The 57671-nt window shown below is 55.7% G+C and carries 53 protein-coding genes (1 of these 53 running past the window's edge); 16 read left to right on the forward strand and 37 right to left on the reverse strand.

The features are described 5' to 3' along the window. Together speG and KHU33_RS09635 are read right to left on the reverse strand one after the other, a co-directional pair. The coding region (speG, locus tag KHU33_RS09630) for a spermidine N1-acetyltransferase (RefSeq protein WP_211462629.1) at window positions 1–535 on the reverse strand (535 nt) is incomplete at its 3' end. A 41-nt stretch (window positions 536–576) separates the two neighbouring features. Continuing rightward, window positions 577–3066 (reverse strand): acyl-CoA dehydrogenase, encoded by a 2490-nt coding sequence (locus tag KHU33_RS09635; RefSeq protein ID WP_211462630.1) that lies wholly within the window; start codon window positions 3064–3066, stop codon window positions 577–579. Window positions 3067–3569: 503 nt separating this feature from the next. On the opposite strand from KHU33_RS09635, the gene KHU33_RS09640 reads away from it, so the two are divergent. The 5 genes from KHU33_RS09640 to KHU33_RS09660 all read left to right on the forward strand — a co-directional run bounded on the left by KHU33_RS09640 (window position 3570) and on the right by KHU33_RS09660 (window position 6702). Next, window positions 3570–4688: an SDR family oxidoreductase gene (locus KHU33_RS09640; RefSeq protein ID WP_211462631.1), complete on the forward strand. Its 1119-nt coding sequence runs from the start codon at window positions 3570–3572 to the stop codon at window positions 4686–4688. Between the two features lie 97 nt (window positions 4689–4785). Further along, window positions 4786–5676 (forward strand): KPN_02809 family neutral zinc metallopeptidase, encoded by an 891-nt coding sequence (gene ypfJ / locus KHU33_RS09645; protein WP_211462632.1) that lies wholly within the window; start codon window positions 4786–4788, stop codon window positions 5674–5676. Window positions 5677–5749: 73 nt separating this feature from the next. Then, complete coding sequence (locus KHU33_RS09650; RefSeq protein WP_211462633.1) at window positions 5750–6142, forward strand: MAPEG family protein; 393 nt, start codon at window positions 5750–5752, stop codon at window positions 6140–6142. 16 nt (window positions 6143–6158) lie between these two features. After that, on the forward strand, window positions 6159–6446 hold the full coding sequence (locus tag KHU33_RS09655) for a hypothetical protein (RefSeq protein ID WP_211462634.1): 288 nt from the start codon (window positions 6159–6161) through the stop codon (window positions 6444–6446). Window positions 6447–6471: 25 nt separating this feature from the next. Then, window positions 6472–6702 carry an RNA-binding S4 domain-containing protein gene (locus KHU33_RS09660; RefSeq protein WP_211462635.1) on the forward strand — a complete coding sequence of 77 codons (231 nt, stop codon included), beginning with the start codon at window positions 6472–6474 and terminating at the stop codon, window positions 6700–6702. 206 nt (window positions 6703–6908) lie between these two features. Here the strand turns inward: KHU33_RS09660 and KHU33_RS09665 are convergent, their stop codons facing one another. From KHU33_RS09665 to KHU33_RS09715, 11 genes are all read right to left on the reverse strand, one after another. Continuing rightward, on the reverse strand, window positions 6909–9029 hold the full coding sequence (locus tag KHU33_RS09665) for a LamG-like jellyroll fold domain-containing protein (RefSeq protein ID WP_211462677.1): 2121 nt from the start codon (window positions 9027–9029) through the stop codon (window positions 6909–6911). Window positions 9030–9583: 554 nt separating this feature from the next. After that, window positions 9584–10696, reverse strand: a complete 1113-nt coding sequence (locus KHU33_RS09670) for a porin (RefSeq protein ID WP_230414160.1) — start codon at window positions 10694–10696, stop codon at window positions 9584–9586. A 246-nt stretch (window positions 10697–10942) separates the two neighbouring features. Beyond that, a complete protein-coding gene (locus KHU33_RS09675) occupies window positions 10943–12007 on the reverse strand; it encodes a maleylacetate reductase (RefSeq protein WP_211462636.1) in 1065 nt (354 codons plus the stop codon). After that, window positions 12007–12384, reverse strand: a complete 378-nt coding sequence (locus tag KHU33_RS09680; RefSeq protein ID WP_407928264.1) for a Dabb family protein — start codon at window positions 12382–12384, stop codon at window positions 12007–12009. Before KHU33_RS09680 ends, KHU33_RS09675 begins: the two co-directional genes overlap by 1 nt. A gap of 105 nt (window positions 12385–12489) precedes the next feature. Continuing rightward, window positions 12490–13698 (reverse strand): multiple monosaccharide ABC transporter permease, encoded by a 1209-nt coding sequence (mmsB, locus tag KHU33_RS09685; RefSeq protein ID WP_407928265.1) that lies wholly within the window; start codon window positions 13696–13698, stop codon window positions 12490–12492. 1 nt (window position 13699) lies between these two features. Beyond that, window positions 13700–15229, reverse strand: coding sequence for a multiple monosaccharide ABC transporter ATP-binding protein (gene mmsA / locus KHU33_RS09690; RefSeq protein ID WP_211462637.1), 1530 nt, complete (start codon window positions 15227–15229; stop codon window positions 13700–13702). Between the two features lie 92 nt (window positions 15230–15321). Continuing rightward, window positions 15322–16365, reverse strand: coding sequence for a multiple monosaccharide ABC transporter substrate-binding protein (gene chvE, locus KHU33_RS09695; RefSeq protein WP_211462681.1), 1044 nt, complete (start codon window positions 16363–16365; stop codon window positions 15322–15324). A gap of 133 nt (window positions 16366–16498) precedes the next feature. After that, a complete protein-coding gene (locus KHU33_RS09700) occupies window positions 16499–17587 on the reverse strand; it encodes a Gfo/Idh/MocA family protein (RefSeq protein ID WP_211462638.1) in 1089 nt (362 codons plus the stop codon). Between the two features lie 55 nt (window positions 17588–17642). After that, entirely contained in the window at window positions 17643–18638 is a 996-nt protein-coding gene (gene iolG / locus KHU33_RS09705; RefSeq protein WP_211462639.1) for an inositol 2-dehydrogenase, read from the reverse strand. A gap of 137 nt (window positions 18639–18775) precedes the next feature. Then, window positions 18776–19660, reverse strand: a complete 885-nt coding sequence (locus KHU33_RS09710) for a sugar phosphate isomerase/epimerase family protein (protein WP_211462640.1) — start codon at window positions 19658–19660, stop codon at window positions 18776–18778. An 89-nt stretch (window positions 19661–19749) separates the two neighbouring features. Next, window positions 19750–20673 carry an intradiol ring-cleavage dioxygenase gene (locus tag KHU33_RS09715; RefSeq protein WP_211462641.1) on the reverse strand — a complete coding sequence of 308 codons (924 nt, stop codon included), beginning with the start codon at window positions 20671–20673 and terminating at the stop codon, window positions 19750–19752. 30 nt (window positions 20674–20703) lie between these two features. On the opposite strand from KHU33_RS09715, the gene KHU33_RS09720 reads away from it, so the two are divergent. Beyond that, complete coding sequence (locus KHU33_RS09720) at window positions 20704–21699, forward strand: LysR family transcriptional regulator (RefSeq protein WP_407928266.1); 996 nt, start codon at window positions 20704–20706, stop codon at window positions 21697–21699. A gap of 63 nt (window positions 21700–21762) precedes the next feature. On the opposite strand, the gene KHU33_RS09725 is transcribed toward KHU33_RS09720, so the two are convergent. Further along, window positions 21763–22632 carry an MBL fold metallo-hydrolase gene (locus KHU33_RS09725; RefSeq protein ID WP_211462642.1) on the reverse strand — a complete coding sequence of 290 codons (870 nt, stop codon included), beginning with the start codon at window positions 22630–22632 and terminating at the stop codon, window positions 21763–21765. 397 nt (window positions 22633–23029) lie between these two features. Between KHU33_RS09725 and KHU33_RS09730 the strand changes: the two genes are divergently transcribed. Then, a complete protein-coding gene (locus KHU33_RS09730) occupies window positions 23030–24637 on the forward strand; it encodes a bifunctional protein tyrosine phosphatase family protein/NAD(P)/FAD-dependent oxidoreductase (protein ID WP_230414161.1) in 1608 nt (535 codons plus the stop codon). A gap of 25 nt (window positions 24638–24662) precedes the next feature. On the opposite strand, the gene KHU33_RS09735 is transcribed toward KHU33_RS09730, so the two are convergent. After that, window positions 24663–26945 carry a heavy metal translocating P-type ATPase gene (locus KHU33_RS09735; RefSeq protein WP_211462644.1) on the reverse strand — a complete coding sequence of 761 codons (2283 nt, stop codon included), beginning with the start codon at window positions 26943–26945 and terminating at the stop codon, window positions 24663–24665. A 117-nt stretch (window positions 26946–27062) separates the two neighbouring features. On the opposite strand from KHU33_RS09735, the gene cadR reads away from it, so the two are divergent. Together cadR and KHU33_RS09745 are read left to right on the forward strand one after the other, a co-directional pair. Further along, entirely contained in the window at window positions 27063–27518 is a 456-nt protein-coding gene (gene cadR / locus KHU33_RS09740; protein WP_211462645.1) for a Cd(II)/Pb(II)-responsive transcriptional regulator, read from the forward strand. A gap of 48 nt (window positions 27519–27566) precedes the next feature. After that, window positions 27567–28448: a LysR family transcriptional regulator gene (locus KHU33_RS09745; RefSeq protein WP_211462646.1), complete on the forward strand. Its 882-nt coding sequence runs from the start codon at window positions 27567–27569 to the stop codon at window positions 28446–28448. A gap of 18 nt (window positions 28449–28466) precedes the next feature. Here the strand turns inward: KHU33_RS09745 and KHU33_RS09750 are convergent, their stop codons facing one another. Then, the gene (locus KHU33_RS09750) at window positions 28467–29474 is read right to left on the reverse strand and encodes an aldo/keto reductase (RefSeq protein WP_211462647.1); all 1008 of its coding nucleotides are present in this window, start codon (window positions 29472–29474) and stop codon (window positions 28467–28469) included. Window positions 29475–29622: 148 nt separating this feature from the next. On the opposite strand from KHU33_RS09750, the gene KHU33_RS09755 reads away from it, so the two are divergent. Next, window positions 29623–30522, forward strand: coding sequence for a LysR family transcriptional regulator (locus KHU33_RS09755; protein ID WP_211462648.1), 900 nt, complete (start codon window positions 29623–29625; stop codon window positions 30520–30522). A gap of 31 nt (window positions 30523–30553) precedes the next feature. Here the strand turns inward: KHU33_RS09755 and KHU33_RS09760 are convergent, their stop codons facing one another. The 16 genes from KHU33_RS09760 to KHU33_RS09835 form a co-directional block, all read right to left on the reverse strand. After that, window positions 30554–32317 carry a DUF885 domain-containing protein gene (locus tag KHU33_RS09760; protein WP_211462649.1) on the reverse strand — a complete coding sequence of 588 codons (1764 nt, stop codon included), beginning with the start codon at window positions 32315–32317 and terminating at the stop codon, window positions 30554–30556. Window positions 32318–32394: 77 nt separating this feature from the next. After that, the gene (locus tag KHU33_RS09765) at window positions 32395–34194 is read right to left on the reverse strand and encodes a GGDEF domain-containing protein (protein WP_211462650.1); all 1800 of its coding nucleotides are present in this window, start codon (window positions 34192–34194) and stop codon (window positions 32395–32397) included. Window positions 34195–34340: 146 nt separating this feature from the next. Next, entirely contained in the window at window positions 34341–35489 is a 1149-nt protein-coding gene (locus KHU33_RS09770; protein ID WP_211462651.1) for a glycosyltransferase family 4 protein, read from the reverse strand. A gap of 103 nt (window positions 35490–35592) precedes the next feature. Then, window positions 35593–36732: a glycosyltransferase family 4 protein gene (locus tag KHU33_RS09775; protein ID WP_230414162.1), complete on the reverse strand. Its 1140-nt coding sequence runs from the start codon at window positions 36730–36732 to the stop codon at window positions 35593–35595. After that, a complete protein-coding gene (locus KHU33_RS09780; RefSeq protein WP_211462652.1) occupies window positions 36707–38107 on the reverse strand; it encodes a glycosyltransferase family 4 protein in 1401 nt (466 codons plus the stop codon). Before KHU33_RS09780 ends, KHU33_RS09775 begins: the two co-directional genes overlap by 26 nt. Further along, entirely contained in the window at window positions 38104–39366 is a 1263-nt protein-coding gene (locus tag KHU33_RS09785; protein ID WP_211462653.1) for an ABC transporter ATP-binding protein, read from the reverse strand. The genes KHU33_RS09780 and KHU33_RS09785 overlap by 4 nt, the downstream gene beginning before the upstream one ends. After that, entirely contained in the window at window positions 39366–40175 is an 810-nt protein-coding gene (locus tag KHU33_RS09790; RefSeq protein WP_211462654.1) for an ABC transporter permease, read from the reverse strand. The genes KHU33_RS09785 and KHU33_RS09790 overlap by 1 nt, the downstream gene beginning before the upstream one ends. Then, complete coding sequence (locus KHU33_RS09795) at window positions 40175–40369, reverse strand: cupin domain-containing protein (RefSeq protein WP_211462655.1); 195 nt, start codon at window positions 40367–40369, stop codon at window positions 40175–40177. The genes KHU33_RS09790 and KHU33_RS09795 overlap by 1 nt, the downstream gene beginning before the upstream one ends. A 50-nt stretch (window positions 40370–40419) precedes the next feature. Continuing rightward, complete coding sequence (locus KHU33_RS09800) at window positions 40420–41352, reverse strand: GDP-mannose 4,6-dehydratase (RefSeq protein ID WP_211462656.1); 933 nt, start codon at window positions 41350–41352, stop codon at window positions 40420–40422. 54 nt (window positions 41353–41406) lie between these two features. After that, window positions 41407–42261, reverse strand: coding sequence for a class I SAM-dependent methyltransferase (locus KHU33_RS09805; protein WP_211462657.1), 855 nt, complete (start codon window positions 42259–42261; stop codon window positions 41407–41409). Next, a complete protein-coding gene (locus KHU33_RS09810) occupies window positions 42258–43448 on the reverse strand; it encodes an acyltransferase family protein (RefSeq protein ID WP_211462658.1) in 1191 nt (396 codons plus the stop codon). Before KHU33_RS09810 ends, KHU33_RS09805 begins: the two co-directional genes overlap by 4 nt. Before the next feature lie 20 nt (window positions 43449–43468). Continuing rightward, on the reverse strand, window positions 43469–44359 hold the full coding sequence (locus tag KHU33_RS09815; RefSeq protein WP_211462659.1) for a class I SAM-dependent methyltransferase: 891 nt from the start codon (window positions 44357–44359) through the stop codon (window positions 43469–43471). Beyond that, on the reverse strand, window positions 44356–45681 hold the full coding sequence (locus KHU33_RS09820) for a glycosyltransferase family protein (RefSeq protein ID WP_211462660.1): 1326 nt from the start codon (window positions 45679–45681) through the stop codon (window positions 44356–44358). Before KHU33_RS09820 ends, KHU33_RS09815 begins: the two co-directional genes overlap by 4 nt. After that, window positions 45678–47270, reverse strand: a complete 1593-nt coding sequence (locus KHU33_RS09825) for a glycosyltransferase family protein (RefSeq protein WP_211462661.1) — start codon at window positions 47268–47270, stop codon at window positions 45678–45680. Before KHU33_RS09825 ends, KHU33_RS09820 begins: the two co-directional genes overlap by 4 nt. Before the next feature lie 485 nt (window positions 47271–47755). Beyond that, window positions 47756–48283, reverse strand: a complete 528-nt coding sequence (locus KHU33_RS09830) for a transposase (RefSeq protein WP_211462662.1) — start codon at window positions 48281–48283, stop codon at window positions 47756–47758. 413 nt (window positions 48284–48696) lie between these two features. After that, complete coding sequence (locus KHU33_RS09835; protein ID WP_211462663.1) at window positions 48697–49827, reverse strand: ABC transporter substrate-binding protein; 1131 nt, start codon at window positions 49825–49827, stop codon at window positions 48697–48699. A 237-nt stretch (window positions 49828–50064) separates the two neighbouring features. Between KHU33_RS09835 and KHU33_RS09840 the strand changes: the two genes are divergently transcribed. Genes KHU33_RS09840 through KHU33_RS09850 form a run of 3 tightly spaced genes read left to right on the forward strand, consistent with a single transcriptional unit; the run spans window position 50065 to window position 52462 of the window. Further along, entirely contained in the window at window positions 50065–50313 is a 249-nt protein-coding gene (locus tag KHU33_RS09840) for a FeoA family protein (RefSeq protein ID WP_230414163.1), read from the forward strand. 11 nt (window positions 50314–50324) lie between these two features. After that, a complete protein-coding gene (gene feoB / locus KHU33_RS09845) occupies window positions 50325–52169 on the forward strand; it encodes a ferrous iron transporter B (RefSeq protein WP_211462665.1) in 1845 nt (614 codons plus the stop codon). Next, a complete protein-coding gene (locus KHU33_RS09850) occupies window positions 52166–52462 on the forward strand; it encodes a DUF6587 family protein (protein ID WP_211462666.1) in 297 nt (98 codons plus the stop codon). The genes feoB and KHU33_RS09850 overlap by 4 nt, the downstream gene beginning before the upstream one ends. A 69-nt stretch (window positions 52463–52531) precedes the next feature. On the opposite strand, the gene KHU33_RS09855 is transcribed toward KHU33_RS09850, so the two are convergent. Both KHU33_RS09855 and KHU33_RS09860 read right to left on the reverse strand, forming a co-directional pair. Further along, the gene (locus KHU33_RS09855; RefSeq protein WP_211462667.1) at window positions 52532–52762 is read right to left on the reverse strand and encodes a hypothetical protein; all 231 of its coding nucleotides are present in this window, start codon (window positions 52760–52762) and stop codon (window positions 52532–52534) included. Between the two features lie 59 nt (window positions 52763–52821). Further along, a complete protein-coding gene (locus KHU33_RS09860; protein WP_211462668.1) occupies window positions 52822–53298 on the reverse strand; it encodes an Lrp/AsnC family transcriptional regulator in 477 nt (158 codons plus the stop codon). A 123-nt stretch (window positions 53299–53421) separates the two neighbouring features. Here KHU33_RS09860 and kynB point away from each other — a divergent pair, with 123 nt between their 5' ends. Genes kynB through kynA form a run of 3 tightly spaced genes read left to right on the forward strand, consistent with a single transcriptional unit; the run spans window position 53422 to window position 56207 of the window. Then, window positions 53422–54066, forward strand: a complete 645-nt coding sequence (gene kynB / locus KHU33_RS09865) for an arylformamidase (RefSeq protein ID WP_230414164.1) — start codon at window positions 53422–53424, stop codon at window positions 54064–54066. A gap of 17 nt (window positions 54067–54083) precedes the next feature. Beyond that, the gene (gene kynU / locus KHU33_RS09870) at window positions 54084–55346 is read left to right on the forward strand and encodes a kynureninase (RefSeq protein WP_211462669.1); all 1263 of its coding nucleotides are present in this window, start codon (window positions 54084–54086) and stop codon (window positions 55344–55346) included. An 18-nt stretch (window positions 55347–55364) separates the two neighbouring features. Further along, window positions 55365–56207, forward strand: coding sequence for a tryptophan 2,3-dioxygenase (gene kynA, locus KHU33_RS09875; RefSeq protein ID WP_211462670.1), 843 nt, complete (start codon window positions 55365–55367; stop codon window positions 56205–56207). Window positions 56208–56219: 12 nt separating this feature from the next. Here kynA and KHU33_RS09880 read toward each other — a convergent pair whose 3' ends face one another. The 3 genes in view from KHU33_RS09880 to KHU33_RS09890 are tightly spaced (at most 25 nt apart) and all read right to left on the reverse strand, a layout consistent with a single transcriptional unit that may run on beyond the window. Next, window positions 56220–56804: a hypothetical protein gene (locus KHU33_RS09880; protein ID WP_211462671.1), complete on the reverse strand. Its 585-nt coding sequence runs from the start codon at window positions 56802–56804 to the stop codon at window positions 56220–56222. 25 nt (window positions 56805–56829) lie between these two features. After that, on the reverse strand, window positions 56830–57075 hold the full coding sequence (locus KHU33_RS09885) for a hypothetical protein (RefSeq protein ID WP_211462672.1): 246 nt from the start codon (window positions 57073–57075) through the stop codon (window positions 56830–56832). Window positions 57076–57079: 4 nt separating this feature from the next. Next, window positions 57080–57671 carry the 3' portion of a DNA/RNA non-specific endonuclease gene (locus tag KHU33_RS09890; protein WP_211462673.1) on the reverse strand. 308 nt of this gene lie beyond the right edge of the window, so the window shows 592 of its 900 coding nt (coding positions 309–900); its start codon lies beyond the right edge, outside the window; the stop codon is at window positions 57080–57082.

Genomic DNA, 57671 nt, shown 5'->3' on the forward strand with positions numbered 1-57671 from the left:
ACCGCGAGCGTTTGGCCAGATATTCCGGCTGGAACATGCACATGCGGATCGCGTCGCGATACACGCCGTTGATGAAAAACTCGCTTTTCAACTCGCTTTCCAATTCAAATCCGCACTTTTGGTAGATATGGATAGCCTTGTGGTTTTCCTTATCGACATATAAGTAGAGCTTGTACAAATTGAGCACGCAGAACGCGTACTCAATCGCCAGCCGGGTAGCACGCTCGGCGTAACCCTTGCCCTGCGCACTCGGCGCAACGATGATCTGGAACTCTGCACGCCGATGGATATGGGTAATTTCGACCAGCTCTACCAGCCCCACCATTTCGCCGTTATCGCTTTCCAGGATAAATCGCCGTTCGCTTTGATCATGGACGTGCTGGTCATACAGTTGCACCAGTTCGACGTAAGCTTCGTACGGCTCCTCGAACCAATAACGCATGATGTGGCTGTTATTGTCGAGTTGATGCACAAAATGCAGATCGTTACGTTCCAGGGGCCGCAGTTTCAGGCCCGGTTGCACTAGGGTCGTCATTTGATTTCTTTCTTGCTTGTTGCAAATTTTATGGTTGTTGTTTAAGACTGCTGCAGCGCTTGCATACGCTTTTGCGCGGATTCCAACAGATCGAAATCCTGCGGAAAATCGTCCACTTGCACGCTGATATCGCCGTAGCGCGCAAAATCCTGCAAGACCTGCCGCTCTTGTTCGGTAATCTCGCCACTGGCGGCTGCGGCCGTTATCCAGTGCTGCATCTCGATCAGGCTTTGCGGCAGCGGCGCCAGCGTACCAGCCTGGATCGTCGGCTTGAGCCGTGCTTCAATCGCATTCACCTGCGGAATCAACTGAAACGCCAGCTCGCCAAAGGCGTGCGGCGATTGCTCCGTGCCAGGCATATACATGCCGGCAGTCAGACGGTCGCGGCTGTCGCCGCTGGTTTGCATGATGCGAGCGACCTTGCTGTCGAGCGCATCCGATGGCAGCTTGTAAGGCGCTCCGAAAGGAAAGGCAATCAAACGCAACAAGACCGCCAGCGGGCGATTCGGGAAATTATCCAATACACCCAGGCAGGCTTCCTGCGCCTGGTGCAAGGCATCTTGTATCGCCCAGTGCACATAGGGCAGATCTTCCTGCGGCCGGCCATCGTCTTCGTAGCGCTTGAGTACGCTGGACACCAGATACAGCTGCGACAAAATATCGCCCAGCCGGCCGGAAATCCGCTCGCGGAATTTCAGCGAGCCGCCGAATACGAACATCGACACATCGCTCAGCAGTGCGAACACCGCCGACATGCGATTAACCGCGCGGTAAAAATGCCGCAGCTCCGGCGGCGCTGCACGCGGCGCGCTGGGCAGGCTGCCGCTGGTCAGCCCCGCCATCAAGGTCCGTGAAAAATTGGCGAAGACAAAACTGATGTGCGCGAAGAGCGCACGGTCGAAATCGGCCAGCGCCTTGTCTTGATCGGTCTCGCCGGCTGCCGCCATTTCCTTCAGCACATAGGGATGGCAACGAATCGCCCCCTGGCCGAAAATGATCAGGCAGCGCGTCAGGATATTCGCGCCTTCCACCGTAATCGCAATCGGCATTTGCTGGTAGCTGCGCGCCAGGAAATTATTCGGCCCCATGCAAATGCCCTTGCCGCCCAGTACATCCATGCCGGCATTGATCAGGATCCGGCCGCGCTCGGTTACGTGATATTTGGAGATGGCTGAAATCACGGAAGGTTTTTCGCCGGCATCCACCGCCAGCGCCGACAGCCTGCGCACCGCATCCATCAGATACAGGTTGCCGCCCATGCGCGCCAGCATTTCGTGTATTCCTTCGAACTTGCCGATCGGAATCCGGAATTGATGGCGCATCGCCGCATAAGCACTGGCGCCGCGCACCGCCAGCTTGGAAAAGCCGACAGTCGACGACGGCAAGGAAATCGCCCGGCCGGCGGCCAGGCATTCCATCAACATGCGCCAACCCTTGCCGATCCGTTCGCGGCCGCCGATCACCCAGTCGAGCGGGATGAAAACGTCCTTGCCGGAAGTCGGACCGTTCTGGAACACCGCATTCAAGGGCCAATGACGGCGCCCGGTTACCACGCCGGGATGATTGACAGGGATCAGCGCGCAGGTGATGCCCAGATCTACCGTACCGTCGACCGCCAATAACCGATCCGGGTCCTGGACCCGGAACGCCAGCCCCAGCACCGTCGCCACCGGCGCCAGCGTGATGTAGCGCTTGTCCCAGGTGATCCGGAAACCGAGCATTTCCTGACCGTCGTAGCTGCCCACGCAAACCACGCCGATATCCGGGATCGCCGCTGCATCGGAACCGGCGTAAGGGCTGGTCAAGGCAAAACAAGGAATTTCTTCGCCGGCCGCCAGCCGCGGCAGGAAATAATCCTTTTGCGCTTCAGTGCCATATTGCAGCAGCAACTCTGCCGGGCCGAGCGAGTTAGGCACCATCACTGAAATCGCCGCAGCAGAGCAATGCGACGACAACTTCATGATCACCTGCGAATGCATGTAGGCAGAGAACTCCTTGCCGCCATATCGTTTGGGAATGATCATGCCGAGAAAACCATTCTCTTTCACGAACTGCCAAGCCTGCGGCGACAGATCCTGCCAGATTTCGGTGCTTTCCCAGTCGCTCATCAAGCCGCACAACTGCTCGACTTCGTTATCGAAGAAAGCCTGTTCTTCGGCCGTCAATTTCGGCGCCGCCAGTTGCAGCAATTTGTCCCAGGCCGGCTTGCCGGAAAACAGTTCGGCGTCCCACCAGGTGGTGCCAGCCTCGATCGCGTCACGTTCGGTCTGCGACATGCGCGGCAAGATGCGCTGGAATATTTTCAGTATCGGGCGGCTGAGCAAAGCGTAGCGTAGCGGTTTGACGGCCACCATCAAAGCAGGGATCACCAACAGCAGCACCAGCAGTATCGCTGCCAGCAGACCGATCCCCGCAAACCGGAAACCGCCGCCGATCCAGAGCAAAATGGCAAGCAGCCAAAACCAGGCGTTCACACGCAACTGCATTAATGCCATAGCGCCGACCAGCAACGCTGCGATCCAATAGAACATGTTGACTCCCAATCTGGCGGTTCATCGAACGACAAATCTTGAACATAACCGACACGGGGTAGAACGCGGTTATTAAGATAGGACAGGACTGAATATGGAACGGGCATGCCAGACAAAAGCCGTGCCTGGCGATATGACCCGGTAATTCTTTAACCTTTGGTCACTATTTGGCTGGGGAAAGTTCACAAGAAGCAAATTTAAATGTTAAAAAACACTCATTTAGCCTATCCTATGAGATTGTTTGGCGATAAATAAAAATTATATCCATACAGCAACATGCAACCCTTTGTAAATCTTTGTATCCATTTGTCAACCTTACTATAAAATCGCGCGTTACATGGTATGTAAACTTGCGCGGCCTTATGAAAAAACCTAAAACCAGCGGGCAAACAGCCCGTTGCTGCTGCCATAAATAACAAATACCTCGTAGCCAGCGCATAATAAATAAGCCAGCAGGCAGCCATCAACCCCTATCAGACAAGTTACAAGAGCACACGCCTTTCATGAATAATTTAATTTTGATGACCGGTGCGACCGGCTTTCTAGGTGGCGCCAATGCAGTTGAGGCAATTCATCGGGGGCTAGGTAAAAATCTGCTGCTGCTGGCACGTGCGGAAACTCCTGCGGCGGCACATGCCCGAGTTATCGAGAATTTACAGCTGCTGGGGGCGAGCGCGGCCGACATAGCACAGATCAGTGTCGATCAAATCCTGTGCTCCGACTTGTCGGAACTTGATAGCGTTAGCAACGACCCGCGCCTGGACCGGGTATCGGTAGTGATCCATTCGGCTGCTCTGGCTACTTTCTCGAACCATCCCTCGCTCGAAAAAATCAATGTTGACGGCACCCTGGCGCTCGGCAAGCTGATGCATCAGCGGCCGGCCCTGAAGCGCTTCATGTATATCGGCACCGCCATGGCTTGCGGCGAAGGCGCCGGCATTAACGCCGTGGTGAAAGAACGGATCGACTTGCCGCTCGGCGACGAACATCTGGTGGCATATACCCGTTCCAAGGCGTTGGGTGAAAAGAAATTGCGCGATACGTATCCTGACCTGCCGCTGGTGTATGTCAGGCCGTCGATCATTGTCGGCCATACCGCGCTGGGTTGCGCGCCGTCGCAAAGTATTTTCTGGGTCTTCATGGTCTGGCAACTGCTGGGCGCGCTGACCACCGCCCTCGACGAAAAAGTCGACGTGGTGCCGGTTGACTGGTGCGCGCAAGCCATCATCGATCTGGCCCAAAAGGATACGCTGACGCATAACGTATTCCATATCTCGGCCGGCCTCGGCTCCAGCGTATCGTTCCGCGAAATCGATCTGGCGCTGGCGGCGGCCCGCGGCATCGAACCGATTGGCGCCACATACAAGCAAATCACGCCAGACGCCATCGCCACCTTGCTGCCGCGCATGCGCGAATGCGTACCTGAATGCAATGACCGCCTGCTGTTGCGCGCACTCAAACTGTATGGCGCTTTTGCCGGCCTGAATTACGTATTTAGCAACGACAACCTGCTTGCCGAAGGGATTCGCCCTCCACCACTATTTACCGATTACATCCCGCTCTGCGTCGAGTCGGCAAAACACATTCCGATCGCCGAACAGATGAAGTGGGATTTCAAATAGATTTTTCACAATATCTCACATTGCTGGTGCATCTATCTGTTGCCCGTTGTGGCCATTCCGTTAGAATTGCCTACTAAAATCAACAGAGGAAGCAGCCATGAAATGGGAAGGCAATCGGGAAAGTGACAACGTCGAAGACCGCCGTGACGATGGTGATAGCGGCGGCGGTGGTTTTGGTTTTGGCGGCGGCCGTTCGATAGGCCTCGGCACTATCGCCATTGCGCTGGTGGCATCGTATTTCTTTGGCATCAGCCCGACAACCGTACTTAGCCTGCTGAGCGGCGGGCCGGTCAGCCAGCCACAATCGCAGCAAGCTCCAAGACCCAATCGCACCGGGCCGGCCGAAGACCGGCAGACCAAGTTCGTGCGCACCGTTCTGGGCGACACCGAAGACGTCTGGACTCAAATTTTCCGCGCCAACGGCAAGACTTATCCGCCGCCGACCCTGGTGCTGTTTTCCAACGCCACCCAAACTGCCTGCGGTACCGGCCAGACCGCTTCCGGTCCATTTTATTGTCCCGGCGACCGCAAGGTATACATCGACCTCAGCTTTTATCAATTGATGCAAAAACGCTTTCATGTATCCGGCGAATTTGCCCAGGCATATGTGATCGCCCATGAAGTCGGCCATCATGTGCAGAACCTGATGGGCATCATGGACAAGGTCAACAGCGCCGAGCGCCAGATGTCCAAGGCGCAGGCGAACGCGATGTCGGTGCGGCTCGAACTGCAAGCCGATTGCCTGGCCGGAGTCTGGGCCTTCCACGCCAACCAGGCGCGCAGCATCCTGGAACAAGGCGATGTCGAAGGCGCCCTGAACGCCGCTACCGCGATCGGCGACGACGCCCTGCAAAAACAGGCGCAGGGTTATGTGGTGCCGGACTCCTTCACCCACGGCACTTCCGCGCAACGGGTACGCTGGTTCAAACAAGGCGTCAGCACCGGCGAAGTCAAATCCTGCAATACGTTTGAAGTAAAAACGCTCTAAAAAACCACGGCGGCAATAAGCGCATCAACCAGCCCATCTCAACCCAAAACTGGATCACATCGCGGAGAACTCCATGACGATTGCTTACTGGTGTGTACTGATTGCCGGACTGATGCCGTTGTTTACGGTTGTGATCGCCAAGCGCGGCCGCTCTGACTTCGACAACGCCGAACCACGCGCCTGGCTGGAGAAGCAATCGGGATTACGGCGTCGCGCCGATTATGCGCATCGCAATCATTTCGAGGCATTCCCGTTTTTTGCCGCCGGCGTGATCATTGCGCAGCAAGTTCATGCTGCGCAAAATATACTGAATCTGCTGGCGCTGATATTTATTGTCGCCCGTGTCATCTACACCGTCCTGTATCTGCAAGATCGCCCTAGCCTGCGCTCGGCCGTATGGGGCGTTGGGTTCCTGGCTGCCATCAGCTTGTTCGTGCTGGCGGGACTGACTCACTCAATCCACTAAATCAGATAGTTACAAGATGCAGCATCAAGCCACCATTCAACTACTGCGCGACGCCTTAAGCGCATTGCAGAACGGCAGCAGCACCGTAACGGCCCTGTGCCAAACCTGGCGTGCGCAAACCGCGCTGCCGGCGGCGTTGCCGCCGCGTTTCGCGGAAGTCGCGGAGAATTTTCTCGGGCGGCTGGAAGCCGGCAGCCTGTTCAGCGAAGAAAGCTGTTCGTTCAGCCAGCAAGACTTGCTGGATAATTTGCATGTCTGGCTGGATCAGGCGCAACTGGCATTGAGCCGCGCCGCCAATACCTAAACCTATTTATCTCCATCGGAACACTATGCAACAACTGGAATTACGCCTCAACAGCGATTACGTCGAACTCAATCAACTGCTCAAGCTGACCGGCGTGTGCGACAGCGGCGGCGCGGGCAAGGCGCTGGTCGCCAGCGGCGTGGTTGCGGTCGACGGCAAAATCGAACTGCGCAAGACCTGCAAAATCCACGCCGGACAAAAAGTCACCATCGGCGACCTTCTTATCTACGTGCTGCCTCGACGTAGCGCACCTTGATCGTTACTTTTGCGATCAATCTCCCGACCTTTGTCGATCCGGCATGTCGACATTTCTCCAGCCCAAACCACTCGAATCTTTCTGATATTGCTGCGTTGCGCCGCTTAAGTAGCGCAGCTGTGCCGCAGATGCTTCCAGCACGTAAAATCCCGCTGAAAGTCGACTGTCGACAGACAGCGGCCAGATACGTGCCGGCAATCAAAACGTCACGTCAACGCTGCAATTTCGATCGCACTCAAAGCGCCGCGATAGATGCGGAATTCGTCCACCAGGCCATTGAAGTGCGGGTCGCCGGCAAACTGCGATCGTCCGATCCAGTTCTGACCGGTGCTGCCCAGGCGGAACGGTGCAAGCACCATCTCGGGGTTTTTGCCAACTGCGCTGCCATTGACGTACAAAGTACCGAGATTGTCCGACAGGGTAACGGCAACATGCACCCATTGTCCGGTCGGCAATGCGGAGTTGCTATCGATCCTCTGCCCGCCGCTGCCGCCATTGACCGTCATCGAAAAGGACGCGACCCCTCTGCCGTTGCGTGCCGTCAGCATCATGAAGTGGCTGGTGCCGGTACCGAAGTCGAACACCCGCGCCCAGTTGCTGGAGGCATTCCAATAGACCCAGGCCGCGATGGTGAAATCCGAGACGTCGGCCATGATGCCGGCAGGCAGGCTGACGTAGCCGTTGCTGCCGTTAAGCGCAACCGCGCCGCCCTTCCTGCCGCGCGCCCAAGTTGCGCCGTTGACCAGCGTCCCGGCGTGCCCCTTGCCGCTGGCATCGGCTGCCTTGGCGCCGCTGCCATCGTCAAACGCCAGATACGTTAGCAGCTGCACGGCCGTAATCGCGGTCACCTCGTTGGAGACAGCGGTTTCGCCTGACGGCGTCATTGCTGTCACGACATAGTAGTAGGTGCCGGCCGCAAGACCGTTGTCCGTGTAGGTGAGCAGATCGGCGATACCAGTCTTGACGGTCCGGTAAGGCCCGCCGGCGGTCGTGCTCCGCTTGACGTTATAGCTGCTCGCATACGCCGTGCCCCACCATGACAAAACGACCTGCCCCGGACGTGCAATCGCGGTCAGGCCGCTAGGCGCGGCGCCGCGTGCGATCGGATCGCGGCTGCAGGTCAGCGTGCCATAGCCCAGTTGATCGTAACCGCCGCTGTTCGGCCCGTAGTTGCCGCCGCCACCCTCCGGCTGGATCTGCCTGGCGAATCGCGCGGAATAAGGAGCCGCCAGACCCTTGCGGTTGACGTAGTGATTGACTACCAGCGCCCAGCAGGGCCTGACCGCACCTCGCGCAACCGTCGACAAGGCAGTTTGATTGACGTTGTTGACATTGTTGTAGGTGACATAAGGCATCGTATAAAACGTGCTGCCGGACTCGATCAGATTGGTTTTGGCGACGTATTCTGCGCCGGCCAGAAAGCGGTTATTGTCATAGCCGTACAGATCGACCCCCTGGTTCCATGCCATTTCGCAAATCGGCCCCATCAATGCGATGCCCATCGTGGTGTGTCCCTGGTCGCGGCCGGCTTCCTGCCACTGCCCCAGATAACCTGGATGCATATAATAGACGGCTTGCGAGACGGCGCCGTTGCCGGCCCCGTGCTTGAAGTAATCGACGGCCTCGTTAAACATGGCACGGTCGTCGCACAGCACGCCGATCGCCATGATTGACGCCATATTGCACAGGTCCCAGTTAGCCCAATAGTGGGTAACTTCGGTATTGTTGTGACGGATCAGGAAATCATGATTGATCGGGTAAAAGACACGCCGCATCATGCTCTGGAAACGGGCAAAGTCCGCAGCAGCCCAACCGCCATAAGAGCGCATGATTTCGGCGGCATTGGCGAATTCGTAGCCGTAGATGCCGGCGGCCAGATCGCCATTCGAATTGCCGCCTATTCCTGTAAGCGCCGACCAGTCATTCAAGATAGCCACCGCCTTATCGGCATAGGCGGTATCGCCCGAAATTTTCCATCGCAGTGCACAGGCATAGGCAGCGGCAATATCGTTGTACAGACGGGGGAAGTTCTGGCTATGCACGCCGTCGCCCCCGCGATAGATCGCCTCCTGCGGACGAGGTATCCAGTTCAAGCTGGCATGATGGTTCTCTATCAGAATGTTCCAGCCTTCGATCCATGGCGAAGCTTTCTCCTCCACCTTTTTCCGCATCCGGTCAAAGTCAGCCTGAGTATGCAGGAGGCCGGGATGTACGAATGCACCGCTTGCGGAAGTTGCTGCGCTTGCGCCAGACGCGGATATTGCATCGCTACCGTAACCCGCCAGCATCAATGCGCCCAAGCTGGAAATGAAATGGCGGCGCGACATGCCCCCGCCGTATCGTTCGGCACGAGACTCTTCGCTTGCATCGAAAAATGCCTGTAGCAATTCGCCGTTGGCCGGGATAATCGGATTACTCATTCTTTGTCCTTTCAATGACACATATTTCTGCTGCGTGAAAATCGCCCAGGAAATTGCATGCCGTCTGACAGGCGCAATTCATCCCACATCGAGTGCCGCAACGACCATGCTTGACGTCGCGGTTAATCTGCTGAAATTCTGCAAAACGCAAATAACGTGCCAACGGCGGATATTCAATAACGGCCTTGCATCAATGGCAGCGCTAACAAATATCGTCAGTTTTTTTGTTTTTAGAGCAAATTTCAGTCGGAACTGAACTGTCCAATTTCGTGCTTACGAAAACCATTCACTAAAAGGGCGAGGAGGGAGAGGGAAATGGAACGAAGGGCCGGCTGCAGTCAAGCGCTGACTGATTGTATCCATGATTGAATTTGCGGGCACGAAGCGATTCGTGCCCTCAGTTTCAATCATCCAGATCTCAGCAGGCCTGGTCCAGACGATCCAGGAGTGACGCTTACGAATCAAAAGGAGGTGACCATACCCAAATAGACGCCGCTCTGATTCCGGCCAACGGCTGGATTATCGAAATTGTTATTGTTAGCGCCAGGATTATTTCCTGCTACACCAAAATTCGAATTTTCACCGTTCATTACATGGGCTACGGTACCGTACAAGAACGTCCGTTTGGAGAGGTTGTACATTCCGCCTACAGCTAACAAGGTTGCATGCCCCGACGCATCATGAGTGGCGTCACCATTGCCGCTGCCGACTTTAACTCGATAGATAGCGCCGTCCAGTAAGAACTGCGGGCTCAATTGATATTTCGCTCCGACCCATACGTGGTCAGCCGTTTTTGCCAGGCCGGCAGGTGTGTCTGGAGCATTGAGATGATTGTAGCCCGCCATCATCGTCAGGCTGCGATAAGTCACGGCCGCCCCAGCGAAAAGTTCGTTAGAGTAGAGGAAGACATTGCTCAATTGTCCATTGGAATCACGCAACGTATCGTACATCGCGCGAAGCATGATTCCGTCATTTCGGTACGTCAACTGGACACCTTCGCTACGACCGTAACTTCCGGCGGCGCCCCGATTGAATCCGTTTGCCTGATTTCCCAAGGCCATCTGTGCATACACATCGAATCCGCCAAATTTGGACGATTGCCAATCAACATTGTTACTGGTGATGGGAACACTACGTCCTCGAATCAGCGAAGCTGCGGAATATGTGGCTTCAAACATCGGATCGGCATCCCACTGGCCGTTTGCAATGAAGAGATTGCGGCCCAACGTGACGCGTCCAAATTTTTCCGACTGCAAACCGACGAATGCCTTTCGATTGAACAATTGGTTGCTTGCACCTGTAGATGCACCGGTCATGACGTTGAAACCGGCTTCCAGATTTAGAATCGCCGATAAGCCATTGCCGAGATCTTCCGATCCGGTCAGACCTAGATAGCTAGCGCCCCAATCGCTACTTTGAGCACGCCAACGAGAGGCAGAGCTACCGTCCGTAGCTCGAATAGACGTCGTGTAATCGAAACCTACGTCCAGTCGACCATAGATCGTTACATTACTTTGGGCGTGCGCCAACGCTGTTCCGCCGAGAATGACGGCGGCGACCATGACTTTCTTCATTTTGTCTCCAATATTTTAGATTTTAAATTTCACTCATTTGCGAGTCTTACATTGCAGCTGCGCGGCAATCCTTTGTATGAAGGTGTCGGATTCGAGATTTCTTTCCCAGAAAAAAGACAACACTTCTCCCAATCAATCAAAGATTGATTTTTCTAATGTCCAGCTATTTGATTTAACGAATCATCGTCACCAAAAAAGTAACGATGATTGAGCGGCGGGCGTGAGCGGCAATCCTAATTACATAAACTACACAGCGGGGAGCGCACCCTCCCAAGCGCGTTGCAGCAGAGCTCGCAACGGTTTATCTTCAACCGGACGTGGATTCCAATAAGGATTGGAAATGGCAATTTCACAAGCTTTGTCCAGGTCACTCTCTGCCATTCCGATATCCCTCAGGCCAGCCGGCACCCCAAGCTCACGAGACAACGTATAGATAGCAGCAGCAGCGTCCGTACTACCCAGGGCGCGTGCCACCCGAGACATTGCGTCAGGAGCGGCCGCAGAATTATAGGCAAGTACATGCGGTAGTATTATTGCGTGCGTTTCCGCATGAGGTAAGTTAAACGATCCTCCTAAGGTATGGCACAACTTGTGATGCAGCGCCATTCCGACGTGCCCCAGCACGGTCCCGCAAAGCCAGGCCCCATAGAGACAATCGCTGCGCGCCTCAATATCTTGGGAATCGGCATTCAGATTACGCATTCCTTTGGCAAGTGCACGAATTCCTTCTTCGGCCATCAGCGACATAACAGGATTGCTGTCTCTTGCATATAGGCCCTCCGCCGCGTGAGCGATGGCATTCAATCCGCTGACAAATGAAATCTTCGTCGGTAGGCCAACTGACAGTTGCGGATCATAAATGACTGTGCGAGGAAGAACGCGCATATCGCGGCCGGTTCGCTTGATGCCGTCTTCAGTGATGCCGAAAATAGGCGTCATTTCGGACCCTGCGTATGTTGTCGGTATGGCGATAATGGGCAGGGAGGATTCCAGCGCGATGGCTTTTCCAAGCCCGACAGTAGATCCGCCGCCAATTACCACGGCACAATCAGCTCCCACCTGGAGCGCATGTGCGGTGGCCGCTCTGGCGGTTTCAATCGGTACGTGCATGACGGCGCCGGCATAAATTCCGGCACATCGATTTCCCAGCAGCTCGGCTACGGCATCTGCTTGAGCTCGCTGTTCCGGCGTGCACAGCACCAGCGCCCTGCATGCACCAAGCGCCTCCACTTCCCGCTCTATATGTTTAAGGCTGCCCAATCCGAAGACCACCCGCGACGCGTTGGTCGTATAAGTAAAGTCGTAGGTCATTATCGATCCGTATTTTCCGAGAGTGCCGGATTACCAACCGGCGCAAGATAGTCAACTTGATGCCGGGCGATTCGACAGTCGCCCAGCACGTCTTTGATGCGTAAATGCTCAGGGTGCGATGCGTATGCAGCCAATGACTCTGGCGACTCAAACTCCATATAGAGAACCACATCGCACGCATAATCCACGCCGCTCACATCCAGGCCAACCTCAACCTTAGTCATGCCAGGAATTTTTCCGGCCAGATCCTCAAAGCAGCGCTTGACGAAAACAGCAGTTTCACGCTTCTTTGCGGGCGTGTCGCCGCGGATATCCCACATGACAATGTGCTTCATCATCAACTTGCCCTGGATTGTTGCTGCCATCTGGTTTGTCATTAAAATTTTCCACCAACGATTTTGAAATTCACAAAACCAAGTCGATCACCCTTAAGTTTTCCGATTACTCCGCTTAGCCACCATAAGGCGGCTAAGCGAAAGAATTTACATCTTGTTCTTGTTGTACACGTCGAAGAACACCGCTGCCAGCAATACCAGGCCTTTTATAACTTGCTGATAGTCGACGCCAATTCCCATGATTGACATGCCATTGTTCATGACTCCCATGATGAATGCTCCGACAACGGCACCCATGACTTTTCCAACGCCGCCAGAGGCCGACGCGCCACCGATAAAGCAAGCCGCAATTACGTCCAGTTCAAAACCGGTACCGGCCTTTGGCGTCGCGCTGTTGAGACGGGCGGCAAAGATCAACCCTGCCAGGGCGGCAAGAATGCCCATGTTGATGAAAGCGTAAAAGGTAACCCGTTCTGTCTTGACGCCGGAGAGCTTTGCAGCCTTCACATTCCCGCCGACCGCATAAACACGACGACCGATCGTTGTCCGATTCATGATGAACGTGTACAGGCTGATCAAAACACCCATAATCACCAGGACGGTCGGCATGCCGCGATAGCTTGCGAGCAGATAGCTCGAAGCCACGACGAGAGCGGCCAGAATCGAATTCTTGATAAAGAACATGGCAAACGAGCCATTCTTCAAACCGTGCTTCTCGGCGCTGCTACGCTGGCGCCATTCGATCACAAAGAACAAGGCGCCCACAACAAGACCCAAAAGCAGAGAAGTGACCCGTAACTCGGCGCCATGGAAGAAATCAGGAATGAAACCGGAGCTGATTATTGCAAATGCTTCTGGAAACGGTCCAATCGATTGCCCATCCAGCGACAGGATCGTGAGTCCGCGAAACACCAGCATCCCGGCCAAAGTCACAATGAACGACGGCATTCTCCAGAATGCTACCCAATATCCCTGGGCCGCACCGATAAGCGCACCCGCGGCGACGCAAAGGAGCGTGGCAGTCAGGGCGTTCAAGTTGTAGTGAACCATCAGCAATGCGGCCAGGGCGCCGATGAAGCCTGCAGTGGAGCCCACGGAAAGATCGATGTGTCCGGCAACAATGACCATCAACATGCCCAGAGCCATAATCACAATGTAGCTATTCTGTAGTACAAGATTCGTCAAGTTGAGCGGCTGCATCAACACGCCGCTCGTCGACCATTGGAAAAATCCCATAATCAGGATGAGTGATATCAATAGCCCGTACTCCTGAAGTCCGCGCTTCAGCGACGCCGCTATTTCGGTTCTATTTGCGGGGCCGTTTTGCGGCGCCGTTGTCATCAATGCTTCGCCCATTTCAGTTACCTCCATTTTTTACGATTGCTCGCATGATCTTTTCCTGGCTGACTTCCTGGGCCGAGAATTCACCGACAAATCGGCCTTCATTCATGACATAGACACGATCACACATTCCTAGCAGCTCAGGCATCTCTGAGGAAATCATGACGACGCATTTACCTTCGGCCACCGCTTGGTTGATGATCGAGTAGATTTCGTACTTGGCGCCCACATCAATGCCACGCGTCGGTTCGTCAAGAATAAGAACCTCGGGTTGGGAATACAGCCATTTGCTGATTACGACTTTTTGCTGATTGCCACCGGAAAGATTGCCGACTGGCTGGCCGCCGTTCTGGCAGCGAATGCGCAGTCTCTGGAGAAAATCCTTGGCGACAGAAATTTCCTGATGATCGTTGATGACACCGCATTTCGAAATACCCGGCAAATTGGCCAGCGTGATATTTCGCTCAATCGAATCATTTAGAAGCAGGCCGTTTCCCTTGCGGTCTTCGGTTACATATGCCAGGCCGTTTGAAATTGCCTTCGGCACTGTAGAGACGTCTACTTTTTTCCCGTGCACAAGTACCTCGCCACGAATACCCTGGCCGTATGCGCGGCCAAAAATACTCATCGCGAGCTCGGTTCTCCCTGCTCCCATAAGTCCTGCGATACCGACAACTTCACCTGCGCGAGCGTAAAAATTAACGTTCTTCACGATTGCACGATCTCGTTGCGCCGGGTGCTGGACATGCCAGCCCCGAACTTCAAATATCGTCTCGCCGATCTTGGGTATGCGTTTGGGATAACGGTCTGCCATCTCGCGACCAACCATGGCACTGATAATGCGATCCTCGCTGATCTCTTCAGCTTTGCAATCGAGCGTATCGACAGTGGATCCGTCCCGGATCACCGTGATGGCGTCCGCAACGCGTGAGATCTCGTTCAATTTGTGAGAGATGATGATCGCTGTCACCCCCCGGGATTTCAGCTCGAGCAGCAGCTCCAGCAGTGTGTCGCTATCTTTTTCGTTAAGACTGGCGGTAGGTTCGTCGAGAATCAGAAGCTTGACTTCTTTCGACAACGCTTTTGCGATTTCTACCAGTTGCTGCTTGCCGATACCCAATGCGCCGATCAGCGTATCGGGCGAATCGTTTAATCCGACCTTTTGCAGCAGCTGCTTTGTTTTCGCGTAGGAAGAGGCCCAGTTGATGACCCCGGATCTGGATTGTTCATTGCCGAGGAAAATATTCTCGGTAATGGATAGCATCGGCACTAAAGCCAGTTCCTGATGAATGATGATAATGCCAACTGATTCGCTGTCATAAATCGATGAAAACTCCCGCCCGGCGTGGTCGTAGACAACTTCACCTGAGAATGCGCCATGCGGATACACTCCGCTCAGGATTTTCATCAGTGTCGACTTGCCTGCGCCATTTTCACCGCATATGGCGTGAATTTCGCCTCTGCGCACAGTCAGATTCACGTTATCCAGCGCTTTCACGCTACCGAAACTCTTCTGAATGCCTCGCATCTCAAGGATTGGATCCATATTTCCCCCAATTTTCTACGCGCCATGCCCGTATGGCAGATCAGCCTGAAACTAGCCGGACGCGCCGGCCAGGCATGACTACGGTTTGATGCTTATTTCAATTGCGCTTCGGTGTAGTAGCGACCACGTGTGACCAGCGCTTCTTTCCAGTTGCCCGCGTCGACTAGCATTGGTTTCACAAGGTAGGTCGGCACAATCTTGACGCCGTTGTTATAGCTTTTGGTATCGTTGACCTGTACGGGTTTTCCGGTCAGAGAGTCGACGACAATATCGGCGGTGCGGGAAGCCAGCTCACGCGTATCCTTGAATACCGTTGTCGTTTGATCGCCGCGGATAATCGCTTTGATGTTTGGAATTTCGGCATCTTGGCCGGTGACAATCGGCATCTTTTGCTGAGGGGCGCCATATCCGACACCTTTCAGCGACGAGATGATGCCGATCGCGACTGCGTCGTTCGGTGCCCAGACCGCATCAAGGCGAGCGCTGCTGTAGAACGCGCTCAAGAGGTTATCCATGCGGGATTGCGCGGTCGCGCCATCCCAGCGGTAAACCGATACTTTCTCGATCGCAGCCTGCTTGCTTTTTAAAACAAACTTGCCGCTGTCGAAATAAGGTTTCAACACCGACATGCCGCCAGCATAAATCTTGTGAGCATTGTTGTCGTCGATCGAACCGGCGAAGATTTCTATGTTCCAAGGTTTTTTGGCGCCACTTTTTTCGTAGGCGCTGACAATGCTCTGTGCTTGCAACACACCAACCTGATAGTTGTCGAATGTCGCGTAGTAATCGACTTTGTTGGTCTGCGTGATAAATCGATCATATGAAATGATTTTAATGCCGCGGCTGCTTGCGCTTTGCAGAACGTCCGACAGGGTTTTTCCGTCGATTGGAGCGATTACCAGGGCTTTGACGCCTTTGGTCACCATGTTTTCAATCTGATTGACTTGAGTCGGCACATCGTAATCGGCATATTGCAGATCAGCCGCATAGCCTTTTGCTTTCAATGCCGCAACCATGCTTTGACCGTCAGTCATCCAGCGGGATTCTGTTTTGGTTGGCAACGAAATGCCGATCGTTCCCTTTTCTTGTGCAAAGCTGGCTGAAGATGTTACGGCCAAAGAGCAAGAAACGGCCATCGCAAATGCGAATTTCTTGATTGTATTCACTTGATGTCTCCTTCTATTTTTGATTTTGTCATCGCTCACCAACGACGCGCGGAAGCCGCGCGCCGAGAGCCGGCTCGCCACAACACGAATGGACTTCGCTCTTTCAATCTATGAAAACTTCGCCTCCGGCCTGTTTGCTGGACGCAAACAAAGCTTCGATCACTCGGCTGATGTTGTAGGCCTGCGTTGCAGACACCGCTGACGCTGTGCCGTTGCGCAAGGCATTGAAAAATGCATTGGACTCCCGATCGAAATAGATCGGATTGCCGATTTCCGCGAGCTCCGGCGAATACTCGGTCTTCTTCGTAGCCCAGATTTCAGGAAAACTTGTCTCTTGCCATTCCGTCCATCCCTCGGCATGTTTTCCCTTGCCGGAGTCGTAAATCTTGTAGCTGGCCGGCAATGAGCGCGAAGACATAATTCCTTCAGTGCCGTAGGCGGTGATATCCCAGCTCTCGGTCCACGGCAAGACGTCCCATGACATGAAGTCAAGCACGACCACTTTATCTTCGTAGTTAAGTACGGCGCCCGCTGCATCCTCTCGCGATTCGTCACCGCGAAAATTGGGGAATTTCGTGATGCGGGCATTGACCGACTTCGGCATGCCGAAATGAAGAAGGACGCGGTCTACAAGATGGCATCCGATGACAAACACGGCGCCGCCAATATCTCCGGGCTGCGTCATATGGCTGGTGCCGGCTTCATCGTGCGAACATCCGCCATGCGCTCGAACCTGCAATACCTTGCCCAGTCGGCCCGATTGCAAAGCCTCTTGCATGGCATCGACGGACGGTGCGAAGCGCCAGCAATAGCCGACCTGAACCAGCCCGCCGGTTCGCTCTACGGCTTTTACTATGCGCTGGGCATCTGCGGCGCTTCTACCTGCCGGCTTCTCAACCAGCACCGCTTTGCCTGCTTCAAGCGCTTCAATCGCTAAATCGGCCATCTTGTCGCTCTTGGAGTGAACGAGAACGGCATGCACATCGGGATCGGCCAGGATATCTTCCTTGCTGCGCACTTCCAGGCCGAGCGCCTCAACAAACGGTTTCAACAAAGGACTGCTGTCCCATGCACCGATCATCCGGGCGTCTTTGCGTCGCTGAATTGCTTTAACTCGGCCAGAAGTATGAGGATGGGTAATGCCCAAACAAGCAATTCCGGCTACTTGATCTGCCCCGATTGTGTAAGTCATGTCGTCTTCTCCATTTATGATTTCTCTATTGCACCCGACTCAACCTGATCCGGCATCAAGCCAGACTTGAAACCTGCACCGGCTTACCCGTCAACGCAGATTGCAGAGCGCACTCAGCCAGACGCAAAGCTTCAAGACCATCTCGAACGGTTGTTGGCATCGGCGCATTGTTTTTGATTGCGTCGACAAATGCTTCCAGCTCGTTTTTGTATGCGTCGACGTAACGTTCAAGGAAGAAATTCAGCAAAGGTTCGCGGGCGTCGGTTGTCTCCGCTGTCCACCGGCGGATAGTGGATGGACGCAGATTGTCCTGCAGCAGCATGCCCTTGGAGCCGGAGACCTCGAAGCGCTGGTCATACCCGTACACGGCTTCGCGGCAGCAGTTGATGTGGCACTGCTTGCCTGATGCCGTACGCATCTGGACCATGATCGTATCGAAGTCATTCAGTTCTGCAAGCGATGAGTCAATCAGGCGATTACCCATGGCCATGACTTCAACCGGCTCTTCGCCCAGCAGCCAACGTGCCGTGTCGAGATCATGGATGACCATGTCGCGGAAAATTCCGCCAGAGTGAAGCACGTAGTCCCGCGGTGGCATGCCCGGATCGCGGCTGGAGATAATGACTTGACGGATATCTCCGATTTCGCCCGCATCAATTGCTTTTCGGAACGCTTGGGAGGTAGGATCAAAGCGGCGGTTGAATGCCAACATCACTCTGCCATTTAAGCGCTCTACTTCCGTTGCAGCTTCAGTTGATTTGAGCATGTCAAGATCGATCGGCTTTTCGCACAGCACTGCTTTACCTTTGCGTACGGCCTGGAGCATGTAGGTAATGTGGGTATCCGTCGGCGTTCCGATGACGATTGCATCCACATCGTCGCGATCGATTGCCGCAGAACAGTCGGTAGTGGCGTCGCACCCCAGTCGCACGGCAAGCGCTTTAGCGGAGGCCTCAACCGGATCGGCTACCTTAGCGTTGAGGCTTGCGGCTACGTTGGAAGCATGAATTTTACCAATGCGTCCGGCACCTAAAACAGCGATTCTAATCATTTCATCTCCAAAGATTTATACATGCGAAGGAAGCGGTATCCACATCGCAAATTCATAAAATTAAAAATTGGCCTAATTCCGCAAGAAGCTATTTCCTGGTCGCGCGTGACTGCGACGATAGTCGGAAAGCATGCTGCCTATACTCGCTTGCGGGCCTCGACCGCTGCGAACTGCGCCATGGTTGAGTCAAAGGCGCGCTTGGCCATCTCTTCCAACGGCAGTTTGCGGAACGATTGCGAAAGAATTTCGACGCCGTAGTAAGGGCCGGCGAAGCCTGCCTGCTGGACAGCTTCAATGAAGGCCGGAGCGTTATAAACACCTTCCCCGCAAAGGCGGCGATTGAAGCGTGTGTCCTCAAAAAGAGTGCCGACGACTTGTTCATCCGCATCATCGAGTTCTATCGACTTGATGAATCGGGAGGGAATTTTTGCAATCTCGTCATAGCTGCTTCCGCCGCGCACGACATGCCATGTGTCGACAGTCAACCCGCCATTTGGCTGATCTGCAGCTTCAACGATCGCGAGTCCATCTTGAATGTTGCGAACAATCGAGAACGGCATGAACTCAAGAGAGACGGTCGCACCAACTGAACTTACTTCTTCACAAAGCTTCGCGAACTCGGCAGCCATGCGAGGAAAATCGGCTGGCCCCTCATCCGCAAAACTTGCCCCGATTTTCAGGTTGCGCATACCAAGCGCTCCGCCCAATTCAATGACATCTCGACGGAATTGATCCGATGCTGCTCGCAACTCACCCGACTTGTACCAATCGACAAGGATTTCGAGCTCGAAGTGTTTCATTCCGTTATCGGCCAAGATATTTCTGACTCCCGACACACCGACTTGAGCAACTGCGGCCTTCAGGTCATCAAGCACCAGGCCGATGCCCTTCCAACCAGCCTTGGCTGCAGCTTCTGCACGCGCCTGCAAAGGAAATGGGCTCACCTCGCTTGGCGCACATGGATATACGTCACCGGCGATAGTCCAATACGCAGCAAGCAGATCAATGCTGTTTTCATTCATTTGTCATTACTCCCAATTTTTGTTCAAACCAAAGGTGTGATCTACTTGAAATCGCACAATCTGAATTACTCGGCTGACGCGGTTTAAGCTCAGGTTTTAACTGCGTTGTCAGGTTTCTTATGTGCGAGCGTGAAATCCCATTTAACTTTCCAGAAGGGTGCGGTCACCCCTAGCTCTCGAGCGGCGTCTTCGTCTGTCACTTCTATGAATTCCGCCACAAGATCGCGCTTCACTCCGAACACGGTGTCTTCTGCCAGATATGGACAGTCCGGCGCGAAGATATGCGTGATGACCGGCTCAAAGCCTGGCGCAGCTACAATGAAATGCAAATGGGCAGCTCGATTCGGGTGTCGTCCCAGGCAGCGCAAGAGCTTGCCAACGGGACCGTCATCAGGAATTGGATAGTGACGCGGTTTGACAGATTTGAACCAGTAGCTGCCGCTGTCGCTGGTGCTGAATACCCCTCGCAAATTGTGGTCTGGCTGCAGGTCTTTTTGCTGGACGTCATAAAACCCATCGTCATTCGTCTGCCAGACATCAAGTGTTGCATTGGCAATCGGGTTGCCGCTCACATCCAATACTCGGCCTGAGATCACCATAGACTGTCCCTTTCCATCCAGGCAGATATTTGCTCCGTTTTCGTAACGCGGGGCATTTTCAACATAGAAAGGGCCAAGGATGGTATTAGGAGTCGCTCCGCTAGGACGTCGATGATTAATCGCATCGACCAGCATCGACACGCCAAGCACGTCGGACAAAAGAATGTATTCCTGACGCCAATCGGAGCACATTTTCCCGGTTTCCGTCAGAAATTTGATTGCAGCCAACCATTCGTTATGCGTCGGCTCAATTTCTTTGATGGCGGCGTGTAGATGTTTGACCAGGACCGTCATTACGTCGCGCAAACGCGGTGAAACATCCACTCCCATCCGGGAGTTCACAACCTCCGCAGAATTTTCTTCTTCGAAATACGGCAGGTTTTCAATCGTTGACTTCAACGTTTGCTTGGGCATGAGTGAGTCTCCTAATTATTTTGAATGCCTATGCTTGGAAATAAGTATATATTCACAAAAAGAGGAAAAACAGGTCAAAAAATGCAATCTCTTTTGCAAAAATTGGGAAAATCAATGAATCAGCTGCGTGAAATTGAGCTTTTCGTTCAAGTCGGTAATGTCGGCAGTATCAGCAAGGCGGCGGAGCAGTTAGAAATATCCATATCCGCTGCGAGCCGGTATTTGGTTGCTTTGGAAACCCGTTTGGGAGTTCAACTGGTGAGGCGAACGACCAGGCGGCTTTTTCTCACCGAAGCAGGAGCGGAGTTTCACCAGCGATGCAAAGGCATTTTAGGGGACTTACGTGAGGCAGAAGACACGGTAACCGAGACTGCAATAAAGCCGACAGGGACGCTACGTGTGACAGCGTCGCTTTCCTTCTGTCTTCTACATATAACACCGCTGTTACCGGAGTTCAGTCAGCGCTATCCAGAAATTCAAGTCGAAGTCATCGCAGCCAATCGCTACTATGACATTATCGAGAATGGGATTGACGTTGCTATCCGCACGCGACAAGTCGAAGCGGATAGCAACATCACCATACGCCGGCTCGCCGAGACGCGACGAATATTAGCTGCAGCCCCTTCATATATCGAAAAATTCGGAACGCCAGTTTTGCCACCCGATCTTAAACATCATCATATACTCAACTACGCGTTGGCAAATACGCCAAACGAACTTCCTTTAAAGCGCGGTAAAGAAAGTATCGTCACAAAAATTCGACCGCTCCTGGAAGCAAATGATGGACAAATACTTCGGCATGCAGCTATTGCCGGCATGGGTATCTTGGTCCAACCGAAATACATTGTGTATGACGATCTGGTGGCGGGGCGATTAGTCCCCGTGCTGGACGATTGGGATTTGCCTCGCCTTACCATTAACATTGCGTTTCAAACGCGCGCGCATCTTCCTGCCAAAGCTCGACTTTTTATCGATGCACTCGTTGAACGGTTCCGAATCAACGACTTTGAGCGCCTATGGTGCTGAATTCCAGTCGACATCTGAAGAACCGGACTTCCTGCAACAGCCTGGGTCGTTTTTTTAAGCGCCTTACAAAGCAACGTTCAACGGAATCTTCAGATAACTCACGCCATTCTCTTCCGCCGCGGGCAACACGCCGGCACAGATATTGAGTTGGATCGAAGGCAGCATCAAGGTCGGCAAGGTCAGCGTGGCGTCGCGCTGGTTACGCATGGCGATGAATTCGCTTTCGCCGACGCCGTCGCGCACATGGATGTTTTTCGCCCGTTGCTCGGCGACTGTCGCCTCACAGGCTGGAAGCCGGCCTTCGGGCGGATAGTCGTGGCAGACGAACAACCGTGTCGATGGCGGCAAACTCAACAAGCTGCTCACTGAACGATACAAGCTGCTGGCGCTGCCGCCGGGGAAATCGCAGCGCGCAGTACCGAGATCCGGCATGAACAGCGTGTCGCCGACAAACGCTACATCCTGCTCCACCAGATAAGCCATGTCGGCCGGCGTGTGCCCCGGAACATGCAGCGCTTGGGCACGCAAGCTGCCGATGTAAAAAATCTCGCCTGGCGCGAACAAATGGTCGAACTGGGCGCCGTCCAGTAAAAATTCCGACTGCAGATTGAAGATTTTTTTGAATACTCCCTGAACCATCTTGATCTGATCGCCGATGGCGATTGCGCCGCCCAGATGCTGACGCAGATAGGGCGCTGCCGAAATGTGGTCGGCATGGGCATGGGTTTCCAACAGCCATTGCACCTTCAAGTCCTTGCTGCGTACGAACTCAATGACGCGATCGGCCGATACCGTGGAAGTGTGGCCGGCAATCGGATCGTAATCAAGCACCGAATCGATAATCGCGCACTCGCCGCCGCCCGCCGCATAGACCACATAGGTAAACGTGGAGGTATTCCGATCAAAAATGACTTCTATTTGTGGACTTGCCATCTAACCGCATCCTTAACTTAACACTACGTAACTATATAGAAACACGCAACATTGACAAAAATCCAATTCACATTATATTATTAACAATCAAGTTAATAAGCGGTTTTTAATTGAACAGACATTTCGCTAGAGCAAAACAGGATATGCCGCAGCCCGGCGAGCGCTGACCGCACATGGTTAACATGCATTGGCAACCTAAGGTCAATCGCTGACTTCAGTCAGTTCACCCAGGCGCCGCAAAGCATCATTATCCATTCCTTCCCTTGTTGCCATCTTCAAACAACTGCCACGACAGCAACTGCCGGCACCCCGATGTCGCCGCCTGCCAGGATTTGTGGGAAATAAGTAAAGCTCAAGTAAGTAGTGCCACCCGCCTGTCACGATGGAATCAGCAGCCATGACCTTTAATATCATCAAGCATAACGACTTATTTTCAACTGCCGGTCAAATCGGCCTGGAAGATTTGCCCCTTATTGTAGCCGCCGGCTACAAGTCGGTGATTTGCAATCGTCCTGATGCAGAAGACGGCGGCCGGCACGTCAGCAGCAGCGAGCTGGCCGCAGCCTGCGCCGCGCATGGCCTGGTCTTCGGCTATTTACCTGCAGACGCCACCCGCCTCAGCAAAGAGCACGGTGCGGCGCTGCGCCAGTTACTCGCCGACATGCCCGGCCCTGTCCTGGCTTTTTGCCGCACCGGGAACCGTTCGACAAATATCTTCAGGCTGGCAAATATCATCGACACGCCAGGTCTGGCCGCAGGAACCGCGAACGACAAACTCAAGCAGTATGAAATCGTGATTGTCGGCGGCGGTTCCGCCGGCATCGCGGTTGCCAGCAGCTTGCTGAAGCGCGCGCCCAATGCGCAGATCGCGATTATCGATCCCAGCAGCCAGCACTATTACCAGCCGGCCTGGACGCTGGTTGGCCGCGGCGTTTTCGACAGCCAAAAAACCGTGCGGCCGATGGCGTCGCTGATACCTGAAGGCGCACAGTGGATACAGCAGGCCGTGTCGGAATTGCTGCCGGATCATAACCGCATCCGCCTCGACAACGGCGACCTGATCGCCTATCGGCAGCTGATTGTCTGCCCCGGCCTGCGGCTGGCCTGGGAAAAAATAGAAGGCCTGCAGCAAACCCTTGGCAAGAACGGCGTCACTTCAAACTACCGCTACGATCTGGCGCCCTATACCTGGCAACTGGTGTCTCAATTAGCGCAAGGCAAGGCGTTGTTTTCACAGCCGGCAATGCCGATCAAATGCGCCGGCGCGCCGCAAAAAGCCATGTATCTCTCGTGCGACTACTGGTTGCGCCAAGGCGTGCTGAAGCAGATAGAAGTCGAATTCAACAACGCCGGTAGCGCCTTGTTCGGCGTCGCTGTATTTGTGCCGCCGCTGATGCGCTACGTAGAAAAATATCAGACGCGGCTGGTATTCGAATCGACCTTGGTCAAAGTCGATGGTGAAAAAAAACTGGCCTGGTTCGATGTCAAGGATGGCGCCGGCAACATCAGCCGCCAGGAAAAATCGTTTGACATGCTGCATGCGGTGCCGCCACAGGTGGCGCCTGATGTGGTGCGCGATAGCCCCCTGGCGAATCTCGACGGCTGGTGCGAAGTCGATCCAGCCTCGTTGCAGCATGTGCGCTATCGGAATGTATTCGCGCTGGGGGATGTCTGCTCAACCAGCAATGCAAAAACGGTGGCGGCAATCCGCAAACAAGCTGTCGTGGTAGCCAGCAACCTGCTCGCCGCATGTGCCGGCAAGCCGCTGAGCGCGCGTTATGACGGTTATGGCGCTTGTCCGCTTACGGTCGAAAAGGGCAAGGTGATATTGGCCGAGTTCGGTTATGGCGGCAAGCTGCTGCCGACTTTCCGGCTCGACCCGACCATCGCGCGCCGCAGCACCTGGTTCCTGAAGACCACGGTGCTACCCTGGGTCTACTGGAAGTTGATGCTCAAGGGTAAAGAGTGGTTAGCGAAACCCTCGAAACCTGCAGAGAATCCGTGATGCCGGCAGCGCAATAACGGCAAACTCAGCGCAATGCCCGCAACAGTCTCAAGCCGTTAAATACCACCAGCAAGCTCGCTCCCATGTCGGCGAATACCGCCATCCATAGCGTCGCTTCACCGGTCAGAGCCAGCACCAGAAAGACCGCCTTGATGCCGAGCGCCAAAGTGATATTTTGCATCAGCACCGTATGGGTCTTTTTACTTAAGCGAATGAATGCGGCAATCTTGCGCAGGTCGTCATCCATCAGCGCCACGTCGGCGGTTTCCAGCGCCGTATCGCTGCCTGCCGCGCCCATCGCAAAGCCGATGCTGGCTTGCGCCAGCGCCGGCGCATCGTTGATGCCGTCACCGACCATGCCGACATAGCCATAGCGCTGGCGCAGATCATTGATGGCGTTGCGCTTGTCTTGCGGCAGTTGGTCGCCGCGGGCGTCGCTGATGCCGACCTGGGTCGCAATGGCTTGCGCGGTATGCGCGTTATCGCCCGTCAGCATGACGGCCTCGACGCCGATCGCATGCAACTTGGCCACCGCTTCGACTGCGATGTCGCGTATCGTATCGGCCACCGCCAGGATCAGCAAAGGCTGTGCGGCCGAACACAGCACCACCGCGGTTTTGCCTTCGCTCTCTAACGCCGACAAGTGCGCCTCCAGGGCCGGGCTGCAGATATTCATCTCATGCACCAGCCGATGATTGCCCAGATAGAATTGCCGGCCGTCGATATCGCCTTGCACGCCACGGCCGGTGAGCGCCTCAAAAGCGCCCACCTCAAACAATGCCTCTGGATTACCCGCTGCCTGCCAGTGCGCCACCACTGCGCCCGATACCGGATGGTCGGAACGGCTGGCCAGACTGGCTGCCTGGCGCTGCAATTGCAATAGCCGGCGGCCATCGGCGTCGGCCGCGGGCTGTACCGGTTGCACATCGGTGACACGCGGTTTGCCCAGCGTCAGCGTGCCGGTTTTATCGAGTGCCAGTGCTTTGATCTTGCGCCCCATCTCCAGATACACCCCGCCCTTGATCAGCACGCCGTTCCTGGCGGCAGCCGCCAACCCGCTCACCACCGTCACCGGTGTCGAAATCACCAGCGCGCAAGGACAGGCGATCACCAGTAGCACCAAAGCCTTGTACAGCCATGGATAAAACGCCAGGCCCATCAGCAAGGGCGGCAAGGCGGCTACCAGTAGCGCGGCCAGCACCACCACCGGAATGTAGTAGCGCGCAAACTGATCGACGAAGCGCTGCGTCGGCGCCCGCTCTCCCTGCGCCTGCTGTACGCTCTTGATGATGCGCGCCAGGGTTGAATTGGCTTGCAGCGCGGTCACGCGATAAACAAAGGAGCCGCGCTCGTTGATAGTGCCGGCAAACACCGGATCGCCGGCCTGCTTCTCCACCGGCATGCTCTCGCCGGTAATTGCCGCCTGATTGATGGTGGTTTGACCTTCTGTCAGCAGCCCGTCCAAAGGCACCCGCGCCCCCGGCTTGACGCGGATCAGCGCTGCCAGCGCCACCTCGCCGGTGGCAACTTCACGCCACTCGCCGTCGGCGCCTTGCACCGTTGCCAGATCCGGCGCCATCGCCATCAATCCCTTGATCGCATTGCGGGCCCGGTCCAGCGATAAAGCTTCGATCATTTCCGCCAGCGCGAACAAGAAGATCACAACCGCCGCTTCCGGCCACTGGCCGATGATGGCAGCGCCGATCACCGCCAGCGACATCAGGAAATTCATGTTGAGAGAAAAATTGCGCAATGCGATCCAGCCCTTTTTCAACGTATCCAGACCGCCGCTCAGGATCGCAACCAGCGCCAGGCCGATCACCAGCCATGAACTGTCCTGGCCGCCGCTCCAGGCCACAAGTTCGGCGCCGACCGCGGCAATGCCGGAGAGCGCCATCAACAGCCATTTCTTTTTGGAGATCTTGAAAGCGCCGTCGCCCATGCCTTCAGTTAAATCGACAGCACCGGTCAGCGTGTCCGATTTGAGCGCCGGCTCCATGTCCAGTGCTTTCAAGGTGGCGATGATGGCGTCTACCGACGGCAGACGATGATGGACCGTCAGTTCGCGCTGGATCAGATTAAATTGCATGGCCACGATCCCGGCCATGTCTTTGAATCTGTCACGGATTAATTTTTCTTCAGTGGGGCAATCCATGTTCTGGATCAGGAACACCGCCTGTTCGGCGCCCGCAGCCAGTGATGGACGGCTGACAGCAAACCCGCCCGCATCTGCCGGTGCATGCTCATGCTTGTGATCGTGCTGGTGACTATGCTGATGATCCTGATGGTCGTGTTCGCAACGGCCCATTGTGTTCTCCTTGACGCGGGTTTTGATGACGCAATCGATTACTTCTTGCGCATTTAAAACCCTGTAGCTACTATAAGGTCAAGGATTTATCTTGAAATAAGCCGGAAAGGAGCAAGCATGAGCGCAATTTCACTCAAAATCGGAGAACTGGCCAGTCATGCCGGCTGTCCGGTGGAAACCATCCGCTATTACGAGCGCGAAGGCTTGCTGCCGTTGGCGGCACGCTCTCAAAACAATTACCGCCTGTACGGACAGGCGCACATCGAGCGCCTGCAATTCATCCGCCATTGCCGCTCGCTGGACATGACGCTGGACGAAGTACGCAGGCTATTGCAGTTTCGCGACCTGCCGGAAGACAATTGCGCCGAAGTCAATACCTTGCTGGACCATCATATCGATCACGTCGCCGACCGCATCAACGAATTGAAAGCATTGCAATCGCAGCTGAAACAATTGCGCAAACAATGCCAGAGAGCCCAGGCAGCCAAGGATTGCGGCATCCTGCAGGGCTTGGCCAGCATGGAAGACGAAGCGCCGGCGAATCTTGGCAGCCATGGCGGCGGCGTCCATTGAGCCGCTCGCCAAGCGCCGCCAGACTCTCTGCGACACACCGACAAGAAGATGAATATTCACTCCGATGACCTGCGGATTTTTATCGCCGTGGTTGACAGCGGCACGCTCAGCGCCGCCGCCGAACAGCTGGGCCAGACCACATCCGGCCTGAGCCGTGCCTTGTCGCGGCTGGAACAAAAGCTGGCCACCTCGCTCCTGACCCGCACCACGCGCCGCATGGAGCTGACGGAAGAAGGCCATCTTTTCCTGGAAAAGGCGCGCACGATTATCGCGGCGATGGAAGAAGCCGAAGAAGCCATCCAGGTGCGTCATCAAAGACCGTCGGGACGCTTGCGGGTGGACGCTTCGCCGCCCTTCATGCTGCATTGCATAGTGCCGCACATAGCCGAATTCCGGCACAACTATCCCGACATTACACTTGAGCTAACCAGCAACGACCAGAATATCGATCTGCTGCAGCAGCGCACCGACATCGCCATCCGCCATGGCGCGTTGCAAGATTCGATGCTGCATGCGCGCCGGCTGGGAGCAAGCCTGCAGCACATCGTCGCCAGCCCCGGCTACCTGCGCACGCATGGCAAGCCAGGCAGCGCAGAAGAGCTGAAGCAGCATCAATTGATCGGCTTCACGCAGCCGGAGTCGCTGAATACCTGGCCGTTACGGCAGCAACAGGAAGAGAACCTGACGATCAGTCCGACGCTGCTGGCGTCCAGCGGCGAAACCATACGCCAGCTGGCCTTGCATGGACTCGGGATTGCGTGCCTGTCGGCTTTCATGGTCCACGAAGATATCGCCCAAGGGACTTTGGTCGATATCCTGGCCAGCCATAACAATGGCTACCGCCAGCAAATTCACGCGGTGTATTACAGGAACACCCAGCTGGCGCGGCGCATCACATGCTTTCTCGATTTCCTGCAACTCAAACTCTGAGTCTTTGCCAGACAACGTTCAATCAGAGTGAGGCTGTTCGCTATCCAGATGCGCCATCATCACCGGTGCATAACGTTCACCGGCGATGGCGTCGGCTGGTACGGCTAACTCGATCCTGGCCAGATCGTCGGTGCTCAACTGAATGTTCAGTGCCCCCAACGATTCAGCCAGCCGATCGCGGCGGCGCGCGCCGACCAGCGGCACGATATCCTTGCCGCGCGACATGACCCAGGCAATCGCAATCTGTGCCATTGTCGCCTGCTTGTCGGCGGCGATGGCGCGCAAGGCTTCCAGCAAAGCCAGGTTATGCGCAAGATTGTCGCTGCTGAAACGCGGACTGCGGCCGCGGAAATCGCCGGGCGAGAAAGACTTGTCCTTGCCCCAGTGGCCGCTGATCAAGCCGCGCGACAGTACGCCGTAGGCGGTTATACCGATGCCAAGCTCACGGCAAACCGGCAATATCTCGGCTTCGATGCCGCGCGAGACCAGCGAATATTCAATCTGCAGATCCGCAATCGGATGCACGGCCTGCGCCCGGCGCAGGGTGTGCGCGCCGACTTCGGACAAGCCGATGTGGCGCACGTACCCTGCTTTCACCATATCGGCGATAGCGCCCACCGTTTCTTCAATCGGCACCGCCGAATCGAGCCGCGCCGGGCGGTAGATATCGATGTGGTCGGTGCCGAGCCGGCGCAAGGTGTAAGCCAGGGAATTTTTCACCGCTTCAGGCCGGCCGTCGATGCCGCTCCAGCCGCCGGCGGGATCGCGCATGGCGCCGAATTTAACACTGAGCAATATCTGATCGCGATTGCGCGTGCGCAGCGCCTCCCGAATCAGCATCTCGTTATGCCCCATGCCGTAAAAATCGCCGGTATCCAGCAAGGTAATGCCGGCATCGATGGCTGCGTGCAGCGTGGCGATGCTCTCATTTTCATCCGCCGGTCCGTACAAATCGGACATGCCCATGCAACCGAGGCCGATGATGGAAGATAGCGGGCCGGTGCTGCCTAATTGTTGCGTTTTCATAATGACATCCTCATGTGGTTTACTTGACGGCAGCTAAAGTGGAAGCCAGATCCATCTGCCTTGAAAACATTATTGCTTGCCCTAATTCATTAATAAATGAGCATAAAATGATTTCTTTATTCGAAAGTCACAAATAATCGGAACAGCCATGGACAGGATTCAGGCAATGGAGGTCTTTTCGCGTGTCGCCGAATTGGGCAGCTTCAGCCGCGCGGCTGAGCAGTTGAATCTGCCGCCGGCCACCGTTACCAATGCTATCCAGGCACTGGAGAAGCACATCGGGGTACGCCTGTTGCAGCGAACCACGCGCAAGGTAACGCTGACCGATGAAGGCATCACCTATCTCGACCGCTGCACCAGATTATTGGCTGAATTCGAAGATGTCGACGCCCTGTTTCAACACGACCAACTGCAGCCGCGCGGCGTGATCCGGGTCGATCTGCCGGAACGCCTGGCGCATATGGTGGTGATTCCTGCGCTGCCGGACTTCTTTGCACAGTACCCTAATCTGCGGCTCAAGCTGAGCGCCACCGATCGTTTTATCGATCTGATTGGCGAGGCGGTGGACTGCGCGGTGCGAGTCGGTGCGCTCAGCGACTCAAGCCTGATTGCGCGCCGTATCGGTAGCCTGGAACAGATCAACTGCGCCGCCAAATCCTACCTGGATCGCTACGGCCGGCCGCAGACCTTGAGCGATTTACAGCATCACATGGCGGTCAATTACTTTTCCAGCCGTACCGGACGCGATCTGGGCTGGGAATATATGGAAGGTGGCGAGCCGCGTTTTCTGAAACTCCCGGGCCTGATTTCAGTGGCCAGTTCGGATGCCTATCTGGCTAGTTGCGGCGCCGGACTAGGGCTGATACAAGCACCGCGCTTTGGCCTGGAAGACTTGCTGAAGAGCGGCGCCGTTGAAGAAGTGCTGCAGGATTTCAAGCCGGCGCCGTTGCCGATATCCGTGGTGTACGCCCACAACAAACATCTGTCGCCGCGCGTGCGGGTGTTTGTCGACTGGATCGCTAAACTATTGGCCGCCCGCTACAGCTGAGCTGACCGAGACCGGCTCAGCTGTTGATAAACTAGGCGGCCGCTGCCTGCTGCGCAATCCAGTTGTTTATCTGGGTTTCCAGCATCTCCAGCGGCAAAGCGCCATTGTCGATGACGGCATTGTTAAAGCGCCGCAGGTCAAATTTGCTGCCCAGTTGCTGCTGCGCTTTTTCCCGCAAGGCCTTGATTTTCAACTGGCCGATCTTGTAGCCCAGCGCCTGGCCGGGATCGACGATGTAACGATCGATTTCGACCTGGTTGTCGTGCGGCGGATTGGCTGTATTCACATTCATATATGCAATCGCCTGTTGCCGCGTCCAGCCGAGTGCATGCATGCCGGTGTCCACCACCAGCCGGGCAGCCCGGAACAGCTCATCGTTGAGATGCCCGAATTGCGAATAGGGGTCGGTATAGAAACCCATTTCACCGCCCAGGCTTTCAGCGTACAGCGCCCAGCCTTCGCCAAACGCGACATACCAGCCGAACCGCCTGAACTCCGGCAAGCCTTTGGTTTCCTGGGCGCGCGCGGTCTGCAAGTGATGGCCCGGCACCGACTCATGCAAGGTCAGGGTTTCCATTTCCCATTTAGGACGCGAATCCAGCTTCGACAAGTTGGCGACAAAATACCCTGGCCGCGAACCGTCCGGCGTTCCCGGCTCGTAATAGGCGCCGGCCTGGTTCTCGGCGCCTACTTCCGGCACCGGTTTCACATCGACCGCGGCGCGCGGAATATCGGCGAAAAACCGCGGCAGCTGCGCGGAAGATTTCTTGATGATGTCCTTGTAACCGGCCAGCAGATCTTCCGGTTTGGTGTAATAGAAACGCGGATCGGTATTCAGGAAGGTGATGAATTCTGCGAACGTGCCCTTGAAACCGGTCTGTTGCATCACCAATTTCATTTCGCCTTGAATCCGCGCCACTTCCTGCAAGCCGATTTCATGGATTTCTTGCGGCGTCATGCTGGTGGTTGTGTTTTCCTTGACCTTGTAGGCGTAATACGCCGCGCCGCCGGGCAAACTCGAAGCCGCTATGCTATCGCGGCAAGCCGGCAGGTAAGTGTTGCTGATATAGGCATCCAGTTTGCGGAAAGCCGGCGCCACAGCATGATGCAACAAACGCTCACCCTCACGCGCCAGGCTGGCGCGCTGCGCCGCCGGAATCGAAGCAGGCATATCTTTGAACGGAGCCGTCAATGGGCTGCTGTCGAGCTTGGCGACGAATTCCTGCAACTGTCCGGGAACCACGCTCATGGTGACTTTGGGAGCCACCCAACCGGATTTTACGCCTTGCTGCAATTGTGCAATCACGCCGTCGACATGCTTGGGCAATGCCCGCAGGCGTCCCAGGTAATTGCGATAATCCTTGGCCGTATTGAATGGCGTTTGCGCAACCAGTTGCGGAAACTCGAACTGGACGCCATTCAACTGAGAGATCGGTTCCGGATTGTATGGATAGAACCTGGCGGCTTGAATGTTTTTCTGTTTTTCATAGATAAACAGGTCGTAGGAAAGCAGATCCTGGCCGCTTAATTTGCTGCGATCGATGCGCTTGGCCTGCTCCAGCATTTGCTCCTGATGCGCATTACCTGCCAGGCTGGCTGCCGGCGAGACGTCCGACAGGCGGTCGTTGTAACGATTGTCGCCAACCGCGGTGGCAGATTCAGGCGCGTGGCGCATGCTCCATTGCCAATCGCGGTCGAACAGCGCGTTCAACTGCTGCTGCGGGGTTGCTGCGTGGCTGAATGCGTGGCTGAACGGCGCCAACAAAATGGTAAAAAGAAAGAGGAATTTATTCATCCATGTCTCCGAAGATTAGCCTGCCATTCTAGCAAACTAAGTCGGAGAAATTGCCGAACGGAAATCCCCACTCTCCCCTATTCGCCGACACCGCCAACTCCATGCAAAGGGGCGACGGACGAAGGTGCGCATGGCGTCGAAGCCACCTCCTGCGTACATGTCACTACGGTGTTGCGACCGCCATTCTTAGCCCTGTATAACGCGCCGTCGGCGCGTGCTATCAAGCTTTCAAGATTATTATCCTGCTCAAACGCTGCCACGCCAAAACTGGCTGTAACCTTAACCATCACGCCATCATCCAGATGAAAATGGCGGGCATCAATCGCGCGCCGCAATTTCTCTGCCACGGCAAGTCCTTGAGACAAGTCGATTTCAGGCAGCATCAAGAGAAATTCTTCGCCGCCATAACGTGCCAGCAGATCGACCTTGCGGCGATTGCGCCGACACAGCTCAGCCACTACGCGCAGCACCTGATCGCCCGCCTGATGCCCGTATTGGTCATTGACTGTCTTGAAATGATCGACGTCCATCAGGATCAGCGTCAACTGCCGCCGATAGCGCTGGGCAATGCCAAACTGCTGTTCACCTTGCGCGAAAAATGCGCGGCGATTCAGCAGTCCGGTCAAGAAATCCGTGTCGGACAAGGTCTGCAATTGCGCAATCATCGCCTCGCGCTGCTTTTCGAGACGAATTTTATCCAGGCTGCGCGCCTTTAACACACGAATCGCCCGCATCATGGCGCCGATCTCATCGTCGTAGCGCGGACTCGGAATTGCAGTGCCGAGCCGCTCATCGGCCAGCGACACGAACAGTGCGGTGGCGTCAAGAATCGGACGCAGGACGCGCTGCCGTATCACCCACATCAGCAACACAAAAATAGCCATGGCGACAGCAGCCAGAGCGCTTACCGCCAGTAAAAAATAAGCGGCCTGCTTGCTGCGGTATTCAGCCCGGGCAAGCATCTCTTCCACGATAAGATCGCGCAGATGTGGAATCGCGGCCATTCTCGGCACGTAGCGGGCGCTCAACTCGTGGGCGTTCATGCCATAATTTCCCGAGTGACGCCCGATAGCGAGCAACTCATTCAGCAAATCCAGACCGCCTTCAAGATATTGATCCCGCACCGTATCCAAAGCCGTCTTGAAAGCCGGTTTATGGCGATAAGCGTGCAGCTGCAATTCAATCACCGAATAAAGCTGCTCGATCTGACCCGACAGTTTTGCAAATGTGTAGATTTCATGCGCAGTCAGGGGCCGATGAGCAACCACCGGGGCAACGAAGATCGCGCCCATCCGCCCCGCAATATTGCGCAAGCTAGAGGTCAGCCGAGCGCTATCCAGGCCGTCGCGAAACTGTGGATCCGCCTGGGCGGCAATGCCGGACAGGGCGGCAATCGCGGGGGCAATTGCGTCGACTGACTGCGCCATCATTGCCACGGCGGCGCCAACGGCTTCTGTATCGCGCTGCGGCGTTGGCTGGGCCAGCAGAAAATCAACCCTGATGCGCGCCGCTGCCAGCGCCCGCTCGGTCGATTTTACGTGGGCAATCACCGGCGCCAGCCACGGCGCAGCTTGTGCTTGCAACGCCTGCCGCAGGCTTGCCAGCGCTTGATCGCTCGCGCCCCGTAGCCGCTCTAGCCGAGCAAGTTCTCTGGCGGCGTCGTCAGATTTTTGTCTCAACAGCGTATTGGTCGGACCACGCTCAGCCGTCAGCTTTTCCTCGACCATCAACGCAAGCTGAAAACTCTTGATGGCAGGTATGCTTGTTGTACTGCGTTGATACGCAGACCATTCGCTGCTCACAATTCTGCCGATCAAGGTCAGAAAAAGCAGCATCAGCAAGATGGAAATCAGCCAAAATAAACGATTTAGCGGCATACGGATAGCATGCGTCCAGACTAGGACTAGGATGTGAATGTAATCTATTGTTTACAATAGTTAATGGCTATTGCAATGTAATTTCAATAGCCACATGATCGAATGATCGTATCACAAGCTGCTAAAACGATAACTTATTTGACTGCTCAGATTCCCAGGCTTACGCGCTTTTCCATCTGCCCGTGCATTGCCAGCACATCACGATAGAGCGTGGCATAACTCTCACCCATCACCCTTGCCGTAAACAATTTCTGGTAACGCGCTTGCGCGCGTGTCCCCATCGTCTGCGCCATTTGCGGGTTATCCCATAACTGTTGCATCGCCAGCCTGAAGGCGTCGGCATCGCTGGGAGGGACCACCAAGCCGGTTTCGCCGTGGTTGTTGATATAACTGGTGCCGGTGCCGATCTCGCTGGAAATCATTGGCTTGCCGTACATCGCTCCTTCCAGCAGGGAGATGCCAAACGCTTCCGACCGCAAATGCGATGGGAACACCAGGGCGTAGCACAACTGCAGCAACGCGACTTTGTCTTCATCGCTGACGATGCCGAGGAAGATCACATTGCGCAAACCCTGCTCTTGGGCGCGCTGTTTCAGCTCTTGTTCAATCGGCCCGGCGCCGACAATCACAATCGGGTAATCGGTTCCGCGTGCGGCGTCCAGCAGAATATGCAAACCTTTGTAGTAACGGATGGCGCCGACAAACAAAAAGAACCTCCCGCCAATCCGCTTTTGCCATTCATCCATCCGCGTCGCCGACGGTGCCGGATAGTTGTTCTTGTCGAGACCGATGGGAATCACCTGTGTCTTGTCCCTATATCCGGCCAACACCGAGCTGGTTTGCAGATAATTCGGAGAGGTAGCGACGACCGCATCGACACTGGTGAGAAAGCGATGCATCAGCGGCCGATATAACTGCAACAATGTCTTGTAGCGCACGATGTCGGAGTGATAGGTAACCACGCTCGGCTTGTTCATGCGCGTAACAAAATGAGCGAAATCCATGAACGGCCATGGAAAATGGTAGTGCACGATATCAACCTCGGCCGCGAGTTGCGCAAAACGCCTGAGAGCCGCAAACGAAAATCCGGTCGAAGCGATCTGCAGGTCAAGCTTGACCCGGTGCACTTTATGTCCTTCGTACATCAATTCTGCTGGATCCGGGGCATCGCTCAGAGTCAGCACTTCGCTCTCGATGCCGCTGACGGGCGAACACTTGCACAATTGATAAATGGTTTGTTCGATTCCGCCGTACGATTCCGACTGATAGGTCTTGTAGAAATGAAGAACCCGCATTGCACACTCCTCTCGTAATCTGCCCCATCTTCTGCTGCAACAAGAAGTGAAAGGCTATTTTCTATTTGTGCGAACTGACTGCATCAACGACGCACAGCATCTCTTAACAATTAACCGCCTGCCGGTAAACTTCGGCAGTGATGGCTGCGCACTTCTTCCAGGAAAATTGCACGGATCGCTCCAAACCCGCAATCCGATGCGCCATCCAGGCACGGTCATCTTCCATCAGCCTGCGCATCTGCTCCGTCAGTCCCGCCTCATCCTGCGGATCGACATACGCGGCGGCCGCAGCGGCCACTTCCGGCAGGCTGGCGCTATCGGATGCAATCACCGGCGTGCCGCTGGCCATCGCTTCCAGCACCGGTAAGCCGAAGCCTTCATACAAGGAAGGAAACACCATCATCCTGGCTGCCGCTGTAACGCAAGCCAGGTCCGCCTGATCCAGATAACCTGCCAGGCGCACATGGCCGGAGCTGATCGCTCGCGACAACTCGCCGCTCAGTTCCCCCGCCTGCCATCCCGGCATGCCTACTACCAGCAACGGAAAACGGCTCCGCAAAAGCGGCGGTAAACGCGCATGCGCCCTCAGTGTCAGCGACAGATTTTTCCGCGGTTCCAGAGTCCCGACCGACAGGATAAAACCGCGATAACTCAAACCCAGTTTTTTGAGACGAACCGCCAACTGCTGCTCAAGCCTGGGTTGAAAAACAGCAGAACAGGCCAGCGGCGCCACCACCACTTTTTGGTCGGGCAGGCCGAAGTGCTGCCTGATCTCATGTCCGATAAATTCCGAATCAACCAAGATCCGGCTGACACGCGTCAAGGCCGACGGCAGCCTGCGCTCGATTTCCCTCAGGCGATCTTTAGGCTGTGTTTGCGGATAATGGATATGCGTCAAATCGTGCACAGTCATCACCGTCGGCCCCGCGAAATCGAGCGGCCACAAACTGGGCTCGTGATACACATCCGGACGCAGCTCGCGCGCACCGCGGTTAAAATTCTGTTGCTCAAAGATCCGCCGCAAAGCGTAGGCGGCTGGCAGTCGCTTGGCCACGCCGGCCCAGCGCGAATAACCTGGCATCGGCGCGTCAGCGAGCGCATCGCGCCAGCGCGAACCATAAAAAAAATGCATTCCCAGGCCGGGGTCTTGCTGCAAGGCTTGCGCCAGCTCGACAACATAGTTGCCGATGCCGGTGCGCGGCGCGAGCAGGATCTTGCTATTCAGGGCAATGGTCAGTTTCATGACATTCACTTTGCGCATGCTGTTGCGTTTGTACCTGACGTACCACCCGTGCCACCAGTTGGCGAGCCGAATCCTCCCAGTTCAGCCAGGACCAGTCCGCCATATGCCGTGCCGCCGGGAAAATGCCGCTGTCCTCAAACAGCTGGACCTGCCGCGCCAGCGATGCCGGCTGGCTCAAATCGAAATAGCTGACAAATTCGCCGCCGATTTCATGGAACACCGGAATGTCGCTCGCCATCGCCGGCAAGCCGCGCTGCATGGCTTCTACCAGCGGCAAACCGAAGCCTTCTACAAACGACGGAAAAACCAGTGCTCTTGCCAGGCCATAGCAATATTCCAGTTCAACATCGCTGAGATCGTTGAACATGAACAAGCGCCGCTTCAGTTGCGGATGTTTTTCCACGCGTTCGATCAGCCGTTCGTTCTTCCAGCCTATGCGTCCGATAAAACACAGTACGACTTCGCTGCCGTCCTGCCACAGACTTTCAAAGGCATCCAGCAGATAGGCGTGGTTTTTGCGCGGCTCGATGGTGCTGACCATCAGATAGATGGCGCGGCCGGAGGTAAATAATTTTTCCACTGCCGGACGCACCGACTTACTCGGATCAATCTGGTCAAGTTCAGAACCAAGATGAAAGAAATCGAACCAGCGGCTAGCTGCACGCTCATGGCCTAAACGTCGCTGCACCTCCTCGCCCACCTGATCACGAATGGTACCGGATATGGCAATGAATCCATTTGCCGTATTGGCAATCCATTCAAACCAGCGATCGAACACTTGCACCAGCGGACCGTCGCAAAACTGGGGATGCGTCAATGGAATCAAATCGTAGATTACCGAGACGATAGCCACTCCCTGTTGCTGCAATTTCTCAGCCACAGGAAAAAAATCGGCGTGCCATGATGAATCCAGCAGCACCAGGATATCGTCGCTACGACACGCCATTTCAAAAGCACGCGGCTGTTCTTCCGTTTTTTTAAGGATCCACTCGGTAAGATGCAGGGGCAGTACGAACGAGGCGCTCACCAGGCGGCACAGCACATACGTTACGCGCCTTACGTTATGAGAAGATCTCCACGGCCAGAACCGAAGCAGACGCGAGTGAATCAACCAGTAGCGATTGCGTATCTGCACCAATTTCTGCGCCAGTTTCTCCAATGCCTGTTGTAAACGGTCTCGCCAATCGTCCGCATGTTCCGGGATCAGCTGTTTGACTTCAAGTATCTTGCCCTTCTTGAAAATAACCGGAATACAAACAACTTCGTCTTGCACCGATGGCAGATGATTGATGATATTGCGGACGACGCGCTGTATCCCGGAATTCATCTCAGGATGATGGAAAACATAGGTGCATTCGATCAATAGCCTGGTCATGCCGCCACTCCATCCTTACTCGCACCGGCGCTGCCATGCGAGCGCTCTACCGCCATCTCGGCGTCCAGAAATGCGCAACCGACAAAATCGGGATGGCGCGTATTAATCACATGGAAAATTACGCTGTAATCGCGCCACTCGTAGTTGGTATCGAGATGCGAATCCAGCCGCGACAGTGAAATCGCCACCGAATAACTGCCCTTGCCCAGATTCATTGGAAAGCGGCAGCGATACAGCAGATCCTCGCCTGGCAGCAAATCGGTCTGCGGCATATCGAGCCGGTGGCTATTGATGCCGAAGATCGATTGCCCCAGCTTGTCCTTGATCATGTAACCCATGACCAGACGCGCTACCGGGGCATTGACGGCAACCCGGACTTCCAGCGTGACATAGGCGCCGACTTCAACCACCTCCAAGTGCTTGCCTTGGTCATCCAGCAAAGTTACCGAAGCAATGCTGGCTTCGCCGGTGCCGGAAATGGTTCTTAGCCGGCCATCGGCCAGACGTTCTTGCCTGACCGTCTGCTGTTCTCGTTCCGCCAGCATGGCGTTATAAAAATCCATTACTTCCACCGGATCGCCCTGCATCTCCAGCTTGCCGCGATTGAGCAGGATGGCGCGGTCACAAATGGTCTGTATCGCATAACGATCGTGCGAGACGATCAGCAAGGTGGTGCCGGCGCGACGAAATGCGCGGATACGTTCAAAACTTTTATGCTGGAAATACGCATCGCCGACAGACAAGGCCTCATCAACAATCAATACGTCCGGCCGGCTGGCGGTAGCCACGCTGAAGGCCAACCGCATCTGCATGCCGCTGGAATAAGTTCTGACCGGTTGATCCATGTATTCGCCGATTTCGGCGAAGGCTTCGATAGCCGGCATCAGCGCTTCGATTTCAGTACCGCTCAAGCCCTGCAACTGGCCCGCCATGATGGCATTCTGCCTGCCTGTGAAATCCGGATGAAAGCCCATCCCGAGTTCCAGCAATGCCGCCACACGCCCCTGAATCGCGACGTTGCCGGTAGTAGCCTGGGTAGTTCCGGCAATTAATTTCAAGAGAGTGCTTTTGCCGGCGCCGTTGATGCCAACAATACCGACTGCCTCGCCAGCCTCCAGCTCAAAGCCAATGTCTTGCAACACCCAATGCAATTGATGCCGCTGCCTGGCAAACGGCAAGATCCATTCGGCCAGGCGCGCCCACCGCCCGTTGTATGCCTTGTAGGCTTTGCCCAAATTTTTAACGGTTACCTTACCCATCAGAGCTCATCCACCATTTCACCTGCGTGCCGACGGAACAGCAGCATGCCAAAAACGCACAAGGCAACACTCAATAATGTCACTGCCCACAATGCGCTCCACTGCGGCCAGACGCCGCTGACGAAAATCCCCTGATAGGCAACCATCAGCGCCGTCATCGGATTCAATTTAAGCAAGACTTGAACACTCTCAGGCAAGGTCGACACGGTATACACAATCGGCGTAAACCAAAACCAGAATTGCAGCACGATGCCAAACAGCTGGCCGATATCGCGGAAGAACACATTCAACACGCCGAGCACAATCCCAAGACCGATGGAAAACAGCACTTGTATCAGCAGCAGCGGCAGCACGCCAAGGAACACCCAGCCCGGAAAATTACCGGAGATGAGCAAAAAGCCCAGGAACAATCCAAAGATGATGGAAAAATTCAAACCGGCGTTCATTACCGTAATGACCGGCAGGCAAATGCGCGGGAAATTCAGCTTCTTGATCAGGTTGCCGTTTTCCAGAAAGACATTTTGCAAGCGCGATACAGTCTCGGTAAAAAATCCCCAGGTCAGCAAACCCGCGCACAAATAAATACCGTAGCCGAACTGACTACTCGCATTCGGCAAACGCGCGTGCATCAATTGCGAGAAAATCACCGTGTAGACGACAATCATTGCCAGTGGATTCAACACCATCCAGGCCGCACCCAGCATCGAATTGCGATAGCGCGCCTGAAACTCGCGCCTGACGCTGCCGAGCATGAATCCGCGGTAATGCCACAAGGAGCGCAAGATAGTGCGCGTCTTTGTCTGCAGCATTACTTGCACCTGCCGTATTTATCGTCGAACCGCACGCTATCGTCTTCGCCTGAATAAGCGCCGCTTTGCAGTTCGATCATGCTCGGCTTCAACAGGCCTGGATGTTCCAGACGATGCTCGCCGCCAGCCGGGCTATGAGTCGAGTCATTGGCAACCTGTCCATTCGACCCAGTAATCAATACAGTTTTTGTCATCGCGTTTGTCTCCGTTAGTTCTATTTTTTATCGTGCCAGGCCAGAGAGGTTCAGTGTTTCGTGTTCTCCGCCGTTACCCTGGCATCCCAATCCGCCAAGACATTCAGCAAGGTCTGTTGCATGGGAATGTGCGGTGTCCATGCCGTTGCCAGCGTGATTTTCTGGTTGCAGCCCTTTACCCGGTGCACGTCGGAGGACCGCATACGCGCAGGATCTTGGGCAATCACGGCATCTGTTTCGGTCAGGTAAAGCATGCTGGCGATCATGTCGCGGATCAGATATTCCTTGCCCGAACAGACGTTGTAGATCTCGCCATTCCGGCCTTTTTCCAACAGCGCCAGATACGCCGGAATGACATCTTCGACATCAAGAAAATCGCGGCTGACATCGACGTCGCCGACCAATATGCGCGCCTCTTGCAGGCCCAGCCTGATGCGCGCCAATTGCCGCGCAACGCTGGAAATCACAAAATCTTGGCGCTGCCCCGGGCCGATGTGGTTGAACGGGCGCGCCACCATGATCCGCCACGGCACATTGCAGCTCCACTGATAGCACAGCAATTCTGCTGCGGCCTTGCTGACCGCGTAGGGATTCTGCGGACGCGCCGGCTGTTGCTCGGTGATCGGCAAACACTCCGGACTCACCCTGCCATAGACGTCGCCGGAACTGACATATAAAAAAGTGCCGTTAAAGCTGTTGCGTTGCAGCGCTTGCAGCAAATTCAAGGTTCCCTTGAGATTGACATCCAAGGTGTGCGCCGGATCACGAAACGCCTCCGGGATAAACGTCTGACCGGCAAGATGGATCACGGCGTCGGGACGCGCCTGCTGCAATACCCGCGCCAGCGATGCCGGCTCCAGCAAATCATAAGGGCTGTCGGCCAGCACCAGCTCCCAACCTTGGGCAGCGACTGCATGTGCGCCCATGCGCTCAAAAGCCAGCCCGACAAATCCCGACTGCCCAGTAATGAATAATCGTTTCATATGCAGTCAACCCTTCCCTGCCGTTGTTCAGTTAAAAACATGCCGCGTTCTCAGCTAAGGCTTGCGCGCAATAATGACCTGGCTTTTCGGCATGAAATCGTTCAAGGCATTTCTGACATGCTCGCCGTTCGGACTATCCATCAAGATCTCCCAGGTTTTCGCCCAGCTATCCAGCAAAGGATGACGGGGGTTGCTCAGATCGACTTTGCAGACCCAGAAAAACAGCCACCAGACGGACCAGTAAAAACCGTAGTATTCGTGACCTTCGATAACCAGGCCCGCATCCGTCACCATCTTCTCGAATTCATCGCGTTGAATAATCCGGATATGGTTAGGTTTCTCAAAATGCGAAGCCGGCGCCACCTTTTTCTGCAAATGTTCTTGTACCGGATCCGGCACCGAGAGCAGATATTGCGCGCCCTTCTTGCCGACTCTGACCAGCTCACTCAGAAATTGCGCCGGATCGTCGACATGCTCAAGCACTTCCATCGAAATCACCTTGGAAGCAATGCCATCTTCCAGCAACAATGGATTGGCGTCGCTCACCACTGCTTGCACTAACCGCGCCTGAGTTCCCGCCAGACGCAGCCTGGTGGACTCTACCTTGTGCGCGTCGATATCGGCAACGATCACATGGGCGCCGCGGTTCGCGCAAAATAGTGAATTGCCGCCATCGCCACAGCCGACATCAAGCACAACATCTTCGGAGCTGATAGCAAAGCCGCGATAAAGTTCGTCGCTTTGCTGGAGATACCAGCCGCTGGCCAGCGCATCTCGCAAGCCGATATGAAAGGAATCGACAGGTGCGACCGCAACCGACGGCGCTGACGGCGTCACTGGAATAGCGCCCCCTGGAACAGCGACATCTTTTTTGCCGATACCGAGCAAGCCCCTGATAAATTTCCTCATGATTTCTCGCTGTCCGCGGTGATCGATGGCTGGCTGCGGAATCTGGCCAACCATGTCTGCCACCAGTCCTGCCGCAAGCTGAGGCGGTCGGCGAACTTCTTGCCGCGCGCCCGGAAAGGGGTTTCAACAAAACGATAATTCAATTCGCTGAAAATCAGCAGCAGCACGATAGCTGTCAGAGCCAGGCGGATGTTATAGGTTCTGTCGAAAATGGTATCGACGGGCGCTAGCCGGAACCAGATTTCGCGGCTGGCCAGATAAGCCGGTATATGCGTCAGGTAAAGCGCGTAGGAACGGCTGCCGAACCACAGGAAAACTTTCTTCAACGGGTTGTCCGGCATCAGATAATCTTCGTCATACGATGCGATGAATACCAACGCAACCGAGAATAGCGCGACTACGCCAATCCAATAACGGAACTCCTGGAAGCGATAGGATCCGATCCCCCCCATGCCCAGCACCAGAGCCGCCAAAAAAAACCAGCGCAGCCACAGATGATTTTTCAGGAATACCGGCTCGAATCTGCGATAACTCTCTTTTTTGCTCCACATCGCCAGCAGCACGCCGAGCAACAATGCATCGGAGCGCGTTGTCATCAGAAGCAAGCTGATATGGCGATTGGCGGAAAGCTGCAGCAGCACCGCCATCACCAGCACCCACGGCAGCCAGCGGCGGAAAATAATCGCCACAAACGGCAACAACAGATAAAACTGCTCTTCCAGCGACAGACTCCAGTACGGAAAGCTGGCGCCGTATTCAGAGCGGCCGAAAATCTCCCGCAAACGAAAATTTCCATAGTTGAATACGCCGGCCAGCGTAGCGTCAAGATTGGTCTTCAATAAACCGAATACGCCGGATTTATTGAAGGCAACGGTGGCGACCAGGATCAGCAGCAACCACAACCACGCTGACGGCCATAAGCGCGACGCCCGCCGCACCCAAAAACCCAGCATGACAGGGAATGCCTGCCCATTGCTCCGGCTCAAGCGCGGAATCAGATCGCGGGCGATCACGAATCCGGAAATCGCAAAAAACAGATCGACACCGGTCCAGCCGCCGAAATAGGTGTAGAGAAATTCAAGCAGGCGATTTGGCTGTCCGAACAAGTTGAAACGCGTATGTTCGATCAGCACGAAAATCACCGCGATTCCGCGCAATAGTTCGATATCCTTGATACGATGATTCATCTGCGATCAGCTCCGATAGTCTATCGATGGTCTGGATGGTAAGGCTTACGGGCGATGATCGCCTGGCTTTTCGGCATGACGCTATCCAATACCTGCTTGATCCTGGCGCCCTCCGGCAGCGAAATCAATTGATGCCAGGTCTTTGCCCACTCGTCCAGCAAAGGAGGATACGGCGGCTTGATGTTGTCGCGCGTGGCGCCCTGGTCGCCCTCACCGTCCGGTTTGCTGGCCCAATACAGGCACATCCAGAGCGACCAGAAAAAACCTGAAGCCTGCCGCCGTTCGATCTGCAAACCGGCATCGGTCACCAGTGCCGCAAACGCGTCGCGCTCGAAGACATGGATATGGTTGGGTTTTTGAAAATGCGAGGCCGGCGCCAGCTGTTTCTGCAAACCTTCGCCGACCGGATCAGGCACGGTCAGCAGATACAGCGCACCCGGTTGCCCGACGCGCACCAGTTCAGCCAGCACCTGCGCCGGATCGTCGACGTGCTCCAGCATTTCCATGGCGATGATGCGGCTGGCGCAAGCATCCGGCAACGGCAGCGGATTGGTATCGCATACCAGAGCCTGCGAACTGCGTGCCGGGCTGTCTGCTACTTTGGCGGACAGGCGCGCCACCTGCGCGGCATCGGTATCGGAAAAAATCACATGCGCGCCGCAGCGTGCCGCAAACATGGTCGCCCCGCCCTCGCCGCAACCGACATCGAGCACCACATCCGCCGGCGTAATCGCAAAACCTTCCAGCAACTCGCCGCTGTCCTGGCGGAACCAGCCGCTTTGCACGTTATCAACCAAGCCGCAGATGCGTGAATCAACCACGCCAGCCGGCGATACCAGCTGCGGCAGTTCCATCTTCCCGGCGGTTTTTGATTTAGCCGGGCGCAACCAGTCGGCGAGGAATCTGATCATGCGGATACCTTCGCCGCCGCGTGCCGGATGTCGCTTGCGCCCACCCCTGGATGATTGGAAAAGAAAGCCAGCAGACGCTCTTTGACGACAGCTTGTGAACAGTGCCGTTGCAGTTGCCGTACCGCGTGTTCCGCCATTTGCCAATATCGTTCAGGATCTTGTTTGGCGACGCGATAACTTTCCTTGTAGGCGCTAAGCAAAGTGCCCCAGTCGATGCGGTAACGCAAAGTACGATAGGCCTGGCGCGGATCGTGCGGCCAGTGGCTGGGCTCGGTGTTGGAGTCCAGCACAAATGCATTATCGCTATCGATATAGTCGGCCATGGCCGTGTTGACCGGCGCGATGGCGGGTTTGCCGCAAGACATGAATTCCATCAAAGGCAGACACTGGCCTTCGCCATGCGAGGTATTCAAGACATAGGTGGTTGCCGCCACCAGGTTTTCATAGTCGGCGTCGCTCAGGTAACCGTGAATCAGCAGAATCCGGCATTTGAACGGCGTCAGCTTGTAAATATTCTCTAATAAATTATCGATGCCGATGCGTGCATCATTGTGAGTCAGCTTCAGCACCAGCGTGGCGTCTTCGACATCGCGCAAGGCCCAGCAAAAAGCGCTGATCATGTCGTACCAGTTCTTGCGGCCGTCATACGGATTGAAGACCGAGGTATACACCACGCCGCCGATGTGCACCTTGACCGGCTCACGCTGGGCCAGCGCCGGCGGCCGCAGCAGATCCGGCTTGGGATGGCGCCGGCGCGGCGGGCTATATGGAGAAAGGTCGACGCTGCGGCTGTCGATCACGGTGCCGGCTACATTCAGCACGACGCCATCCGGATGATTGGCAATCGAACATTTTTCGCCCAATGCGGAAAACCGGTCCCAGACCGGAGCCGGAATGGCTGCCACCGGAAACTCCGGCGTCATCGCCTGCCGGACCGAATCCGCCGTATATGCGGAATGCGTGATCGCGCAACCAAGCTTGTTGAAGACATAGCGCCAGTCGTGGCGCGGTTCGCCAAGCCAGACCTCGTTGGGCAAGGTGCTGAATTCCCAGGCAAATACCGGAATAGTCGGACAAGCAAGATCGACCGCCGTTTTGTGCGGCGGCGAAAAAGACAGGAATACGCAGGATTCGCCGTGCGCTCTGGCGCTGCGGTAGATGGCGTCGACTTCGCGTGCAGGATCGCTGACGGCGACCACGATGCCAAGTTGCTCCAGCACCGGACGAAACTCTTTCAATACGAAGTAGTAGCTGTATTCCGGCAAGCCCAGATTTGTCTCAATCGAGCCGGCGTTGGTATCGGAGTAAATAATAATGATCATCTGACACCGGGTTTCAGAAAGAAGTCACGCAACTGTTCCTTTACGACAGCCCCTGCGCAATAGGACGCCTGACGCGCCATGGCGTGCTCGCTCATCTCGATATATTTTTCCGGCTCCTGTTTTGCCACCCGATAGCTATCCTTATAGGCGCTACAGATTGATTCCCAGTCAAGCCGGTAGCGCAAGGTGCGAAACAGGTCGCGCGGATCGTGCGGCCAGACATTGTGCTCAAGGCTGGACTTGACGATGAAGGCAGCGCCGTCATCGATATAATCTTCCATCGCTGTATGCAGCGGAACAATCACGGGCTTGCCGCAGCACATGAATTCCATGAGCGGCAAACATAAACCTTCACACAGCGAAGTGTTGACGTAAAAGCTGGTGGCGCCGATCAATTCTTCATAGGTCGCGTCATCCAGGTAGGCATGCAAAGTCACGACCCGGCATTTGAACGGCGCCAACTGCGACAACAAGGTCAGCAAGGTGTTGTGATAGACCGACAAATCGCGCTCGTTCATCTTCAGGACCAGCGTCGCATCTTCCACATCGCGGAAGGTCCAGCAGAATGCCGTCACCATGTCGAACCAGTTCTTGCGGCCGTCCTTGGGACTGAGGATAGAGGTGTAAATCACGCCTTCCAGATTGACCACGGCTTCAGGTTCCTGGGCCGGGATTGCGGCTGGCGTTGGCTCTGGGATTGGCGTTGCCGCCGATGATGGCGGTGATTCTATCGGTATCGGCTGGGGCTTTCTGACTGGATTGCCAGTCAGGGCGCGTCCTAGCGCGTAACCGTTGCGCCCGCCCACCGCCACCATCTTGGCCAGCCACAAAGGCAGCAGATCGCGCAATGCCTCCCGGTACCATGTCAGCAGATGGCGCTTAGTCACAGCCAGTCGATAACGCAGGCTTTTTGCCGGCGACGGCGATGGTGCTGGTGCTGGCGACTCCGGCAATGTTTGCACAACTGTCGGCGGCGCTTCGTGTTCCGTTACGGCTGCCACATCCGGACAGGAAAGATGCGCTATCAAACCGTCTGCAGACAAACCCAATAGATGACTATCGATCACCGTACCGCGCAGTTGAAGCGTGCTTTTCCTGGGCGGCAGGCAACGCCCAAACCGCGCACGGGCATTGGCAAACTGCTCCCACAAAGGCGCCGGCAGGGCCAATACCGGAAATGCCGCCCCCATCGCATTTTTGACCGTACCAGCGGTATAGCTGGACAAGGTAATCGCTCTGCCGTGACGGGCAAACACCACGCGCCAGTCGTTACGGACATCGTCGTCCCATATTTCATCGGGAATATTGCTGTACTCCCAGGCGAAAACCGACAGCGTCGGGCACTTGAGATCGATCAGGGTCTTGTTCGGAGGAGAAAAAGAAAGGAACACGCATTCTTCGCCGCGCTGCAGGCATTCTTCAAACAAGGGGTCGACTTCGGCTTCCGGATGCTGCACCAAGGTGACCGTACCGAGCTCCGCCAAAACGGTGCGAAAAGCTTTCAAGACAAAGTAGTAGCTGTACTCTGGCAAACCAAGGCTTTTATCGATCGTACTTTCGCCAATATCCGAATACAGAATGAAATTCATCAAAATCGTAATTTAATCGAATGTTAATCGTCAAAACGCTTGTCAAAACCAGCTGCAGTTTTGGCATATTGCTTTTTTAGACTTGTCTCAGCCCCGTAGTCGAGGCCATTCTTTGTTATGTAATGAGGAAGTGCGGCAACGGCAGTACGGCGCATCGACCAGAAAGTTTCCTTTCAGACACCCTCCCTATGACTGCCGATAATACCTGATACTGCGCGACGGTAGTACGATGCGCGACGGCTTTAGAGCGGGAACCCTATTGTGTAAAAATGTAGCAATATATGAATATTCGATCCTCCTGTACTTGACAAGAAGCTCTCGGCTTGACGCTCAGTTTGCTTTTTGCTTATAGCGCAGCGGAATTCGGGCCAAATTCAGGCCAAACTCGGCGCCGGCTGGCATTGGGCGGGATTTGCGGGATACTGGCGGCTGCAAGAACGCTGGGCGATTAGCGTTTGCAGCCGGTAAGGTAGGGCGATTGAAGATCAGCCGGTCTGGCTGTCATCGGTGACCAGCCACACCCACGACGAAGACAATTCGTCGGCGCGCGCCGGTTTTGCATTCGCACTCACGGCTGAAGCCATGGCACGTCCATAAATTTTCACGTTAGTCCGCCTGATCGATCTTTCCGTATTCAATCGGGTATGTTCGTCGCCAAGGGTGACAATTGCCCCCAGCATTGCTTGCAGTGCATGATCGTCAGCCAGATTTTCAGACAGGCGCCGCCAGACATCGGCTTTGGTCCAGCGCCGAAACCGCATGTAGCTGGTTCTCCAGCGGCCGAATTGCGGCGGCAAATTGCTCCATGAGCCGAATTTCAGCGCAACCCACAACACCGCCTCCATGAATAGACGATTGTCGCGGCCGCACATCCCGGAATCCCCAGGCCGTCCGACCAATAGAGGTTCCAGTTTCTCCCACTGAACATCGCGAAGAACGCCATCAATTTTCTGCATCTTTTTACTCTTTGATTGTTGAAAATGAATCAAGCGCATCGACTTGCCTTTTGGCAAATCTCTTTTTCTTTTGGAAATCGCTTGTCCAGGTCCAATCGGTTAACCCTGCCGCTATGCATTCACCGGTTTGTTAAATCGGGCGACAGCACGCAAGCAAAGAGTAAAAGCAAGAGGCTTACGAAACCACCTAAAAACTCAATCTTTAACTATGGTTGACAAAAATTAACAATATTTAACTGTTCAATGACGTCAGATAGACACCTATTATTTCCTATGGAAAATTAAATCGATTTAACTATTTCTTTTAGTTAATGTTTATTGTCCGTTGGTTTGGCGCGGATCCGGCAGCAACGCCGCAAGTTCATAGGCGTCAGATTACGGACCGTGAACGCGCCAGCCGCAAACTGGGGCCGTGGGGCTACACGCATTCCAGGAAACAAAACACGTGGTCACAGCGCTATCCGGCTAAATCAGTGCAGGAATCTGCCGCTCTTGGCAACCATGGTCAAATCGACGAACTCCGAGCCGTTGTGATTGCTTGGGCTGAAGGTAACGAAATAGCCGCCGGCGTCATAATGGTTGACGGTTTCCAAGGCCCGGATCAAGCCATCGCGCGACAAATTGCTGCCGGCGCGTTTAAGGCCTTCCACCAAAACCTTGGCAGCAATGAAACCTTCCATGCTGACGTAATCCCATTCTTTCTTGCCGTCTTGCAGATAGTATTTGCGGTACTCCTTGACGATGCCATTCACTTCATCCCAAGGCGCCGGCATCACCTGTGCAATCTGCACCCCGCTGGCATCCTTGCCCAGCGCGTTCACCAGCTGCTGGCTGCCGACGAACGAAATGTTCCAGAACGATGGCGGACTGCCGGCGGCGATCATGGCCTTGATGAAAGCAGCGCTGGAATTGTAGGCCGACACCAGGATCACCGTCTGCGGTTTGCTTTGGCGGATCTTGGCGACCGCATCGCTGACGTCCACGCTATTGCGCTCGACCGTGCCCAAGCCGGCAACCTCGATGCCGCGCTTCTTCAATGCCTGTGTCACTCCCTCCAGGCCAGCCTTGCCATAGGCGTCATTCTGATAGAAGACTGCAATCCGCTTCAATGACAGGGTGGTGATCTGCTGCACGATTTTTTCAGTCTCGGCAAAATAGCTGGCGCGGATGTTGAAGATATTCCGGTTGAAAGGTTCGCGCAGCGATTGAGCGCCGGTAAAGGGCGCGAAAAATGGCATCTTGGCCTTGGTCACTGCTGGAATCGAGGCATTCGAGGTGGGCGTACCGACATACCCGAACAAGGCCAGTACCTCGTCTTGTTCAATGAACTGCTTGGTATTGGCAGCCGCGCGGTCCGGTTCATAACCGTCGTCCAGCGTCTTCAGAATGATTTTTCTGCCGAACACGCCGCCGCTGGCGTTGACCTGATCGAAATACGCCTGGGCACCGTCATGCATGCCCTTACCCAACTCCTTGGCAGGTCCGGTAAACGCGGCCGACTGGCCGAGAGTAATGGTGGTGGCGGTGACACCGGTCTCAGCGCGGCAGAAGGCGCTTGCCAACAGCAGGGATGACAGGAGCAGTAGTTTATGAAGTCGCATGCGAAATCCGATTATTCGTTTAGATAATAAAGTTGAAGAACATTGCAAAATTCGACACAATCGATGTTAGCGCTACCGAAAATCGCCGATGAAATTTGTTGCAGCGCAAAAAATTTCTGCCAAGTTAAACGCAAAGGGGGTAATGCTGTCAAGCAAGTCAACCTTGTTTTGTGCGCTGGCGGGTATAAATAGCCATGAATGTATATAATGAGAATCATTATTGATCATGGCTTTTGTATGAGACTTTGTGATTTGACGCCGTTTACGCCCGCAGTGATTGAGCATGTAGAAGACGTGCTGGAGCAAGACCCGATTGCCAAGCGCCTGCGCGAACTGGGTTTTGTCCACGGCGAAGCCGTCAGCCTGGTGGCGCGCGGCCCGGTCGGCGCCGATCCGCTGATGATACAGATCGGCTTCACCCGTTTTGCCCTGCGTCGCGCCGAGGCGCACCGGGTCCACGTCACCCCTGCTCATCCAGCTGTCTGAATCCCCGCATAATGTCTAGCGCATCCTCCCTCCGCATCGCCCTGGTCGGCAACCCCAACTGCGGCAAGACCGCCCTGTTCAACCAATTGACCGGAAGCCGCCAGAAAGTGGCGAACTATGCCGGCGTCACGGTAGAACGCAAGGAAGGCCGCTTCACCGCACCATCCGGACGCGTGTTCCAATTGCTCGACCTGCCCGGCGCGTATAGCCTGGAAGCAACCAGCCCGGATGAGATGATTACCCGCAAAGTCTGCCTCGGCCAGATGCCCGGCGAAGCGTTGCCGGATCTGGTGGTTTGTGTGGCGGATGCAACCAATCTGCGCCTGCACCTGCGGTTTGTACTGGAAGTCAAACGGCTGGGCCGGCCCGTGGTGCTGGCGTTGAACATGATGGACGCCGCCCGCAAACGCGGCATCACCATCGACCGCGAAGAGCTGGAACGTCGTCTCGGTATTCCCGTAATTGAAACCGTGGCGGTACGCAGCGGCGGCGCGCGCGCGCTGATCCAACACCTGGATCAGGCCGCTGCCCCGGCTCCAACGCCAGCAAGCGGCAGCGCCGACGACGACTTGCACGCAGAAGTGCGCAGCATGCTGGCGGCGGCGGTCAGCATGCCGCGCAACACTTCGGTAATCGACGATGCGGTCGATCGCTGGGTATTGCATCCGGCATTCGGACTGGCGCTGCTGGCAGCCATCATGTTCTTTATTTTCCAGGCGGTTTTTTCCTGGGCGCAGCCGCTGATGCAAGGCATCCAGGCCGGCGTAGGCGCAGTCGGCGCCTGGGTTGCCGCTGCGATGCCGGAAAGCCTGCTACGCAGCCTGATCAGTGATGGCATCTTCGGCGGCTTGGGTACAGTGCTGGTATTTTTGCCGCAAATCCTGATTCTGTTTTTCTTTATCCTGATGCTGGAAGAATCCGGCTATCTGCCGCGCGCCGCCTTCCTGCTCGACCGCATGATGTTCAAGGCCGGCCTCACCGGCCGTTCCTTCATCCCGCTGCTGTCGAGTTTTGCCTGCGCCATTCCTGGCATCATGGCCACCCGCAGCATTCAAGACCCGCGCGATCGCCTCACCACCATCCTGGTGGCGCCGCTGATGACTTGCTCAGCACGGCTGCCGGTATACACACTGCTGATCGCCGCCTTCATTCCGAACCGCAGCGTGTGGAGCCTGTTCAATATGCAAGGCATCGTCCTGTTCGTACTGTACGTGGCCGGGATCGTCAGCGCGCTGGCGGTATCCTGGGTCATCAAGCGCGTGCGCAAGGACAAGAGCGAGCATGCATTGCTGATGGAATTGCCGTCCTACCGCTTGCCCAGCCCTCGCAACATCGCCATCGGCCTGTGGGAACGAGCGCTGATCTTTTTACGCCGGGTCACCACCATCATCCTGGCGCTGACCGTACTGCTGTGGTTCCTATCGACCTTCCCCGGCCCGCCGCCAGGCGCGACTATGCCGGCCATCGATTACAGCCTGGCCGGCAGGATCGGCCATCTGCTGGAATACATCTTTGCCCCTATCGGCTTTAACTGGCAGATCTGCATTGCGCTGGTGCCAGGCATGGCAGCGCGCGAAGTTGCCGTGTCGGCACTGGGAACTGTATATGCCATGTCTGGCGGTGAAGACATGATTGCTTCGCAACTGGGGCCGATGATTGCCCATCAATGGTCGTTGGCGACTGCGCTGGCGCTGCTGGCCTGGTACGTGTTTGCACCGCAATGCATGTCGACACTGGCAGTGATGCGGCGCGAAACCAATTCCTGGAAGATTGTCGCCGTCGCTAGCACCTACCTGTTTGGCCTGGCTTACCTTGCGGCTTTCCTCACCTACCAAATTACGAAGCTCCTGACATGACGCCATTTCTCGTAATCCAAGCCATCGTGATCGGCGTCGCCGTAATCACCAGCCTGCTCTACGCCTGCCGCCGCCTGATGCCAGCCACCAGCCAACGCTGGCAAGCGGCATTGGCGAACGCCCTGAGCGCCGCTTCTCGACCAACTGCGTTGCGCGCGATCGGCAAGCGCCTGCAGCCGGCCGCATCTGCCGGAGGATGCGGCAGCGGTTGCGGCTCGTGCTCCACCGGATGCGGTTCGGCATCCACCGCTACTCAACAACCGTTGCAGTTCCGCGAACGCTCACGCGAATAAAAATCAGGGAAACTGTTTTTAAGCGGCGAGGAGGCCTGCTGGACGATTATCAGACGCCGCCCCCACGCACTACGAGAGCGCCGGCAATTTGAGCACCGTCACCCGGTCGATAAAAAATTCGCCATCGACACACTTCCGATGCGGCACACCGGCAACCTTGAATCCCGGACCGCCCTCTGCCACCCAAATCTTGGCAACCGTATCGAAATCCTCCAGCTCCAGTCCAAGCAGCGGCGCCGACAGCACGAATTGCGCGCCTTCTTTTTGTCTTGCCAAAACTTCTTCAATCGTCTTTGCCATGATTTCAATCTAAATTGCGAGCTTATTCATTATCCGGGTAACGCCAAGAACACAGCGCCTCAAGCATCGCGCAACAATTCACGCGGCAGCTCATAGGTTTCCTTGATCGCCTGCAACACGATATTGGAGCGGATATCTTGCACGCCCGGTATTTTATATAACTTTTCCAACACAAAAGCGGAATAGTGCTTCAGATTGCGCGCCTTCACCCGCAACAGGTAGTTTGCATCGCCGGTGATGATGTAAGAACCCACCACCTCCGGATAATTCTGCAGCGCCTGCATGAAATTCTCATGCCAGCTCTCGACATCGCGCCGCATCGTCACCTGCACGAATACATCCAGCTCCAACCCCAGTTTTTCCGGATTCAGCACGGCGCTGTAGCGGCTGATGACGCCCTCTTCCTCCAGAATCCGCACGCGCCGTAAGCACGACGATGGCGACAGGAAAACCTGTTCCGCCAGATCCTGGTTGCTGATCCGGCCATTCTGCTGCAATAAGGTCAGAATGTTTAAATCGATGGTATCGAGCTGCATTGAAATTATCTTTCAATATCAATTGAATATTCTTAATTTTATTCTAGATAATATGTAAACCATCTATTAATTTCGTAGAAAAATTCCAGCAAGCTCGCCTAAAATAATTCGTCTGATTCAGCATTGGAGAAAGCCATCGCCACCTCAAAACCCATCTGGGACATCAGTCCCGCTCTGTCCGCCCGGATTCCGGTGTGGCCGGGCGACACTGCCTACAGCGCGCAGACCACCTGGGAAATCAGCGACGGCTGCCCAGTGCATGTCAGCCGTATCATGCTGTCCACCCACACCGGAGCACACTGCGATGCACCCAGCCATTACGATGCGCAAGGCCTGACCATCGACCAGGTCGGTCTGGATGCCTATATCGGCCCCTGTCGCGTGATCCATTGCATAGGCGCCGCACCGGTTACACCGCAGGACATTGCCCATGCGTTGGCAAAGCTGCCGCCGCGGGTGCTGCTGCGCACTTACGCCAGCGCGCCGCAAGAACAATGGGACGCGGCGTTTGCGGCGGTAGCGCCAGAAACCATCACGCTGCTGGCGCAACATGGAGTACGCCTGATCGGCATCGATACGCCTTCACTCGATCCGCAGGATTCCAAAACCTTGCTGGCGCACCACGCCGTCAGGCAGCACGGCATGGCCATCCTGGAAGGTATCGTGCTCGATGCGATAGACGCCGGCGACTATGAACTGATTGCCCTGCCTTTACGCCTGGCCGGCATGGACGCCAGTCCGGTGCGCGCCATCTTGCGCTCTCTCTAATCTGCAGGAATACAACTATGACCAACCGCATCAAGACCCGCGCAGACTGCCAGACCCTGGATCAAAACGATCCGCTGGCACCGCTGCGCTGCTTGTTCGATTTGCCGCCAGGCGTGATTTACCTGGATGGCAATTCGCTAGGGGCGCGCCCGCACGCGGCCTTGCAACGCGCACAGCAAGTCATCCAGCAAGAATGGGGCAAGGACCTGATCCGCAGCTGGAACAAGGCCGGCTGGTTTGAGCTGCCGAGCCGGCTCGGCAACAAACTGGCGCCGTTGATCGGCGCCGCCGAAAATGAAGTGGTGGTCACCGACTCCACCTCCATCAATCTGTTCAAGCTGCTGGCCGCCGCCTTGCAGATCCAGGCCGCCAAGCCGGATGCAGCGAGCCGCAAGGTAATCGTCACCGAACGCGACAATTTCCCGACCGATATCTATATGGCGCAAGGCTTGACCGAATGGCTGGATCGCGGCTATCGCATCCACCTGATCGACACGCCGCAAGAACTGAGTACCGCCGTGAATGCCGAAACCGCAATCCTGATGCTGACCCATGTGAATTACCGCAGCGGCCATCTGCATGACATGCAAGCCGTCACCAGAGCCGCGCAAGAACAAGGCGCGCTGGTGCTCTGGGATCTGGCGCATTCGGCAGGCGCAGTGCCGTTGGATCTGCACGCGGCAAATGCCGATTTTGCGGTGGGCTGCACCTACAAATACATCAACGGCGGCCCCGGCGCACCGGCCTTTGCCTGGATCGCGCCGCGCCATCACGCGCAATTCCGGCAGCCGTTGAGCGGCTGGTGGGGCCACCGCGCGCCGTTCACCATGCAGCCGACATTCGCGCCGGCCGAAGGCATACGCCGCGCGCTGTGCGGCACTCAGCCGATCGTCTCGCTGGCGATGGTGGAATGCGGCCTCGATATCTTCGCGCAAACCGATATGCAAGCCGTGCGCCGCAAATCGCTGGCGTTGACCGATCTGTTCATCGCCCTGGTCGAAAGCCGCTGCGCTGGTCTCGGCCTGACGCTGGTCACGCCGCGCCCGCACGAGCAGCGCGGCAGCCACGTCAGCTTTACCCATGCGCACGGCTACGCCGTCATGCGCGAACTGATCGCCCGTGGCGTCATCGGCGATTACCGTGAGCCGCAAGTGATGCGTTTTGGCTTCACGCCGCTGTACACGCAGTTCACCGACGTCTGGGATGCGGTCGATACCCTGCACCGGATTCTGGCGGACCAGGATTACGAAATCAATGCGCCACAAGAAGCGGTAACCTAATTGTTCAGGAGTGACGAAATGGAATGCCCATTCAACCCCAAAGAGTCATGGCACGGCGCCCGGATGGATCTCGGCGACAGCATGAGTTATGGCGATTACCTGGCGCTGGACCAGATCTTGTCGGCGCAACGGCCGCGCTCGCCGAATCACAATGAAATGCTGTTCATCATCCAGCATCAGACCAGCGAGCTGTGGATGAAACTGATGCAGCACGAATTGCACGCGGTGCGCGCGCAGATGCGCAATAACGATTTGGCGCCGGCGTTCAAGATGATGGCCAGGGTGGCGCGCATCATGGACCAGCTGGTGCACGCCTGGGATGTGCTGGCGACCATGACGCCGCCGGAATACACCGCGATCCGCCCTTACCTCGGCCAATCGTCCGGATTCCAGTCGTTTCAGTATCGGGAGATCGAATTCCTGCTGGGGAACAAGAATCCTGCCTTGTTGCAGGTGCATCAGCACTCACCCGAGTCGTATGCACGGCTGCAAGATGCATTGCTGCAACCCTCGATCTACGACGAAGCGGTGATGCTGATGGCGCGTGCCGGCCTGGCGGTCGACCCAGCGCGCTTGAGCCAGGACTGGAGCCACGCCACCGCCGCCGACAGCTCGGTGGAAGCTGCCTGGCTGGCGGTGTACAAAGCACCTGACACGCATTGGGAGCTATACGAACTGGCCGAAAAACTGGTCGATCTCGAAACTTCTTTCCGCTACTGGCGCTTCCGCCACCTGACCACGGTGGAGCGCATCATCGGTTTCAAAAAAGGCACCGGCGGCACCGAGGGCGCCGGCTATTTGAAGATGATGCTGGATGTGGTGTTGTTCCCGGAGTTGTTTTCGTTGCGGACTTCGCTCTGAGGCGGCCGACCCTCACACACCCTGATGACGTTTTGCCACGCGTGCCCGCACATCTTGCACATCGGCCGGTTCGCAACGCAGTTCCAGCAACTGATTGACGGCAATCTCGTCGGCCAGCGAGGTTGCCGTTACCTTGGCGCCGAAAAAATCCGCATCCAGGCTGAGTGCATTGCAGATGCGCTTGCGGCCTTGTTCATCGGCCGGCAGCTGCAGCACCACCGTCAGGTAGTTTGGCGCGGTAGCATTCGGTCCGCTATCCGGCAATGGCTGACGCTGCGCAGCCTGGGCCAGCTCCTGTTGCGGCAGAGCCGGCACAACTTCCAAGGGGGATCGCGCTTGCTGTTCCTGGCTGATTTCATCCATCGACACCAGCACCGAGCTATGCGGCCCGGGCCATTTCTTGACGACGCCGATCACGGCCGGCACGCCGCCGCTGACTTCATATTCGGTTTCGGAAATTTTCTCGTAATGAAACGGCGCCCAAGCCGGATCGCCGTGCTTGCGCATCGCCACCGCCTCCAGCACCTGGCTGGCGGGCGCGCCGTTGCCCAGCATGCCGACCGTGCTTAACCCTGCGTCGGCTGTTGTGTCATCCATCTTGCCCGCCTCATTCATCATTCATTTAAAACGGATTGCTTACCTTGACTACAGGCGCAACGGCCAGAACCTCCGGCAATGTCCTCGATTCAAGTTGTTCCACCACCCGATTGGCCAGGGATTGCAGGGCTTTGGCCTGCTCCAGTCCGCGCTGATCCAGAGTCAGATCGAGATCACCATACAAGCTGACCCGGTCCAGGCGATTCTCAACAGTCAACTTGCCGATGGAGAGCGTTGCACTTTCATCGGCGAACGGAATAAATTCAGACATGTGACTATCCTTTATGTATCAGGTTTGTGACGAAATTGAGCAGCATTTTCAAAACATCGTTGAACAACGTAGACAGCAAATCCGCTTCTATTTTTTTAACCTGCGCGGCCGGCTCCCTTGCTCTTTCAGGCGCACTCCTGGCGCCGTGCTGTCCGGCGCCAGCTCCCGGCAAGGGCATTGCCACATCCTTGACACGCTTCGGCACACCCGGCAGAAAATCGATGCGCAAGGTATTTTCCAGTTGTGTCACCGACAAAGCCTGATAGTGGGAAGTGTCCTCGTTCTTGATGAAATAGGCGGCGGCCTGCTGCCTCCTCGGACTATAGACTACTTTATAAAGATAAGTCGGCACCAGCACATTGCCGATCTTTTGCAGATCCTGGCCGAGAAAAGCCGGTCCGGTAATCACATACAGCTCGCCGTCTTTCACCGCCAGACGCCGCACCGCGCTCTCGATCTCGGCCCAGATATGGCGATTGTTCTGCGGATTCTGCGGAATCATGTTGGCAAGACTAAAACTTTCATACTGCGAAGTGCGGTTCGCCATGTCGCCGTTAGGGCTCATATGGCCGCGATCGAAACCGGAACGCGCATAG

The organism is Collimonas silvisoli, from assembly GCF_018305005.1.
Lineage (GTDB): Bacteria > Pseudomonadota > Gammaproteobacteria > Burkholderiales > Burkholderiaceae_D > Collimonas > Collimonas silvisoli.

Coding starts and splice junctions, on each gene's coding strand:
- KHU33_RS09635 (WP_211462630.1), bottom strand. CDS start 3,066: ATGTTCTATTGGATCGCAGCGTTGCTGGTCGGCGCTATGGCATTAATG.
- KHU33_RS09640 (WP_211462631.1), top strand. CDS start 3,570: ATGAATAATTTAATTTTGATGACCGGTGCGACCGGCTTTCTAGGTGGC.
- ypfJ (WP_211462632.1), top strand. CDS start 4,786: ATGAAATGGGAAGGCAATCGGGAAAGTGACAACGTCGAAGACCGCCGT.
- KHU33_RS09650 (WP_211462633.1), top strand. CDS start 5,750: ATGACGATTGCTTACTGGTGTGTACTGATTGCCGGACTGATGCCGTTG.
- KHU33_RS09655 (WP_211462634.1), top strand. CDS start 6,159: ATGCAGCATCAAGCCACCATTCAACTACTGCGCGACGCCTTAAGCGCA.
- KHU33_RS09660 (WP_211462635.1), top strand. CDS start 6,472: ATGCAACAACTGGAATTACGCCTCAACAGCGATTACGTCGAACTCAAT.
- KHU33_RS09665 (WP_211462677.1), bottom strand. CDS start 9,029: ATGTCGCGCCGCCATTTCATTTCCAGCTTGGGCGCATTGATGCTGGCG.
- KHU33_RS09670 (WP_230414160.1), bottom strand. CDS start 10,696: ATGAAGAAAGTCATGGTCGCCGCCGTCATTCTCGGCGGAACAGCGTTG.
- KHU33_RS09675 (WP_211462636.1), bottom strand. CDS start 12,007: ATGACCTACGACTTTACTTATACGACCAACGCGTCGCGGGTGGTCTTC.
- KHU33_RS09680 (WP_407928264.1), bottom strand. CDS start 12,384: ATGACAAACCAGATGGCAGCAACAATCCAGGGCAAGTTGATGATGAAG.
- mmsB (WP_407928265.1), bottom strand. CDS start 13,698: ATGGGCGAAGCATTGATGACAACGGCGCCGCAAAACGGCCCCGCAAAT.
- mmsA (WP_211462637.1), bottom strand. CDS start 15,229: ATGGATCCAATCCTTGAGATGCGAGGCATTCAGAAGAGTTTCGGTAGC.
- chvE (WP_211462681.1), bottom strand. CDS start 16,365: ATGGCCGTTTCTTGCTCTTTGGCCGTAACATCTTCAGCCAGCTTTGCA.
- KHU33_RS09700 (WP_211462638.1), bottom strand. CDS start 17,587: ATGACTTACACAATCGGGGCAGATCAAGTAGCCGGAATTGCTTGTTTG.
- iolG (WP_211462639.1), bottom strand. CDS start 18,638: ATGATTAGAATCGCTGTTTTAGGTGCCGGACGCATTGGTAAAATTCAT.
- KHU33_RS09710 (WP_211462640.1), bottom strand. CDS start 19,660: ATGAATGAAAACAGCATTGATCTGCTTGCTGCGTATTGGACTATCGCC.
- KHU33_RS09715 (WP_211462641.1), bottom strand. CDS start 20,673: ATGCCCAAGCAAACGTTGAAGTCAACGATTGAAAACCTGCCGTATTTC.
- KHU33_RS09720 (WP_407928266.1), top strand. CDS start 20,704: ATGCTTGGAAATAAGTATATATTCACAAAAAGAGGAAAAACAGGTCAA.
- KHU33_RS09725 (WP_211462642.1), bottom strand. CDS start 22,632: ATGGCAAGTCCACAAATAGAAGTCATTTTTGATCGGAATACCTCCACG.
- KHU33_RS09730 (WP_230414161.1), top strand. CDS start 23,030: ATGACCTTTAATATCATCAAGCATAACGACTTATTTTCAACTGCCGGT.
- KHU33_RS09735 (WP_211462644.1), bottom strand. CDS start 26,945: ATGGGCCGTTGCGAACACGACCATCAGGATCATCAGCATAGTCACCAG.
- cadR (WP_211462645.1), top strand. CDS start 27,063: ATGAGCGCAATTTCACTCAAAATCGGAGAACTGGCCAGTCATGCCGGC.
- KHU33_RS09745 (WP_211462646.1), top strand. CDS start 27,567: ATGAATATTCACTCCGATGACCTGCGGATTTTTATCGCCGTGGTTGAC.
- KHU33_RS09750 (WP_211462647.1), bottom strand. CDS start 29,474: ATGAAAACGCAACAATTAGGCAGCACCGGCCCGCTATCTTCCATCATC.
- KHU33_RS09755 (WP_211462648.1), top strand. CDS start 29,623: ATGGACAGGATTCAGGCAATGGAGGTCTTTTCGCGTGTCGCCGAATTG.
- KHU33_RS09760 (WP_211462649.1), bottom strand. CDS start 32,317: ATGAATAAATTCCTCTTTCTTTTTACCATTTTGTTGGCGCCGTTCAGC.
- KHU33_RS09765 (WP_211462650.1), bottom strand. CDS start 34,194: ATGCCGCTAAATCGTTTATTTTGGCTGATTTCCATCTTGCTGATGCTG.
- KHU33_RS09770 (WP_211462651.1), bottom strand. CDS start 35,489: ATGCGGGTTCTTCATTTCTACAAGACCTATCAGTCGGAATCGTACGGC.
- KHU33_RS09775 (WP_230414162.1), bottom strand. CDS start 36,732: ATGAAACTGACCATTGCCCTGAATAGCAAGATCCTGCTCGCGCCGCGC.
- KHU33_RS09780 (WP_211462652.1), bottom strand. CDS start 38,107: ATGACCAGGCTATTGATCGAATGCACCTATGTTTTCCATCATCCTGAG.
- KHU33_RS09785 (WP_211462653.1), bottom strand. CDS start 39,366: ATGGGTAAGGTAACCGTTAAAAATTTGGGCAAAGCCTACAAGGCATAC.
- KHU33_RS09790 (WP_211462654.1), bottom strand. CDS start 40,175: ATGCTGCAGACAAAGACGCGCACTATCTTGCGCTCCTTGTGGCATTAC.
- KHU33_RS09795 (WP_211462655.1), bottom strand. CDS start 40,369: ATGACAAAAACTGTATTGATTACTGGGTCGAATGGACAGGTTGCCAAT.
- KHU33_RS09800 (WP_211462656.1), bottom strand. CDS start 41,352: ATGAAACGATTATTCATTACTGGGCAGTCGGGATTTGTCGGGCTGGCT.
- KHU33_RS09805 (WP_211462657.1), bottom strand. CDS start 42,261: ATGAGGAAATTTATCAGGGGCTTGCTCGGTATCGGCAAAAAAGATGTC.
- KHU33_RS09810 (WP_211462658.1), bottom strand. CDS start 43,448: ATGAATCATCGTATCAAGGATATCGAACTATTGCGCGGAATCGCGGTG.
- KHU33_RS09815 (WP_211462659.1), bottom strand. CDS start 44,359: ATGATCAGATTCCTCGCCGACTGGTTGCGCCCGGCTAAATCAAAAACC.
- KHU33_RS09820 (WP_211462660.1), bottom strand. CDS start 45,681: ATGATCATTATTATTTACTCCGATACCAACGCCGGCTCGATTGAGACA.
- KHU33_RS09825 (WP_211462661.1), bottom strand. CDS start 47,270: ATGAATTTCATTCTGTATTCGGATATTGGCGAAAGTACGATCGATAAA.
- KHU33_RS09835 (WP_211462663.1), bottom strand. CDS start 49,827: ATGCGACTTCATAAACTACTGCTCCTGTCATCCCTGCTGTTGGCAAGC.
- KHU33_RS09840 (WP_230414163.1), top strand. CDS start 50,065: ATGAGACTTTGTGATTTGACGCCGTTTACGCCCGCAGTGATTGAGCAT.
- feoB (WP_211462665.1), top strand. CDS start 50,325: ATGTCTAGCGCATCCTCCCTCCGCATCGCCCTGGTCGGCAACCCCAAC.
- KHU33_RS09850 (WP_211462666.1), top strand. CDS start 52,166: ATGACGCCATTTCTCGTAATCCAAGCCATCGTGATCGGCGTCGCCGTA.
- KHU33_RS09855 (WP_211462667.1), bottom strand. CDS start 52,762: ATGGCAAAGACGATTGAAGAAGTTTTGGCAAGACAAAAAGAAGGCGCG.
- KHU33_RS09860 (WP_211462668.1), bottom strand. CDS start 53,298: ATGCAGCTCGATACCATCGATTTAAACATTCTGACCTTATTGCAGCAG.
- kynU (WP_211462669.1), top strand. CDS start 54,084: ATGACCAACCGCATCAAGACCCGCGCAGACTGCCAGACCCTGGATCAA.
- kynA (WP_211462670.1), top strand. CDS start 55,365: ATGGAATGCCCATTCAACCCCAAAGAGTCATGGCACGGCGCCCGGATG.
- KHU33_RS09880 (WP_211462671.1), bottom strand. CDS start 56,804: ATGGATGACACAACAGCCGACGCAGGGTTAAGCACGGTCGGCATGCTG.
- KHU33_RS09885 (WP_211462672.1), bottom strand. CDS start 57,075: ATGTCTGAATTTATTCCGTTCGCCGATGAAAGTGCAACGCTCTCCATC.